The organism is Collinsella ihumii (assembly GCF_900046475.1).
Classification (GTDB): domain Bacteria; phylum Actinomycetota; class Coriobacteriia; order Coriobacteriales; family Coriobacteriaceae; genus Collinsella; species Collinsella ihumii.
Genome location: NZ_FCOU01000001.1, coordinates 57,672 through 115,342 on the forward strand (window position 1 = coordinate 57,672; position 57,671 = coordinate 115,342).

The following is a 57,671-nucleotide window of genomic DNA, read 5'->3' on the forward strand; positions in this document are numbered from 1 at the left end:
CGCAAGCATGACCTCGTCGGTCATCGCGCACACCTTGTCCCAGCGCGACACCGCCTCGACGCCCTTCTCGGTGAGCTCGACGGCACGGCGCCGACGGTCCTCCCCGGGGACCAGGCGCACGAACCCCGCGCGGCCGAGCGTATCGAGCATGCGCGAGACGGCGGCGGGGTCGATGGAGAAATAGCTCGCGATGTCGCGCTGGGGGCTCGTGCCGTGCACGGCGAGATACGACAGGATACGGGGCTGCCCCGGACCGAGTCCGAGTTCCGGCAGGTACGGATGGTTGCACGACCGCATGAGATGGAACATCATGCTGACCTGCATGTGAAAATCAGTGAGGGAAAACCCGAGTGGAAACGATTCCGATATCTGTTCTTCCATGAGCATGCACCTTTTGACATACCAATAGTTGATATATCAAGTATAGCCCGTTCACGCGTCGCGGTACATCACGGCTGCGGACATTGAGGCGGTGCTTTGTGCCCCGCGACGAAGTGACGGTTTCTGCGGAAAGGCACTATACCGCCGGAACCTCCCCGGTCGCCAGAATCTGCTCGAGAGCGTCCTCATCGAGCACCGGTACACCGAGCGACTCCGCTTTCGTGAGCTTAGAGCCTGCCTTGGGTCCTGCTACGAGAAAGCTCGTCTTCTTGGACACCGATCCGGTCACCTTGGCGCCGAGCGCCTTGAGCGCCGCGCCCGCCTCGTCGCGCGTGCGGTTGACCAGCGTGCCGGTCAGCACGAAGGTGAGACCCGCCAGCGGCTGGCCAGCGGCCAGGCTGGCATCCACGCCGGTCTCGGCGGCCGCGCGCTCGGCGGCACCCGACAGGTCCTCTTCCAGCGAAAGCCCCGCCACGCGCAAACGGTCGAGCACGGCCAGGTTGTCCGGCACCGCAAGGAACTGCTTCACGCTCTCGGCGATCTTGGGCCCGATGCCGTCGATCGCGGCGATATCCTCCTCGCTTGCGGCCACCAGCGCATCGATGGTCAGGAAGCGCTGCGCGATGAGCTCGCCCACGGACTTGCCCACATGGCGGATACCCAGGGCGAACAGCACGCGGCCGAGCGGCTGGGCCTTCGATTTGTTGAGCTCGTCGATCACCTTGGCGGCGATCGTGGCGCCCACGGGAATCGGATCGCCGGCGCGTACGCCGCGACGTGCATCGTCCTTGAGGTAGGTACGGCCCGTGTCGAGCCCCGCGACCTGGTCGGTCGTCAGCGTGTAGAAATCCGCCACGTCGTGCAGAAGGCCCGCCTCGATCATCTTGTCCACGAGCTCCTCGCCCACGCCGTCGACATCCATGCAGCCGCGGCTCACCCAGTGGAGCAGGCGCTCCTTGAGCTGGGCGGGGCAATCGATGGAAACGCAACGGTAGGCGACCTCGCCGTCCTCATGCACCACGGGGGCCCCGCAGGCAGGGCAGGTTGCCGGCATGTGCCAGGGCTCGGCGCCGTCCGGGCGCTTGTCGAGGACCGGCCCCACGACCTCGGGAATCACGTCGCCCGCCTTGTGCACGATGATGGTGTCGCCCTCGCGGACGTCTTTGCGGTGCACCTCGTCCTCGTTGTGCAGCGTTGCGCGCGCGATGGTGGAGCCCGCCACGGTCACCGGGTCGAACTCGGCAACCGGCGTGAGCACGCCGGTGCGCCCCACCTGGATGCGGATCTCGCGCAGCACGGTCGTCTTCTCCTCGGGCGGGAACTTGAACGCGATGGCCCAGCGCGGCGCGCGCGCCGTGAAGCCGAGGTCGTTTTGCTGGTCGAACGAATCGACCTTCACGACCACGCCGTCGATGTCGTAATCGAGGTCGCTTCGGTGCGCAAGCGCCTCGGCGCAGAACTCGTGCACCTCAGCGGGCGTATTGCAGCGCGCCACATTGGGGTTGACCGAGAAGCCCGCGTCGCGCAGCCAGGCGAGAAACTCGTGCTGGGACCCCACGTGCAGCGGCGCGGTATCGGCGACGGCATACAGGAACGTGGACAGGTCGCGGCGCGCGGTCACCTTCGGATCCTTCTGGCGCAGGCTGCCGGCGGCGGCGTTGCGCGGGTTGGCGAAGGGATCGCGGCCCTCGGCATCGGCCTCCTCGTTCAGGCGCACAAAGCTGCCCTTGGGCATGTACACCTCGCCGCGAACCTCGATGGGCGTTCCGCGGTCGGCCCCCATATGGGCGAGGGCCGTCTCCGACAGGTGCATGGGCACATCGCGGATCGTGCGGACGTTCAGGCTCACGTCTTCGCCCGTCGTGCCGTCGCCGCGTGTCGCCGCGCGCACGAACGCGCCGTTCTGATACGTGAGGGCCACGCCCAGGCCGTCGATCTTGAGCTCGCAGGTGTAGACGACATGCCCCGCGCCCAGCGCCTCCTCGGTGCGCTTCAGCCACTCGTCGAGCTCCTCGAGGTTCATGGCATCGTCCATGGAGTACATGCGCGCCATGTGCGTCACCGGGGCGAACTGCTCGGACACATAGCCGCCCACGCGCTGCGTGTAGGAATCGGGCGTCACGAGATCGGGGTAGGCGGCCTCGAGCTGCTGGAGCTCGACCAGCAGCTTGTCGAATGCGGCATCCGTGATCTCGGGCGCGTCGAGCATGTAATAGCGATAGGCGTGGTAGTCGAGCAGATGGCGCAGCTCGGCAGCGCGCTCGGCGGCCGCATCGTGCTCCGCTACCGACGTCGTCTCGACCGGCGCATCCAACGTACCGTCACCAAACAGGCTCTGCTGCTCCACGATGGCTTCCCTTCACTCGGTTTGACTCGACCTCATAGGGTACACCACCGGTGGCGCATTTGGGGACGGGGCCGTTTTTACCCATGACGGCGCAACGCGCCCACAGTGCAAATCGGGGGACGTACCTGTTGCGTGCAAAAATGCACGCAACAGGTACGTCCCCCGATTTGCACTCACCCCGCTGTAACAAAAATCCCCGGCTTGCGCGGGCAACGCCCTGTCGCAAGCCGGGGAGTCACAAGACAGCAGGTAAGACCCAGCTGCAGCCTACTCGGCCTCAGCCTCGCCCGCAGCCGCAGCGGCGGCGTCCTCGGCGTCGCAGCGGTCGTGGTAGTGCAAGAGCCCCACGGCGATCGTCAGCGCGGCGGCAAGCGGAAGCGCCACGACCAAAAGCAGCAACGGCGGCATGCCGATCATGATGATGGGATCCATAGCCAGCCTCCTTACGCGAACAGTCCGCCGGCGATACCCGCCACGCAGGAAAACGCCATGCACATGAGCGAAGCCGTCACCAGCGAGATGGGGAGACCGCGCAGGGCCCCGGGCACCAGGCGCTCGTCGATGCGCTGGCGGATCGTGGCGAACAGCACGACGGCGATGAAGGCGCCGAGGCCCGCTCCGATGGAGGAGCCGGTCGCCACGGCGAGCGTCGTCGCCTCACCGGCGGCGGCGTTGCCGAGCGGAGCCGCGAGCACGCAGGCGTTGACCGCGAGCAGGGTGCACTGCGTCATGATGCGCGCACGAGCGGCCTCGCTCTTGCCGGTGCATGCCACGGCGCCGTACAGGAACACCACGATCGAGCTCACGAGCACGTAGGCGATCGGGGCCATGTAGCCGATGCCCCACGGCTCGAAGAACAGGGCGAAGATCGGCCAGCCGACCAGACCGGAAATGGACGTGGCGGCCCACAGGGCAAGCCCGAACCTTACGGCATCCTGCGGCTTAAACGCCAGCAGAAAGACCGCGACCATGCCCACCATCTGGGCAAAGACGACATTGCTATCGAACGCCGCCGTGAATAGCGCGCTCAAAAACTCCATTAGCGCTCACCACCTTCGGACTGTTTGCGGCTGATCGCGACGGCGCTCTCGATGGACTGCACGAACGTGGCGACCAGCGCCATGATCAAAAGCGAGCCCGCAGGCTTGCCGAAGATGGCGATCGGCGTCGCGGCGAGCTCGGTCATGGTGAGACCAAAGACCTGGCCGGTCGCGAACATGCCGTTGATGAAGCCCACGAAGGTGAGCGTCGCGCACGTGCAGACCGCGGCGAACAGGGCCGTCGCCAGCGAGGACTTCGCCGTCGGGGCCGCGGCGAACCCGTCGCAGGAGACGAACGTCATGGCCATCGCGTTCAGGGCGGCAAGCGCCACATAGATGCCGAGGTCCTCGTGGACCACCGGATCGATGACGCGCAGGGCGAACCCGAGCAGGATCGCGATGGTGACGCTCACGGTGAGCGTCACGGGAATGTAGGCGAACCGCCCCGTCACGGCCCGCAGCGGGCGCGCCAGGATCGCCATGGCGAGGATGCTTGCGGCGGACACCGCGCCGATGGCAAAGCCGTCGACCGCAGAGGTCGCCACGAACAGGCCGGGCAGCGATCCGGCGACGACCAAAAACGTGGGCGTATGGGTGAGCGCGCGCACGCGCTCGTCCTGCTCACGCTGGATAAGCTCGTTCAGCGCCATGTTAGTTACCCCCCAACTGCGCATAGGCCTCGAACGCGATGTTCAAGCAGCCGATCACCGCGTTGCTCGTGAACGTCGCGCCCGAGACGCCGTCGACGTGCGTCTCGCCGCTGCCGGCCTCCTCGACCGTCAGCGTGCCCGTCGCGGGAAGCTCGGCAAACGTGCCGAAGTAGTCCTCGGTCAGGGCGTTCGTGCCGATACCGTCGGTCTCGTCCTCGGCGACGATCTGGATGCCGGCGACCGTGCCGTCGGTGCCGATGCCGACCATGAGCTCGACGTCGCCGTGGTAGCCCGTAGCCGAGCAGTCGAAGACCCACGCGCCGTCGTTGGTCTGGTACACGGAGTTCAGGCCCTCGATCGCAGGAGCGCTGACCTGCTCGAACGAGGTCGCATCGGGGAACAGCAGCGCGCGCTGGGCGCCGCCCTTGGACTCGTCGAGGCGCGCGTCGGCCTCGGCGAAGGCGTCGTGGCCGGCGAAGTTGACGCCCGCGGTGATGCCGCCGCAGACGACAACGACCAGCACGATCGCGACCAGCGAATACCAGGCGCCTTCCTTATGGCGCGCCAGCCAGGAATTAGATGAGGGCATTCTTGACACCTCCAGCCGGAAGCGGACGCGTGATGCGGTCGATCAGCGGCACGAACATGTTCATGAACAGGATGGAGAACGCCACGCCCTCGGGAGAGGACGCGAAGAAGCGGATGAGCCCCGTGATGATGCCGCAGCACAGGCCGAATATGATCTTGCCCACCGGGTTCATCGGCGTGGTCGTGTAGTCGGTCGCCATGAAGAAGGCGCCCATGGCAAGACCGCCGGACAGCAGCTGGTAGACGACATCCTGACCCGCAAAGGCCGAGATGAGCGCCACGGCGCCGATGAACGGCAGCGTCGCCCAGGCGTCGACCACGCGCACGGCGAGCAGGAAGATGTAGCCGATCAGAAGCGTAATGATGCAGGTCTCGCCCAGTGCGCCGGCATGGTTGCCGAGCAGCAGGTCGAGGTAGCTGTAGGGCATATCGCCCGCACTCGCCATGGCGAGCGGGGTGGCGCCAGTGATGGCGTCGAGCGGCTTGCCCGCCACGTCGGGATAGGCCGAAAGCGCGCTCGGCAGCGCGACCATGATGAACACGCGCGCGGCGACCGCCGGGTTGAAGATGTTGCAGCCGATGCCGCCGAACAGCATCTTCACCACGACGATGGCGAACGCGGTGCCGAGCACGGCGACCCAAAACGGGCAGTTCGCCGGCAGCGTGAAGGCGAACAGCATGGCGGTGACCACGCAGGACATATCGCCCGCCGTGGACTCGCGGTGCATGGCGATGCAGCACAGGTGCTCGCTCACGAGCGCCGTCGAGATGCAGACGAGCACCAGAAGCGGCGCGGCGAGACCATAGAGCACGGTCGCCGCGATGAGCGTGGGCACGAGCGCCAGGCAGACGGCGCCCATGATCTTGGTGGTGGAAGCGTTACCGTGGAAATGCGGAGATGCCTCGTTGATGAGATTCATGATGCTTAAGCTCACGCCCCCTTCGCAGGCTGGGTGAGGCGCGCGACCTCGCTCCGATAGAAACCCTTGCCCTCGCGGATCGACGCGGTGATGCGGCGATGGGCCGGGCAGGTGTAGGCGCAGCTGCCGCACTCCATGCAGTTCATGATGCCGAGCTCATCGAGCGCAACGACATCATGGCTGCGCGAGGCGGAATCGAGCGCGTACGGCATGAGCCCGAGCGGGCACACGCGCACGCAGCGCCCGCAGCGGATGCACGGCGTCTCGTCGGGCAGGACGGCCTGGTCGTCCAGGCACAGGATGGCGTTGTTGGCCTTGATGATGGGGCAGTCGATGCTCGTGAGCGTGCGTCCCATCATGGGACCGCCCATGATGATCTTACGCGGCTCCTTGGTAAGCCCGCCCGTCGCCTCGATGATGTCGCGCACGCTCATGCCGATCGGCACGCGGTAGTTGCCCGGGTTGGCGACGCAATCGCCCGCGAGCGTGAGCGTCTTGGTCACGAGCGGCATGCCGTAGCGGAAATACTGCTCGATGCGCGACGCGGTGGTGACGTTGATCACGAGACAGCCGACATCGACCGGCAGGCCGCCTGCGGGCACGTCGCGGCCGGTCGTGGCGCTGATGAGCACCTTCTCGCCGCCCGCGGGGTACTTGGTGGGAATGGCCATGACGTCGATGAGGTCGCTCCAGCCCTTTGCCGCCACCGTCTCGGTGAGCCTGGCTATGGCCTCGGGCTTGTTGTCCTCGATGCCGATGACCGCGGCGGGGATCTCGAGCGCGGTCGCGATGCGGTGGACGCCGTCGACGACGCGCTCGGCGTGCTCCATCATCTGGCGGTAGTCGCTCGTGATGAACGGCTCGCACTCCATGCCGTTGATGATGAGGAACTCGAACTTCTTCCCCTCGGGCGCGCGCATCTTGAACCACGTGGGAAAGGCGGCTCCGCCCAGGCCCACCGCGCCCGACGCGCGCACGCAATCGAGGAACTCCTCCTTGGTGCTGTAGCTCGGCTGCGCGAGCGCGGGATCGTTTTCCATCTTGCCGTCGGACTCGATGGCGACGACCGGCGCCGTGGCCCCGGTCGGCAGCTGCTCGGTGTCGGTGGAGACCACCGTGCCCGAGACGCTCGCGTGGACGGGTGCGTACAGGCCCGACCCGTCACCGATCAGCGTGCCCACATACACATGGTCGCCCGGCTTCACGCACGGCGTGCACGGGCCTCCGATATGCATGTTGAGCGGGATGCGCACCCGTTCGGGCGGCGTCACGGACGTGCAGGCGTATTCCCGCACATCCTTGCACTGGGGCGGATGGACTCCTCCCCGTGTCTTGTGCAGAGAGAACATGTTCTCCCCCTTCTGACCTCTCTCCCCCTTTATTCTGCAATCAGAATAAACACATCCTGATTACACGATATCGCCACAAGTTTAGCGATTTGTGTTAGCGAATACCAGAACCGAACTGCTTTTTGCATACGGACAGGGCCCGCCCGACGTGGAGGTCGTCGGTGCGGGCCCTGCCCCATAACTATGCTGAGCTGGGAGAATGGCGCTATTCGTCGACCGTTACCTGCCGATAGGTGATGCCGCACCGGTCGAAGATGCTGCGCGCGATCAGATTGTCCTCAGTGCCATCGTACTTGTTCGAGAGGTAGACCACCTCTCCGATGCCGGCCTGCACGAGCGTCTTGGCGCACTCGCGGCACGGGAACAGCGTCACGTAGACGGTGGCGCCGCCCATGTCCTTGAGGGAGCCGCGGTAGTTCAGGATGGCGTTGGCCTCGGCGTGGATCACATAGCTGTGCTTGTCGAGCAACGGGTCCTCGGCGGTATCCCAAGGAAACTCGTCATCGTTCAGCGTCGACGGCGTTCCGTTGTAGCCGACCGACAGGATGCGATGGTTGGTGTCGGCGATGCAGGCACCCACCTGCGTGTTCGGATCCTTGCTGCGCATGCTCGCCGCCATGGCGACCCGCATGAAGAATTCGTCCCAGCTGATAACATCGGTGCGTTTACCGGGCATGGGTGCGCTCCTCTCAAACGATCTTATCGCCCCATTCTATCCCGCCGACGGGGACGGGTACAGACGGCGGGAGCCGGGACGGCTGCCCCGGCTCCCGCCGCGTTCGCGCGCCTTTGCGCCGAATCGAGAAAAAGGGCGACCCGAAGGCCGCCCCGTCGTTGTCGCCTGTTAGCGCCCGCCCTGGCCGAGCAGCTCGTTCAGCAGCTCGCGCAGCTGCTCCTCGCTCATGGAGTTGGAGCCCTGGCCGTTCTGATCGGTCGAGCTGTCCTGCTGCTCCTGCAGGGCCTCGTCGGAGCCGAGCGTGACCTCGATATCCATCTGCTCGCTGCCGCGCATGACGGTGAGCGTCACCTTCTCGCCCACGTCGTAGCCGCGCAGGGCGATGATCAGGCCGTCTGCGGAGGTGATCTCGTCGCCGTTCGCCGCGATCACGATATCGCCCGCCTGCATGCCGGCCTCGGCGGCGGGACCGCCCTCGGTCACCTCGTTGATGTAGGCGCCGTAGTCGACCGAGAGGTTGTTCTGACGCGCGTTGAGCGCGTTCACGGTGGTCAGCGAGACGCCCAGATACGAATGGACCGGCGTCTGACCAGCGATGATCTGGTCGGCGATGTTCTTAGCATAGTTCACCGGGATCGCGAAGCCCACGCCCGAGCTCGAGCCCGAGTAGCTCTCGATGATGGAGTTGATGCCCACGAGCTCACCGTTGTCGTTGACGAGCGCGCCGCCGGAGTTACCGGGGTTGATGGCGGCGTCGGTCTGGATCATGTTGGCGTAGATGGTCGTGCCGGTCGTCGACTGCATGGCGGTCGAGCGGTACAGCGCGCTCACGATGCCGGTCGACACGGACTGCTCGTTGCCGAACGGGCTGCCGATGGCCATGACCCACGAGCCGACCGTCAGCTCGTCGGAATCGCCGATCTCGATCGGCGTCAGGGCGTTCGGGTCGGCGTTCACCAGACGGATGACCGCAAGGTCGCTCGACTCGTCGGAGCCGACGATCTCCGCCTCGTAGCTCGAGCCGTCATTCAGCGTGACCACGATGCTCGTCGCGTTCTGGACCACGTGGTAGTTCGTCAGGATGTTGCCGTCGGAGTCGAGGACCACGCCCGAACCGATGCTGCCGCTGCTCGACGAGCCGCCGCTCATCATGCTGGAGGTGTCCTGCACCTCGGTCTCGATGGAGACCACCGAGGGCAGGGCCTTGGCCGACACGGCCTCGGCGAGCGTGGTGTCCTCAGCGTCGATCTGGATCGTCTGGGTGCCGGCGGGCGTGTTGGCGCTCACGCTGCCGCCGTCGCGGTTGATGTCGAGCGCACCGGTCATGACCAGCGCGATGACCAGCACGGCGCCCACCGCCAGGCCGCCGAGCGCGCTCAGGAACACGGGAAGCCGCTTGGTGCGGGTCTTCACCACGGTGCGGCTGATCTTCTCGGTCGACGGCTCCTGCGCGGCATGGGCGCCGGCGTTCGGCATCGCGGTCGTCTGCGACACCTCATCCGGCTTGACCGGGGTCGGCTCCACTTGGACGCGCGGAGCGCCCGTGCTCTCGTTCAACCCATCAGGGCGCTGCGGGGTGTTCTCACTCATCATGGTTCCTTTCAATTGCCCAGCAAAGGATTTGTTGTCTGAACACGTTGTACCCCATGCGGCGTTCGAGGTACACAGGCTTTTGATCACGTTAAGGGATTTGTAAGAGAGATGGGCAGATGATGGTGCGGAAAAGACCGGGGCCCGGCGCGCATGCCCGCCACGTGCGAGACGAGCGCGCCGGAAGCCCCCATGCGCAAGAAAAAGCGGGGCGGGCCGTGCCGCCCCACCCCGCAAGCGCATCTTTGATTGACCCTACCCCTTGAACAGGTAGCCCACGCCGCGCACCGTCGTGATGTGCGCCGCGATCTGCGGGCCGACCTTGGAGCGGATGCGCCTGATGTGCACGTCGACCGTGCGCGTGCCGCCGCAGTACTCGAAGCCCCACACGCGGTGCAGCAGCACCTCGCGGCTGTAGGCGCGGTTGGGGTGCATGGCCAAAAACGACAGCAGCGAGTATTCCATCAGCGTCAGGTCAACCGGCTTGTCGTCCAGGTACACCTGGTACGTGGCGAGGTTGATGGTCATGTTGTCCACGCGCAACACATCGTCGACGGAGAAGCTCTCCTCCTCCCCCATCAGGCGGCGCGCACGCACCTCGAGCTCGCCCTCGCTGGCGCCGGAGCAGATGAAGTCGCAGCGCGAGCGGGACGGCAGGTGCAGCCCCGAAAGCCCGTCGTCATCGACCAGAACGAGCATCGGGATGTTGCCGCGGTCGTCGAGCCACTTGCCGATCTGCTCGATCCGGTCGGCGCGGATGCCGTCGGCGTCAAGGATCAGCAGGTCGAAATCGCGCGCGGCGGTCGGCGAATCGGGCGTGGCCGCGCTCACGTCAACGCCCAGCGACGTCGTGAGCGTCTGGGCAAACTCGTAATACCGCGTTGTTCGAGCCATGAACAGGACGTTTTTCTCGGACATACCACCACCCTCTCGCTGGCGTAATCATACCAAGGGACAGCGCGCAGCGCATGCGGGCCGCAACGCCCGGATGCGCCGCACCGTGTGCGAACCCTCGCGCCGCGCCGCGTCCGCGACGATGGCGAGAGCCGCGACGACGCCGTCGTCAGGAGCTCGCCAGATACTGCTTGAGCTCCCACTCGGTAATGCTCGACGCGTACTTCTCCCACTCCTTGCGCTTCTTCTTGAGGAAGAAGCTGTGGATGTGCTCGCCGAGCGCATCCTTCATGAGCAGGGAGTTCTCGAAGATGTCGAGCGCCTCCTGGAGGTTTCTCGGCAGCGGGGAGCACCCGAGCTCGCGCAGCTCGAGGTCGGACAGCCCGGCATCGGTGAGCTCGGTCTCGGCCGGCAGCCTCAAGCCGCGCTTGATGCCGTCGAGACCGGCGGCCAGCGTGACGGCGCAGGCGAGATAGGGGTTGGCCATGGGGTCGGGGCTGCGCAGCTCGATGCGCGTGGAGAGCTGCTTGCCCGGCTTGTAGATGGGGATGCGGATCATCGCGGCGCGGTTGCGCAGACCCCAGGTCGCGTGCGTGGGCGTGGGCGAGCTGGACTTGCCCGTCGCCAGGCGCTTGTAGGAGTTGACCGTGGGGTTCGTGATCGCCGAGATCTCGCCGGCATGCATGAGGATGCCCGCCATGTAGCTCTTGGCGATGGGGGACAGGTGGTAGACGGGGTCGTCCTCGCCGTAGAACACGTTGTTGCCGTCGTAGTCGAACAGCGACTGGTGCAAAAACATCGCCGACGACGCCTCGTTCGCCATGGGCTTGGGCATGAACGACGCGTGGATGCCCGCCTCGTAGGCCTCCAGCCGGATGATGTGCTTGGCCGTCATGATGGCGTCGGACATGGTGAGCGCCTCGGCGTGGCGCAGCGAGATGCCGTGCTGCGAGGGGCCGGAGGAATGGAAGGTGTACTCGACCGGCACGCTCATCTTCTCGAGCGTGAGCACGGTGCTGCGGCGCACGTCGCGCGCCGAATCGGAGGGCAGAAGGTCGAAATAGCCCACGTTGTCGAGCGGGGCCACCGTGTGCTCGTCGGGGAAGTAGTAGTACTCGAGCTCCGCGCCCACGTTCATGATGTAGCCGGCCTCTTCGGCCTTGTAGAACATGCGGCGCAGGCAGTTGCGCGGGTCGCCGTCAAACGGCTTGCGGTCGGGCGTGCACACGTCGCAGAAGATGCGCGCCACGCCGTCGCTCGACGGACGCCAGGGCAAGACCTGAAACGTCGAGGGATCGGGAAACGCCAGCATGTCCGCCTCTTCGGGCGCGGTGAAGCCCTCGATGGCCGAGCCGTCGAACCCGATGCCCTCCTCGAAGGCGACCTCGAGGTCCTCGGGGCTGATCGCGAAGCTCTTGAGGCGACCGAGCACGTCGACGAACCACAGGCGGACAAAACGAATATCGCGCTCTTCGACCGTGCGGAGGACGAAATCGATGTTCTGGCTCTTATCCTTAAGGACAACCCTTCCATGACGCGCGGTGGACTATCGAACCGACTGACTATAGGCGCACATTGTGCCATACCTATGTTTCGGCTGGGTTACCGCCCCCACAGAAGCCCAGACGATCGCGAGCGCCCCGAATGCAAATCGGGGGACGTACCTTCTGCGTGCACTTTTGCAAATCGGGGGACGTACCTTCTGCATGCACTTTTGCAAATATGGGGACACCCCTTCGAGCAAAAAGACATACGTCGGGTTGTTTGGAGGACGCTTCAACCCATACTGCCGCATCCTCCGGCTCGGCCCGGCTCGGCGCTTTTTCATGAGCCCCTCTCTCGGTCATCTGTATCCATGATGGTCTAGCAGGGATTTTGCAAAAGGACGCCCCTTCCGTGCGCACATTTGCATGCGGAAGGTACGTCCCCGAGGGGGTGCGGCAGGAATCCTGGAGCGCCGGGGCGGGAAGGAACTGCGATGTTCACACCCGAGGAGAGGGAGGCGGCGCTCGGGCTCTACGACAGGCTCGGGAGCGTCCCCGCCGCGGTCGCCGAGCTCGGCTACCCCAGCGAGCGCTGCCTCTACGGCTGGATCGCCCGCCGGGACGGCGCCTGCACCCGTCCGCGTGCGGTAAGATACCCCGCGCAGGAGAAGGCGGCGGCCGCCAGGCGCGTCCTGTCCGGGGAGAGCTGCGCCGCCGTCGCCGCCGACGTCGGGGCCTCCGCCTCGGCGGTCCTGCGCTGGCGGGACGCCTATGCAGAGGGAGGGATCGGGGCACTCATGGCCAAGGGGGACGTGGTCGCGCCGGGGCCGCGCGCGGACGCGGGCGCGCTGCCCGACGACGCGGGGGAGCTCAAGCGGATGGTCCTCGAGCTCCAGCTCGAGAACGACCTCATGCGGCAGGTGGTCGAGCTCGTAAAAAAAGACCCCTGCGTCGACCCGACGCGCCTCTCGAACAGGGAGAAGGCCCAGGTGATCGACGCGATGAGGGGGACGTATTCTCTGAGCTGTTTGGCCTCTAGGCTCGGCATCGCCGCGTCCAGCTACCACTACGCCCGGGCCGCGGCCGCCGCGCCCGACAAGTGGGCCGAGGCGCGCGCGGCGGTCGTCGAGGAGTTCGAGGGCGCCGGGCGCTCGCGCGGCTACCGCTACGTCCACCGGCGCCTCGCGGAGCGCGGGATAGCCTGCGGGGAGCGCAAGGTGCGCGAGCTCATGGCCGAGGAGGGCTGCGTCGTCGTGTACCTGAGGCGGCCGAAGAGGTGGAGCTCCTACGCGGGGGAGGTCTCCGAGGCCCCGCCCAACCTCGTGGAGAGGTCGTTCCGCGCCGAGGCCCCCAACAGGCTCTGGCTGACCGACATCACCGAGTTCGCGCTGCCGGACGCGGGCGAGCCGAAGGTGTACCTCTCGCCCGTCGTCGACTGCTTCGACGGGATGCTGGCGTCCTGGTCCATCGGCACCTCCCCGAACGCCGAGCTGGCGAACTCCAGCCTGGAGCGCGCGTGCGAGGGGCTCGCCGACGGCGAGGCGCCCGTGGTCCACAGCGACCGGGGCGGGCACTACCGGTGGCCCGGCTGGATCTCGATCTGCGAGGAGCGCGGGCTGACCAGGTCGATGTCGAGGAAGGGCTGCAGCCCGGACAACGCGGCCTGCGAGGGCTTCTTCGGCAGGCTCAAGAACGAGTTCTTCCACGGCCGTGACTGGCGGGGCGTGGGCGCGGAGGAGTTCATGCGGAGGCTGGACGCGTGGCTGAGGTACTATAACGAGGTCCGCATCAAGGAGTCCCTGGGCTGGATGAGCCCGAAGCGGTACCGGGAGTCGCTGGGCCTCGCGGCCTAGCCCGATGTTTGCCCCGGCGCTCCAGGATTCCTGCCGCACCCCCCGATTTGCAAAAATGCACGCAGAAGGTACGTCCCCACATTTGCACTGGCGGTTGGGGTGTTACTTGACGCCGCGGCTCAGCCGTTCGGCCACGCGGTCGACGCCTTGGCACGCGGGGCAGCTGTCCGGCGAGGAGCCGCAGTGGCCCGAGCACGTCCCGCCCTGGGCGCAATCCGCGCAGCTCCCCTTGCGCTTGATGCGGACGCACACCGCCACGAATGCGACGCCGATCGCGGCCAGGATGATGAAGTCGATGGGAGACATGGTTCCTCCTCGTTGTTTGCCAAATGAAACTTTACCCCATTTCCCCGTCCATAACCACGCGGAGCAGGAAATCTGCACGGACGGGAGCGCGCAAAAAGGGCCGCCCGCATGTGCAGGCGACCCTTTGGGGAGGAGCGTGCTAAGTCGCTCAGGTTACGCGGTCACGGCGCCGGCGGGGACGACCTTGTCGTTGTCCTCCCACGCCCACTTGGGCATGGGGCGCACGACCTGGAAGATGATCGCCGCGGCGAACGCGACGGCAACGACCGTCCAGATGCTGAAGACGCCGGTGGCTGCCAGATAGAACTGGTTGATCATAAGGCCGACGACCCACGCGAAGGCACACTCGTAGCCGATGGCGATCGCGGTCCACTTGGCGGAGTTCATCTGGGCGCGGATGGTGCCCATAGCTGCAAAGCACGGGGCGCACAGCAGGTTGAACGCGCCGAACGCAGCGATAGCGCCCATGGACGGGAACATGCCGGCAAACGCGGCCCACAGGTTCGGATCGGTCTCGGTGCCGTCGGCGATATGGAGCAGCGAGGAGGCCGTGGCCACGACGTTCTCCTTGGCCACCAGGCCGGTGATGGACATGGCCGTCGCCTGCCAGGAATCAAAGCCGAGCGGGGCGAAGATGAAAGCGATGGCGCCGCCGACCATGGCGAGCACGGAGTAGTCCGTGAACTCCTCGGGGATGCCCTCCATCGCGGGCAAGAAGCCGAACGCACCCTCGTACACGCCGAAGTTGGTGAGGAACCACACGACGATGGTGGAAGCGAAGATGATCGTGAACGCCTTCTTGACGTAGGCGGACACGCGCTCCCAGATGTGCAGCCACCACGAGCGGATGGACGGGAAGTGGTAGCTCGGCAGCTCCATGACGAACGGGGTCGGGCGGCCGGCGAACAGCTTGGTCTTCTTCAGCATGATGCCGGACACGATGACCGCGATGACGCCGAGGAAGTAGAACAGAGGGGAGATCCAACTCGCCTCGGCGTCACCGACCATAGCGCCCATGAGCAGGGCGATGATGGGAAGCTTGGCTCCGCAGGGGATGAACGTGGTGGTCATGACCGTCATGCGGCGGTCCTTCTCGTTCTCGATCGTCTTGGTGGCGAGCACGCCGGGGACGCCGCAGCCCGTGGAGACGAGCATGGGGATGAACGACTTGCCGGACAGGCCGAAACGGCGGAACACGCGGTCCATCACGAAGGCGACGCGGGCCATGTAGCCGCAGTCCTCGAGGAAGGAGAGCAGCACGAACAGCACGAACATCTGCGGGATGAAGCCGAGCACGGCGCCCACGCCGGCCACGATGCCGTCGAGCACGAGGCTCTGGACCAGATCGCTCGCGCCGGCGGCGACAAGCCAGCCCTCGATCACGCCGGGGATGGACTGGAACTGCATGCCAAACAGCTCGAAGCCCTCGCCGAACAGGTTGTCGTTCACCCAGTCGGTACCGGCGGTGCCGAACGCGTCGGCACCCGTCGCGATGGAATAGACAGCCCACATGATGAGGATGAACAGGGGCAGGCCGAGGATGCGGTTCGTGACGATGCGGTCGATCTTCTCGGAGGTGCTCATGCGCGCAGGCGCCTTCTTGAGGCAGCCGTCGATCATGTGCGCGATGACCGCGTAGCGCTCGCCGGTGATGATGGACTCGGCGTCATCGTCGCAGTCCTTCTCGCATGCGGCGATCAGCTCGTCGACCCGGGTGGCGCTGTCTTTGGGGAGGTTGATGAGGCGCAAAGCGTCCCGATCGCGCTCGAACAGCTTGACCGCAAAGTAGCGACGCTTGGACGCGGGCACGGACGACGGGAGCAGGTCCTCGATCTTGGTGAGCACGTCCTCGATAGCGGAATCGAACCTGTGCTCGGGCACGCTGCCCTTGGTGGCCGCTGCGCGCTTGGCCTCGGCGAGCAGCTCGTCGACGCCCTTGTTGCGCAGCGCGGAGATCATCACGACCGGGCATCCGAGGCTCTTTGAGAGGGCGCGGGTGTCGATCTTGTCGCCGTTCTTCTCGACGAGGTCGGCCATGTTGAGCGCCGCTACGACCGGCAGGCCGGTCTCGACGACCTGGAGCGCCAAGTACAGGTTGCGCTCGAGGTTCGTGGCATCGATGACCTGGATCACGACGTCGGGCTCGCCGCTCATGAGGTAGTCGCGTGAGACCTTCTCCTCCGGGCTGTAGGGGGAAAGCGAGTAGATTCCAGGGAGGTCGGTGATCGTGACGCTCTTGTCACTGGTCAGCTTGGCCTCCTTCTTCTCAACCGTGACGCCGGGCCAGTTGCCCACATAGCCGTTCTGGCCGGTGATCAGGTTGAAAAGCGTGGTCTTGCCGCAGTTGGGGTTACCCGCCAACGCGACATGAAGCTGTGAAGCCGCCATGCATTTCCTTCTTCCAAAATAGGCTTTGAAACTTCTTCAAGTTACCGAGCTAGCCGTGCGAGATCCCTGGCGGGCGCCTTAGGACCCTCATAGTTAGAAATTGCTAACTCTACCTGCGCAAACGCCCTCGCGGGTGCCGTTACTGCACCTCGACGATGGCCGCCTCCTCCTTGCGGATGGAGAGCTCGTAGCCGCGGACGGTGATCTGGATCGGGTCGCCCAGCGGCGCGACCTTCACGACCTTGAACTGCGTGCCCTTGATGAGGCCCAGGTCCATCAGATGACGGCGGAGTGCGCCCTCACCGTGCAGCTTGATGATGGTGGAGCTATCGCCCACCGCAACATCTCCCAGTGTCTTCATGTCCTTCCCCCTTCCTGTTCGCCACGTCCACGGTCGGCGCGCCGTCGCGCGCCCCGTGTCAGACCGTCATGACGCGCTGAGCGACCTTGGTGTCCAAGCCAAAGCGAGCGCCTTTGACCGTCACGATGATGTTGGAGGGACTGGAAGACACCACGTGCACCTCGGAGCCCTCGACAAACCCGATGTTCGCGAGATGGTGCTTGAGGTCCTCATCGCCACGCACGCGCGTCACCATGATGGTCTCCCCCGCCTTTCGGAAGGAAAGCGGCATCGCGGGAACCTGCGGCCCTTGAGTCATACGGCATGTCTCCTCATCATCGTCCGATCGAATGGAACGGCATAGGCGAGGCAACGCTTCAAGTTAGCCCTGTCTATGTTTCCTACGGTAAACTAACACAAGGCTAACTTGTTGTGAAGGGGTTGTGGCCAAGTTGAGCAAAAAAGTTACCGATGGCTTACATATGCTATAAGCTTGGTGACATTTCAACGTGGCGATTTCCCCGCCTTGCTGTCACGCCTGCTGGGAAACGCCGATGTTTATGCCGACGCACCCCGGTCATCGACATAACCACGGGACTACCCGGCAACGGTACCCAGTAACGGTACCCAGAACTGCGAGAGAGGGCCGTTCAAGGGGCCCTCTCTCGCAGTTCTGGGTACGGCTACTGGGCCCTGTTAGCGGGTGACCTGGTAGAGGCGGTGATGCATATCGGGGACGTACCTGCTCCATGCAATAATGCACGCGGAAGGTACGTCCCCGATATGCAGTCCGGGCCCCGTATGCACGCGATGGGCAAACCGCACCTCGAAATGCCAGCTATTTCCAAAAGTAAGAGCCCGCGCCTCACACGCCAACGGCAAAACGGGCGCGCTCAGCCTAGAGGTCGAGCATATACCTCGATCCGATGAAGTACTGACGGCCGATATAGACGGGCTTGTCATCCTGGTCGAGTGCATACGTCGCGATGTACAGCAACGGCTCGCCCTTAGCGACCTGAAGCAACCCAGCCTTGGAACTCGAGGCGCCGACAGATTGGATGAGTACGCGCGCGTTCTTGACCGGCCGACGACCATACAGCTCGTTCATAAGCTGATAGATCGACTCGCTCTCAAGCTGTACGGTGGCCAGCTCCTGGTTCTGACTGTACGGCAGGTACATATTCTCTTCAAATATGGGAACATCATCCGCCGTGCGCACGCGCTTGATGTGCAAGACGAGCTCACCCTCCGAAAGACCGAAGAAATCGCTCTCGTCGGGCCTCGGCAACACGATTTCCCGTTTCACCAAACGAGCTCCGGACTCGCGGCCATTGTGGCGACAGATGTCAGTGAAGCTCTCGGGCAATCCACCCTGTAGAAGCCGACGCCGCATGCGCGGAGCGCAAACGAAGGTGCCGAGTCCGCGGCGCTTAACGAGATAGCCCTCCGTACTCAAATCCTCAATCGCGCGACGCACGGTGATGCGGCTTACGTTGTACATCTCGGAGAGCTCGGCCTCGGTGGGAATCTTCTCGTCCGGCTTATAGGTACCGCCTTCAATCGAGGCTTTGATATCATCGAAAATCTGTCGATATAGCGGCATTTCAGTCTGACGCACGTTTCGCTCCTCGTTCCGCACACCACGCACCATAAGAAAACCGCTGCTCAAGATGCTCGGCACGGTTTTCGGCGAGCAGACCGCCTGGCGAGCATGGCGAAGGGTTCTATACATCTATAACCTATTCATAGGGAAAAAGCAAATCATTCTTATGTCCCTTAATTTAAAAGAAAGGGGCGCCCTCGACGCCCCTTTCCGCACATGTTGCGCAACCCGAAGCGGGTCCGACCGTCTAGGCCGCTGCCTCGGTGATGCCCAAACGGAGAAGCTCCGCATCGAGCAGATCGATGTCGGCCTGGTCGAGCTGCCATTCGAACGTGGCGCAGTTCTCCTCCGCCTCATGAACGTTGCGAACGCCCGTGAGCGCCGTGGTGACGAAGCTCTTCTGCGTACTCCAGTTTATGGCAATCTGGGCGAGCGGCTTCCCGTACTTCTCGGAAACCGTGTCCATCGTCTTCAGGAACTCCTGGATCTTCGAGAACATCGGCTCATGGTAGAACGGGTAGAAGGTGTTGCGGAAATCGTTCTCCGCGAAGTTCGGCTTCTCGCGAATCGAGCCGGTCAGGATACCCGAGCCCAGCGATCCCCACGTCATGACGTCGATGTCATGCTCCTCGCACCATTTGAGCTGATCGATAGCAGACTGGTTGACCATAGAGAACGGCAGCTGGACGATATCGATGTCGGCATATTCGGAAGCCTGGGCAATATAATCGGTGTCGACATTGCACAGGCCGATCATCTTGACCTTGCCCGCCTCCTTGAGGCCCTGGACATAGCTCATCGTATCCTTGATGGGCGTGCCGAAATCATCGGGCCAGTGCATGAGGTAGATATCGAAGTAATCCGTACCGAGGCGACGAACCGAATCCGCGAACTCGCGCTCGATGGACTCCGGTGTGCTCTTGTGGACGCCCTTACCGTCCTCGATATACGACCCGAACTTGGTGGCAAGAACGATCTTGTCGCGGTCGAGGCCCTGCATGGCCTTGCCGACAACCTCCTCGGAATGGCCGGACCCGTAGATAGGGGCCGTATCGATCAGGTTGACGCCGCCCTCGAGCATCGCGCGAATGGCACGAATCGACTCGGCGTCATCGACCTCTCCATAGCTCGCGCCCAAGGAGTTGGCACCGCCGATGGCCCACGTTCCAACCGTGATGGCGGAAATATCGACCCCGGACTTCTTCATAGTCTTGTAGCGCATGGTTACTTCTCCTCCTGACAAATCACACTGATACGGAACATGCCCGGCTCGCAAGCGCGCTCAAAGGCGTGCTGGATCTCGTCGAGCGGAATCTTCTCCTCGACCAGCTCGGAGAAATTGGCGACACCCATGTTGATGAGGTTGGCCGCCTCTTTGAAATCGACATAATCTGCACCATAGGTGCCGACGATTACCATGCGGCGGTAGTGGACCGTGTTGGGATCGAGCTCCCATTTGGGCGCCGGATAGCCCGCGGCGAAGATGAGCAGGCGGCCGCGCTTCTCCTTGAGCATGTCGATGGCCTGCGCGTATGCGCCGGAAGCGGCAACGGCAACGATAACGCCGTCGGCGCCCTTACCACCCGTGAGCTCCTTGACCTTCTCGACCGGGTCGCACGCGGAGACATCAATGGCCTCGAGCCCCAGCCTGCGGGCGGCGTCGAGCTTCTTGGGCATCATCTCGGTGATGAGCACGCGGCAACCGTGTGCCTTGGCAACGAGGGCGTTCAGGATTCCCATGGTGCCCGCGCCGATAACCACGACCGTATCCCCGAAGTCGCAGCCGAAGCGACGGAACCCGGCGCAGCAGGTGCCCAAAGGCTCGAGAAGGGCGGCGGTAGAGGGGTCGATGCCCTCATCGATCTTGTAGCAGGCGACCTCGTTGACAATCGTGCGCTCAGCGCAGCCCGCATTCCCGAAATAGCCGTCGGGATTGGGATGATCGGCCCCCATGAGGTGCGGGCACTCGCTTGTGCGGCCCTCGCGGCTGGGAATGGTATACGGATCGTAGTGATAACCACTCGCCACGTAATCGCCCACCTGCACGCTCGAGACCTCGGAGCCCACTTCCTCGACGATGCCGGCCCACTCGTGACCGAACACAAGCGGAAGAGGACGGTTGGTGCGAGCGCCGTTGAAGACACCGTACTCAGACGTGCAGATGTTATCCGCAAGGATGCGCACGAGGACCTCATGGCTCCCCACCTCGGGAAGCTCTCGGTCGACGAGCTCCGCTTTGCCTGCCGCACGAAGAACCGCAGTTTTAACTAGCATGTCTACTCCATTTCTCATTATCTATCGGGGCCTGCGTCGCATCGGCGACGCGCACGCGACGCAGGCACGCTGTTATCGAACTCGAATATCGCGCACGTGCTTCACCACAAGGTCGAGCACCAGCCAGTCCGAATCCTTGAGGCCGCACGTCCTGCACGCGAACGAGTGGACCGCCTCATCGTCCTCGAGGGCCTCGTTCTGCTCTTCCGCCAAGCGGAGCAACCCGTATGCGATACCGCGCGCAAGGTAGAACGGCACGATGCCATGTTCCACGCACATCAGGGCAGGACCGACGAAACGGTTTTCCCGAGAGAGCTTCTCGGCCGTGCCCGCCATCACGCGATCGACGGGATCCTTCACGTCGGCGTCGAGCTTGGCCATGATGAACGCGACCCATTCCGCGTCCTCCTCATCATCGAAGGAGTACTCCTGGAGAATCGCCGCGTGCGCCTCGTCGAACGCCCCCGTGATGTTTGAGCGGATCCACGGATCCCGGTAGCAGTCGCAGATGTAGCGCAGCCCCTGGTGAACACCCATGAACGCCGACATCGCATGAAGCATGTTGCCGCAATAGACCTTGCGATAGATATGGCCTTGGGCCCCATGGACATACGAGACGTGCTCCACCTCGATGCGCGGTCCCACCCACGCGTCGGCATCGATTTCAAGGCCAGGGTTAGCAGACACCACAACCTGCCAGGGATTTGCCCCCGGCTCGCTCGGCATGCCCGCAGCAAGCACCATGACCTGGCACACACCGACCATGCGATCGAAATAGGCGCGCTCGTCAACCGTCAGCTCCGCCTCGATATACCCGCGGACCTTTGCGGGCGCACCCAGCGCGTTGACGCACAGCAAGATGTTGAGCGGGCGCTCGCAACCGGCCTCGCAGCGGCAGCGGATCGCTCGGGCCATCGCATGGGAGATGCTTTCGAAGGCCCCTTCGTACACGCAGCAGGCGGCGATATCCACCTTGTCGCTGAGCAGCTCAACGATGTCCTCGTCATCGGCGGCATCCACGATATCGAACGCATCGATACGCGTCGTCTCATCGATGGCGTGCCCGTCGGTCACACGGGCATCGTAATAACCCTGGGCTTTGAGCTGGCGCATACCCTCGACGTACCTGTCGTACAGATGCAGCTTCCAGCCCTCGTTTGCAAAAAGGAGTCCCACGACACCGCGGCCGATCTTTCCGGCGCCGAGGATCGCGATTTCCTTACCCATGCTATCGACCTCCACTCCCATGGACTAGCCGATGATGCCGAGCAGGGACAGAACCACGCCGATGGCGAGGATGCCGAACAGCATCGGGACCATACCGACCTTCTTGCTGCGCAGCAGCGCATAGCAGATCAGCACGAGCGCCAGAGGCAGCATCTTGGGCATGACGCCATCCAGCAGGGCCTGAAGCGCCGTGGGATCGGTGTCGCCGGCACCACCGAAGGTGATCGGGGTGGTGAGGGCGACGTTGGTCGCCGTCATGGCGCCGATGGCCGCCAGACCGATAACGCTTGCGGCATAGGAGATCTTCTCCATGATGCCGGAGGACGCCGCCTCGTCCAAGAACCTCGTGCCCATGGTGTAGCCCATCTTGAGCGTCCACCAGCGGGCGATAACCTGCGGGATATTGAAGATCAGGAAGAACAGCACCGGACCGGCGAAACTGCCCTGCATGCACAGGTCGATTGCAACCGAAACCGCGACAACGCGCAGCGTCGAGTGGAAGATGGTGTCGCCCACCGCCGAAAGCGGGCCCATGAGCGCCGTCTTCACGCCGGTGATGGTCGAGGTGTCGAAGTCCTCGCTTTGGGCGTTCTGCTCCTCCAGGGCAAGCGTCACGCCCATGGGAAGTCCGCTTACATACGGAGTGACGTTGAAGTACTCGTTCATATGGCGCTCGTACGCATCGACGAGTTTCTTATCGTCATCCTTGTAGATCTTCTTGAGCGCCGGCATCATGGCATAGGTGTATCCGCTGTGCATCTGGCCGGGATAGTCGTTCATGCCGTTCAGATGGATGGCGCGGCGGAACGTGTTGGCAAGATCCTTGTTGGAAAGAGCGCCGCCCCGCTTCTCGTTAGAACTCATTGTCATCCTCCATATCTACCGTCGAAAGGTTGGCGTTCTTCTCACCGCGCGCATTGATAATGAGCAGCACGGCGGCAGTGGCAAGAAGTGTCACCGCGATGGTGGGCATGCCAAGGTAGGCCGTGAAGATGAAGCCCACGAAGAACCACGGGGCGAGCTGCTTGTCCATCACCATGGTGAGTAGCAAGCCGAAGCCGACCGCGGGAAGGAGGTTGCCGGCCGCGTTGAGCGCGTTGATGACATTGGTGGGAATAGCCGCCACGGCCGCCTCCATAGCGGTGCTCCCGAAGAAGACGGCAGTGAAACCGATGAGGAAGTACAGGCCGAAGGTACCGATCCAGCTGCCCGCCCAGAACAGGGCTCGCGCGGCCCCATCGTTTCCGTGAGAGAGCTGAGACTTCATGGCCTCGGCGAAGATGTTGTTGATGAACTTGCACAGCACGTACGCGAAGCCGCCGATAAGGGCCAGCGGAACCGCGAACGTCGTGCCGATGCCGGCGCCCGCACCTGTCAGGATGGCGAACGCGGTGGAGATGCCGGCGGCCGTACCGCCATCGGGAGAAACAGCCGCGCCGATGGGGAACGAGCCCAGAAAGACGATCTCGAGCGTCGCACCGATGATCGTGCCTGTAGCAACGTCGCCGAGCACCAGGCCGACCAGCGCTCCCTCGACGATAGGCCTATTGAGCATGCAGTAGCCGAAGAAGTAATCCATCTTGCACAGGCCTACCACCAGGCCAGCAAGCAATGCCGAAACAAACACTAGTATTCACGTCCCTTCAAGGTGGTTAGTGAACTTGTGAGCACCGCGTACGGATGCTCGAAGTACGAAGATTTCGTCATCTCAAGCGCGCAGTCCCCTGAATAGCCCCCTGCTTTCAGCTGTTTCAGGATCTCTACCGGATTGAGACTACCCGCCTGGTCACCCCATCCCACATGGGCGGGGTCACATGGGTTGAGGTTGGTGAGGTGGACGTATCCGATATCGGAGCCGAACGCATCAAGCCAAGCCGCCAAGCTCTCACCGTTTCGCACGATAGTCCCGGTATCCAACGTGACCGTCAGGCTCGTCCTCCCCACCTCGTCCACAATGCCCGCAACGTCTTCGAGACTCGAAACGAGTCGATACGGACGGCGTACGAGGGGCTCGATTGAAACCGTCATGCCCGCGTCGGCCGCCATATCGCAAATCCGTCGCACAGCCAGCACAAGGGCCTCGCGGGCTTTCTGTCGGTCCGAGTCGAGCGGCGTCCAGCCGCCGTTGATCGAGATGCGCTTTGTGCCGAGCACCTGACCGAGCTTCACGATATTCCGGTAATAGCCGAGCGTGAGCCTCTGGGTTGCCCTGTCGAGCGACGCCAGATTGTATGCCTTGGGATTCGACTGTTCGGGAGTCAGCGTGCGTACCCGCAGACCCGATTCGGAACAGCTCGATGCCACCTCGTCGAGGTTGTACACATCCCATGCATCGATGTTGACGTGGTTATTGCAAAGCCAGAGATCGACATCGAGAGCGCCGACGGCCGAGACATCATGACAGAAGGTGGCAAACGACCAGTAACGCCAGATCTGATTGGTGGGAAGAAAACGGAGCATCGTGAACCCTCAACCAATAGGGGCTGCTAAGCCTTGTTCACGCAGCCAAAGACCTCCATGTAGTGCATGAGGGCCTTCTTGTAAGCTTCGGCGCCGATCTCGTTATACTGGCACGCGTTGATCTTCTTCTTGTCCGGATCGACATCGGGCGCATAGTCGGCGTCCATGGCATCCTTGATGGCCAGGTTCGAAGCCTGGGAAAGGTCGGTCCAAAGATTGACCTTCTGGATGCCGCACTCGATGGCGTGCGCAATCAGATCGTCACCCGTACCGGACCCGCCGTGGAGCACGAGCGGGACGTCCACACTCGAAGCGATGGTCTGCAACAGCTCGTACTCAAGATGAGGCGTGCCCTTATAGGCACCGTGGGAGGTACCCACGGCCACCGCCAGACAGTCGACACCCGTCTCCTCCACGAACGACGCAGCCTCGTCGGGATGCGTCAGACCGGCGTCGCGCGTCTCCTCGTACTCGTTGCCCTGACCGACGTGACCCAGCTCGGCCTCGACCGAAACGCCCACCGCATGGGCGATCTTCACGATCTCCTTCGACTCGGCCACGTTTTGCTCATACGGCAGTGTGGAACGGTCGACCATCACGGAGCTGAAGCCAGCGCGGATGGCACGAATCAGATGCTCGAACGGACCGCCGTGATCCAGATTGAGCGCAAAGGGCACGCTCGGATAGCGGCGCTCGTAAAAGCGAGCAAGCTCACCCATCTCCTCGATACCGAAAACACCCGGGCAGCCGAGAATAACCGGGGCGTTCATCTCGTCGGCCGCCTGCAGGCACGCCTCCATGGTGAACCGGCTGAATACGTTCGGAGCCGGAATGCCGTAATGGCCCTTCTTAGCCTCCTGCAAGAGCACATGCATCGGTTCCAACATTGCTTTGCCTCCCTTTCTCTGAAAGCATTTCATCGGCTTCTTGAAGGGAAAAGAGATAGAACTACCCATCGCCACGCGCTTTTGTTTTCACACGCGGTTTGCCTTCAAGAGTCCGCGAGCCGCTCGCGGACGCCGTTGTTGCATATCTACTTACTTGTAGATGGTCTTTTTCTCTGTGGGCACCTGCTGGATCCCCAGCTCAATACCGCGATCGGCGAGCTCGTGCAGTATCTCTTCCTCCTCGGGGAGCAGGAAGATCGCTTGATCGACCTGACGCGTACCCGGACGGTTCTTGATGCCGCCCAGATTGACGCTATTGATCTCAGGGATCGCATCGCAGATCTTCTTCGCATCCGCCACGCTGCCGGTCACGATGAACAGGTTGTACTTGTCCGTAACACCGCTCTTGATCGCCTTGATGCTGTCCTCGATGCTCTTGATCACGAGCTTGATGCCCTGCGGCTTGGCGAGCCGCAACGTCGACATCTTGAGCTTATCTGTAGCCGCCTCGTCATCAGCAACCAAAATGCAATCGGCGCCGATGCTCCGCGTCCACGAGAACGCGACCTGGCCGTGCAGAAGCCTGTGGTCGATACGGAATAGCTTAATCATGTCGCTCCCTCTCCCTACGTTCTAGAAGCTGTTGCCCTCGTCCTCTTCGTCGCCTCTGTCTAGCAACGTATCACATAGCACGATGTGCTCACGAGCCGCAGACACAATCCTGGGAAGAGATTCGACCAGCTCTTCAACTGGACACATGCTCATCTCGAGAAGCAATGCAAAGTTGATACCCGTTATCAAGTGAAACGGATACTCGGCGAGCAGCTGCATAAACTCGTTATTGACCGAGCCTCCAAGAACATCGGTGAGCACAAACAGCTCGGCTTTGGAGTAATCATGCTCGGATACGATGCGTCTGAACTCAACCTGGTAATCAACGTCCTTGTCAACGTACGCCGTGATGCACTCGATAGGACCGATATCGCCAGCAACCATATGCAGCGAGGACAAGATACCTTCGGAGAACCCGCCGTGCGTCGCAACAATAATTCGCTTATCCATTCCTCTGCACCTCCCTTCATGCGTTGCCTTTTGATTCCACGATGCCAACCAGCCGACGAGGCACGCGTCCGCCTTTCTTGGTCGTCAATAGGTAATATACATCTGGTACGTTATATATGTCTGTGATAACTGCCAATGGTCGTATTTCGCGAGTGAACGGCAAAATCCCAGCATGCGGACGGAACGAAAAGGCACATGTCGTCGTTGCGCGAAAATGTCACCCCTCGTTGGGCGAAAATGTCACCCCTCCGGAGGCCCGCCTGGTCTCCCGCCTCCGGAACGCCCTCGCGAGCTCGGCCTCGGACGGGGCGGGGCCGAACCGGTCGGCGGGGCCCCTCGGCGCGAACGCGAACTTCGCGTTGATGTAGGGGGCGTAGTAGCCGTTGAACCGCTCGTTCAGCCGGTCGTAGTCGGATATGCCGAACCTCAGGCAGTCGGTGGGCAGCCTGAGCTTGATCGTCCGGTGGGCCCGCTCCACGCGCCCCTTCGCCTGCGGGGTCGAGGCGAGCACCATGCGCACCCCCAGGTCCCCCGTCATCTCCGCGAACTGCACCTCGAAACCCCAGGAAAGAGGGGGTTAATATTTCTTCAAAATGAATTTGTTATCAAATCGGGAAGTATAAGTGGAAAACGGCCATGTCTAACAAGCCTGTGACCTGCGGTTTCTTTGTTCGTCCGATCCCGAAAATCCCGGAAGGGGCCCTCGATCCGCCCCTATGCGGCCCTTATTGCCCAAGACTTGATACCAAATTCAAAACGAAGGGCCAGCGCACCTTGGTAAAAGGTTTTACCAAGGTGCGGTTTCACACGCGGGCGGATACAGCGACCCCTCGCACGCCCCGGGGACCCGTGCACCCGCCGCGGACCCGACCGCCGCAAAGACCATCAACCAGTGTCTCCCTAGCCGAGGAGGGCCAGCACCTGGCGCTTGTGCTCCAGGAACTCCTCGGTCAGGGCGAAGGAGGCGCGCTCTGCGCGCGGGCACGGTATGCGCTCGGTGCCCACGATGCGCGTCGGGCGCCCCGCCTGGGGAGCGCCGCGCATGACGAAGATCTCGTCGGCGAGCTCAAGCGCCTCGTCGACGTCATGGGTCACGACGAGCGCCGTCGTGCCGAAGCGCTCGGCGACGTCAAGAAACCATGCGTGCATGTCGGCCTTGGTGAACGCGTCGAGCGCGGAGAAGGGCTCGTCGAGCAGCATGAAATCCTGGCTGAACAGATAGCTGCGAAGCAGGGCGGCGCGCTGCCGCATGCCGCCGGAAAGCTCCGAGGGCCAGCGGTCGGTCGTGCCCGCGAGCCCGAACGTGTCGAACAGCGCGAGCGCCTGCTCCCGTGCCTGGGCACGGGGCACCCCGCGCAACACGAGCGGCAGGGACACGTTGTCGACGATCGTCTTCTCGGGCAGCAGCAAGTCCTTCTGCAGCATGTACGCCAGCTGCCCCGGCGCGCCCGTGATGTCGCGCCCGTCGAGCTCGACGCTGCCGGAATCGGGCAGTGAGAGCCCGGCGACCACATGGAACAGGGTCGTCTTGCCGCAGCCCGAGGGGCCGAGCAGGCAGGCGATATGCCCGGCAGGTACCGTCAGGCTGATGTCGTCGAGTACCTGGACCCCATCGAACGCCACGCACACGTGCCCGACTTCAAGCTGTGCCACGTTTGCCTCCCCCTGGGAGCAGCGAGCCGCCGCCGCTGCCCCGTGCCCTAAGCTTCTGTTAGATAAACTGCAGGTCAAGACCGGCACCGGGCTCGATCTCAGGCGCAAAGCCCTGATCGCCAACCCAGCCGAAGAACGCGTCCCAGCGGCCCTGGTCGATCACGCCCCACGCGTCGGCGTCGGCCTGGTACTGGTCGGCCAGGTACTCCTGGCTCGCGCGCACGAGCTCCTCATCGAGCTCCGGCGACGCCTCGAGCAGCACGTCGGCGGCTGCGTCCGGGTCCGCGATGCAGTCCTCGTAGCCGCGGCGCGTCGCATCCAGAAACGCCTGCACGGTGTCGGGGTCGTCGGCGATCAGGTCGTCGTTGGCGATGATCACCGGTGTGTAGAAGTCGAAGACCGAGTCGATGTCGGCGAACGCGAAGTAATTCGTGTCGAGGCCCGCAAGCTGGCACTTCACGCCGGCCCACGCCCAGTAGATCCAGATGGTGTCCACCTGGTCGGTCTGCAGAGCGGTCACCTCGTCGGTCACCGTGGAGGGGATCATCTGCACGCGGCTGAAGTCTCCCCCGTCGGCCTCGACGCAATGCTTGATCACGCCCTGCTCGATGGGACCCTCCCAGGTGGCGTACGTGTGGTCCATCATAGCCGCGGGATGCGTGATGCCCTTCTCGGCGCGGCTAATGATGCCCGAGGTGTTGTGCTGGATGATGGCGGCGATGGCGCTCACGGGAAGACGGCTGTCCTCGCTCGAGACGTAGCTCGCCATGGTGTCCTGGAAGCTCACGCCGAACTGGGCCTCGCCGGTGGCGACCAGGGCGTCGGCGCCGTTTTCGGGCGCCTGCACGATCTCGACCTCGAGACCGGCCTCCTCGTAGTACCCGCGGGCCGCGGCGACGTACACGCCCGTGTGGTTGGTGTTGGGCGTCCAGTCGAGCGCGAACGTGATCTTTTTGAGCTCAGAGGCGCCTGTTGCCGCGGAGCCGCCGGAAGATGCGGTGCTCGACGAGGTGCCGTCGGAGCATCCGGCGAGCGCAGAGGCACCGAGGACGCCGGCGCCCGCAAGGCCGCACCGCACAAGCCCGCGGCGGGAAACCGGACGGTGGGCAAAAAGCTGATCGATGGTTGAGATGCGAGACATATGACTCTCCAATATGCGAAATCTGATCGATGCGCCTTGTCGGCACCTTTTCCTACCCCTCGGAGCGCTCCCAGGGCATGAGCTTGCGGCGCAGCGCGCCGACCGCCCACATGAGCACCAGCGACAGGGCGGAGATGAGGATGATCACGGCGAACATCTTGTCGAACGCGTAAGCGCTGCGCACGCGGGTCATGTAGACGCCCAGGCCCGAGAAGCCGCCGAGCCACTCGGCGATGACCGCGCCCACGATGGCGTAGGTCGCGGAGATCTTCAGGCCCGAGAATAGGTGCCCGAGCGACGCGGGCAGCTTCGCGTGGCGCATGATCTGCGCGCGGCTCGCGCCCATGGACCGCATGAGGTCGATGACGTCGGGGTCGACGGAGCGGAACCCGTCGAGCAGCCCCACCGTGATCGGGAAAAAGGTCGTGATGACGATAAGCACGACCTTGGGCAGCATGCCGTAGCCGAACCACAGCACAAGCAGCGGCGCGATGGCGACCGTCGGGATGGTCTGCGTGAGCACGACGAGCGGATAGAACGCACGGTAGACGAGCTCGAAGCGGTCCATGAGGACCGCCGCGGCGAAACCGAGCGCGATGCCGCAGGCGAGCCCCGCCGCCGCCTCGGCGAGCGACGTCACGGCATGGCCGGCCAGCAGCTGCCAGTCGCCGACGAGCGCCTGGATGACCGCCACGGGGCTCGGCAGCAGAAACGACGGGACGAGCCCCACCGAGCACACGAGCTGCCAGATGGCGACCAGGGCCAGCACGGTCACCGGGGCGGCCAGCTTGCCGACAAGCGGGCTCACCCCCGCCGTGCGCGCAAGCGCCGGCGCACCCGAGCCCTTACGCTTCGGACTCATGGTACTTTCCGACCTTCTGCTCCGTCGTCAGCAGGCCGCGCTCGGGCGCATAGAAGATCTTGGCATAGGTGGCCACCTTGTCGGCGCCGGCCTTGATGACGATACGGTTCACCTCGGCGAGCACCTCCATGCACAGGTCGTAATCGCCCTCGATCGCGGTCTCGAACGGACCGACGTACGCATCGGGGAACTTGGACATGATGTAGGCGATGGCCTCGTCGACGATGCGGCAGGTCTCCTCGTCGCTCTCCGTGTTCTGCGGCAGCACCTGAATCGCTACGCTTGCCTCCATGGTCTTCCCTTCCGGGGCATGGAAAAAGCCCCTCGAACATCGTAGGGGCTTTTGTATCAAAGCGTTGGTCCCTACGCCGGCATTACCCGGATCAGGTTCAGGGTCGAAGCGGTGCGGGCGATGCTGCCCATCGAGCTTCCTCTCAGCCGGCATCCGCCAGCTCCCCTCTTGCGTGTCCAGTATATCCCAACTCGCGCAACCGCTCGCGCGTTCTTGCGACATCGGACGGCGCGGGACTCCATACGCTATCGAGATGCGGCCGACGGCAGCGCGCGACGGCCGGGCTCCGCGCCGTACGCGCGCGCATTGCGCGCCGCGAGCAGCACCGTGCTGCCGTTGTGCACCAGCGAGCTCGCCTGCGGGGTGACGATCCCCGTGACGCCGCCCGCCAAAAGCAGCGAATTCAAACCGATGACCTCGGCGAACGACGCGTCCATGCGAGCCGCGAGGCCCATGGAGAGCCTGCGCAGGCGCACGAGCGCATCCAGGTCGCCATCGGTGAGCGTGATATCGGCGACCTCTTTGGCGATCGCGGTCCCCGACCCCATGGCGACGCCGACATGGGCAGCGGAGAGCGCCGGCGAGTCGTTCACGCCGTCGCCCACCATCACCACGCGGCGACCCTCCAGGCGCAGCTGCTCGACGATGCCGTGCTTGTCTTCCGGCAGCAGGTCGCTTCGCCACTCGTCGATACCCGCCTCCGCGGCGATGCGCGACGCGGCGCGGGCGTTGTCGCCGGTGAGCATCACGATGCGCGTGAAGCCGAGCTCGCGCAGCTCGCGTATCGCGCGCGCCGTGCCGGGCTTGCACGGATCCTGGATGCCCACGACGCCCTTGAGCTCGCCGTCGACCGCGAGATAGAGCACGGACAGGCCGCCGAGCTCGGCGGCGATCTTCCCGCGCGCCTCGTCGGGGATGCGGACGCCCTCGTCCTCCACCACGAAATGCTCCGAGCCGATCACCGCGCGCTTGCCGTCGAGCGAGCTCGCGATGCCGTGCGCGACCAGGTACTCGACCGCCGCATGGCGCTCGCGATGCTCAAGCCCCTCCGCCGCCGCGGCGCGTACCACGGCGCGCGCCACCGGATGCGGAAAGTGCTCCTCCAGGCACGCCGCGAAGCGGAGCACCTGCGTCCTCGTCCATCCGTCAAGCGGAATGACGGCGCACACCCGGGGCGCCGCCTCGGTCAGCGTGCCGGTCTTGTCGAACACGATGGTGTCCGCCTCCGCCATGGCCTCGAAGTGCCTGGAGCCCTTGACCGTGAAGCCCTCGCGCGCCGCCTGGCTCATGGCCGAAAGGACCGCGATGGCGCCGGTGAGCTTCAAGGCGCACGAGTAGTCGACCATGAGCGCCGCGCTCGTGCGGGTGAGGTTGCGCGTCGTCAGGGCGACGATGCCCGCAAGCAGGAAGTTCCACGGCACGATTCGATCGGCGAGCCGCTCGCGGCGCGCCAGGCCCTCCGCCTTGTAGGCCTCCGCCTGCTCGACCAGGTTCACGATCGAGCGCAGCTTGGTGTCGCTCGCACCGGCCTTGACGCGCACGTACGCCTCGCCGTCCTCCACGGCGGTGCCGGCGAACACGTCGTCGCCCACGGTGCGCTCCACCGCGAGCGGCTCGCCGGTCAGCGACGACTGGTTCACCATGGCGGTCCCCTGCTCGACCGTGCCGTCGACCGGAACGGGCATGCCGGTGCGCACGACGATGAGATCGCCGGCGACAAGCGAGTCCGCAGGGACGCGGCGCTCCTCCGCTCCGCGCAGGGCCGGATCTCCGCAGGGCACGAGCTGCGCGTAATCGGGCACGTCGAGCAACGTGTAGATCAGCTGGTTTTGCGACGTGGCGCGCGTGTAGTCCTCGAGCAGCTCGCCCAAGTTGAGCAGCAGCATGGTGCTGGCGGCCGTCTTGAAATCGCGTTGCAGAAGCGAGATGCCGATGGCGGCCGCGTCGAGCACCGGCACGTCCAGGCGCGCACGGGCCAGCGAGCGCGCCGCGGCGCGGGCAAACCCCCGAAAGCCCCACAGGGTGCACAGGGCGCGCACCGGCGCGGGGAGGAACCAGCGTCGGGCGACATGGCCGCCCACGAGCGTCGCCACGTCCATCAGCAGGCCGTGGGTTTTCGGTGCCAGCGCGATCTCGCACGACCCCCGCGCCGCGTCGATCGCCTCGGCATCGACCGCGCGCAGCGCCGCCAGGGCTCCCTCGCGCTCGCCAGCGGCATAGCGCACGGCCACCGACCCGATGCGCGGGTAGATCGACACCGCGGCGATAGCGGGAGCGGAGAGCAGCACGCGCCTCAGCGCGTCCAGATCCGCGTCGGGCACCCTTCCGGCAAGCTTCACGCGCATGCGCCCGGGAACTTCATGCTCGATCGTTATCTGCATGATTGCACGTCTCCCCTTCATGAACGGCGGCTGCGGTGGGGACGGGTCCCTCCGCAGCCGCCTTCCAGCTGTCCGGATTCGAGGCGCTACTCGGCCTTCTGCTCGACGGGCTTATCCGCCACGGCCTGCTCGTCGGCGTAGCACCCGCAGCAGCAGGCATCGTCCGCAGCCATCTCGGAGTTGAGGTACTCGGCCTCCGCCACGATGTCATCGACCTCGGCCTTGGCCTGCTCGACGATGTCCTCGTAGCCCGCCTTGACGCGCATGCCCGCGGCGACGCCCTGAACGGCGAGGCGCTTGGCGGCGTCACTCGTGACGGCCTTGATGCCCACGGCGCCCAGCAGAGCGCCGATGCCGACGAGTGCCGCATGCGTTTTGGAAATGCTGAAGATAGACATGAGATGACCCTTCCGTGTCGCGAATGATGCCGATAGTCGTTTTTTCAACATAGTTCGCGTGCACGGTATGCCAAAGGAAACTTTTTGCCACAACACGATAGACATAGTTTCCCTTGTGAAACTATTGAGAATCTGAGGGGAGGGCCCAGGCTGCCTACAATCCTTTTGAAGGGAAACCCGCACGAAAGGATCGCCATGAAACAGCATCGGTTTTGGGCGTACGCGATGATCGTGTGCGCGCTCATGTGCGTCTACACGGGCAAGAAGCACATATAGGGAAGGCCGGAGCCCCTCCTGAAAAGGCAGCGCACGCCAACGGGTTGATCGGCAGCTGGCCGGAGGTGATGACCAGCCCGTTCTCGGTCACGGCGCCCTGGTTTTTCAGGGACAGTCCCCCGAATTTCACTCAGTGAAATTCGGGGGACTGTCCCTGAAAAACCGCTAAAAGACCGCTTCTATGACAGGAACACGGCCGCCTCGTAGGGGCGCAGCTCGAGCGCGCCGTCGGCACCCGGCACGGGCGCATCGTCGTAGCTGCCGAGCAGGTACCGCGCACCGTCGACATCAAGTCCCGTCGCGCGCGACGGCTCGGAATCGAACGAGCACACCGTCACCAGGCGCGCGTCGCCAAGCGTGCGCTCGAAGGCGATGACCTTGGGCGCCTGGGTGCCGGCATCCAGGAAGCGAACGGCGCCCTCGGCAAGCACGGGCAGCTCGTGGCGCAGCCGCACGAGCTCGCGGTAGAACTCGAACAGGGAGCCGGCGACGCCGACCTCGGCCTCGGCGTTGACGAACACGTGGTTTTCCGGCACCGCGAGCCAGGGGGTTCCCGTCGTGAAGCCCGCGTGCGGCCCCGAGGTCCACTGCATGGGCGTGCGGCCGTTGTCGCGCGAGCGCTCGTTCACGACGTGCAACGCCTCCTCGGCCGTGGCGCCGCCCTCCATCAGGATGCGGTAGTTGTTCGTGCTCTCCACGTCCGCGAAGCAGTCGATCGAAGGATACCCCGCGTTGGTCATGCCCAGCTCGTCGCCCTGGAAGATATAGGGCGTCCCCTGCAGGGTGAACGAGCAGGTCGCGAGCATGCGGCCGACGCGCTCCCAGCTGCCGCCGCGCTCGCCGGCACCCTCGCGGCCACCGAAGCGCGTGATCGCGCGCGGCTGGTCGTGGTTGTCCCAGAACAGCGCGTTCCAGCCGCCGCCCGCCTGCATGCCCTCCTGCCACGAGCGCAGGATCTCGCGCAGCCGCGCGATGTCGGGCTCCATGAGCTTCCACTTGTCGCCGTCGGCGTAGTCCACCTTCAGATGATGGAAGCTGAACGTCTGGGTGAGCTCGTGGCGCTCGGGCGTGGTGTAGAGGATACAGTTCTCGAGCGTGGTCGCGGCCATCTCGCCCACCGTGAGCATGCCGTCGATACCGGACGCGGCCACGAGTTCACGCAGGTACTCGTGGACGTGCGGGCCGTCGGCCACGAGGCTGCGGCACGAACCGTCCGGCGTGTCCTCAAAGACCTCGGGCTTGGAGATGAGGCTCACCACGTCGAAGCGGAACCCGTCCACCCCGCGCTCGCGCCAGAAGCGCACCACGTCGGCGCATGCGGCGCGCACCTCGGGGTTCGTCCAGTCGAGGTCCGGCTGGCTCACGTCGTGCATATGCAGGTACCACTTCCCCAGGCGCGGCTCCCACTCCCATGCGCTGCCGCCGAAAGCGCACTGCCAGTTGGTCGGTGGCTCGCCCGGATCTCCCGCGCCGGTGCTGCCGCGCCCGTCGCGCAGGATGTAGTAGCGCCGGTAGCGCTCATCGCCCGCGAGCGCGCGCTGGAACCAGGCGTGCTTGCTCGAGGTGTGGCAGAGCACCATGTCGAGCATGACGCCGAGGTCGCGCGCATGCGCCTCGCGCACGAGCTCGTCGAAGTCGTCCATCGTGCCGTACACCGGATCGATTGCGCAGTAGTCCGAGATGTCGTAGCCGCCGTCAGCCTGGGGTGACGGGAAGAACGGCGTAATCCACAGGTAGTCGACGCCCAGATGCGCCAGGTAGTCGAGCTTGGAGGTGATGCCCGGCAGGTCGCCGATGCCGTCGCCGTCGCTGTCGCAGAAGCTCTTGATATAGATCTGGTAGACGACGCTTCGCTTGAAATCCTTCTCGATTGCAGCCATGCTGCAAGCCCCTTTCCGATGGTTTCGATGGTCTTGCCGAATGTGCCGCAGCACCACTCGGCGCCCCTTGTGACCTCCGGGTCCGCCGAGCAATCGCCCGGTGGACCCGAAGCATGCGCTGCAATCAGCCGCGATACGTGATGACAGGAGTCTGTCCCTCCGCAGCGTCCATGCCGCTCGCGAACTCGAAATCGGTCGCGTCGGCCGTGGAGGCCACGATGAAGGCCGTGGTCGCCGGGTGGCCCGCCGCGGCGATCTTTTCGGTGTCGAACGTGAGCAGCTTGGTGCCGGCCTTGACCTTGTCGCCCTGGTTCACAAAGCACGCGAAGCCGTCGCCGCCCATGTCCACGGTGTCGATGCCCACGTGGATGAGCAGCTCGACGCCGTTGTCCAGCGTGAGGCCCACGGCGTGGTTGGATGCGGGCATGGTCACGGTCACGGTGCAGTCGGCGGGAGCCACCACGGTGTCGCCGGAGGGCTCGATGCACACGCCGTCGCCCATGACCTTGCTGGCGAACATCGGGTCGGGCATCTCGGTGATGGGCATGACGCGGCCGGCAAGCGGGGCGAGCAGGGCCTGCTCGCAAGGCTCAGCGCTGGCTGCAGGGGCCGAAGCGGAAGCGGGCTCGGCGTCGGTTGCGGACTCGGCGGCGGCCTCGATCTTGGCGATGCCGCGGTCGGCGCCGGACAGCTGGCGCTTGCCCACGATCAGGGTGAGCACGAAGGGCACCACGATGGCGATAAGCATGCACAGCGCGAAGATGCCCCAGTAGTTGAACATGATGGACAGGATGCCCGGAAGACCGCCCACGCCGATGGAGAGGGCCTTCACTCCGAAGCCCGTGCAGACCATGGCGGCGCAGGCCGAACCGATCATTCCGCAGACGAGCGGGAACTTGTACTTGAGGTTCACGCCGAACAGCGCGGGCTCGGTGACGCCCAGGTAGCAGGAGATGCACGCGGGGATGTTCACCTGCTGGGCGCGCTCGTTGCGCTTCTGGAGCACGATCATGGCGAGCACGGCGGAACCCTGGGCGATGTTGGACAGCGCGATCATGGGCCACAGCGTGGTGTACTCGTAGATGCTCACCATCTGGGAGTCGATGGCGTTGGTCATGTGGTGCAGGCCCGTCATAACGAGCGGAGCGTAGAGCAGGCCGAACAGGGCAGCGAACAGCACGCGCACGTCGGAGGCGAGACCCCAGCTCACGGCGTTGGCGATGGCATCGCCGATAGCCCAGCCGATGGGGCCCACGACCAGATGGGCGATGAACACCGCAGGCACGAGCGACATGAAGGGAACCACGATCATGCGCACCACGTCGGGCGTGACCTTGGTGAAGAACTTCTCGAGCCCCACCAGCACGAAGGCGGCCATGAGCGAGGCGATGACCTGGCCCTGGTAGCCGGTGCCCACAAAGGAATAGAACCCGAAGTCATAGGTGTGGGCGGCGATATCCTCCGCCGACGCGCCCGCCACCGAGAAGCCGTTCAGCAGCTGCGGCGAGACGAGCGTCAGGCCCAAGATGATGCCCAGAATGGGCGTGGTGCCCATCTTGCGCGTGACCGACCAGCAGATACCGACCGGCAGCATGTGGAACACGGCCTCGCCGATGACCCACAGGAAGCTGTACATGCCGTTCCAGAAGACCCACATGTCGGCGATGGACTTCGTGCCGTGCTCCAGATCGAAGGCGCCGGCGTCGTTGAAGAAGTTGACCTCGCCGATGATGTTGCGGAAGCCCAGAATCAGACCGCCACAGATGAGCGCGGGGATGAGCGGGGCGAAGATCTCTCCGAGCACGCCCATGGCGCGCTGAAGCGGATTCTGGTTCGCTCCCGCCGCGGCCTTGGCGGCCTCCTTCGACACGCCCTCGATGCCGGAGACCTTCGTGAACTCCTGATAGAAGTCTGCCACGTCGTTGCCGATGATGACCTGGAACTGTCCGGCCTGCGTGAACGTGCCCTTGGCGGCGGGCAGCTCCTCGATTGCCGCCACGTCCGCCTTGCCCTCGTCGACCAGCACGAAGCGCATGCGCGTCATGCAGTGGGTGACGGCAGAGATGTTCTCCTTCCCGCCCACGAGGTCGAGGAGCTTTGCGGCATCCTCTGTGTACTTTGCCATGCGGTAACCCCTTTCGCAGATAACTTATTTGAATAAGTTGCTGACGCAAGTGTACGCCCCTCGGATCAAAACTTATTTGAATAAGTTTGGCTTGCCATAAACGGTCGGTTTTTACCCGCAAACGGTTCATTGAGCAGCGAAGATGTGGCCGATTAGGCCGCTTTGGACGCCTCGGTGCCTTCCGCTTGCGCGCGCTCACTTATCTGAATAAGCTGTGGGTATCCGACAACCGACGATGCGATTCTCTTGGCGGTGGATCTGTGAAAGCCCGATACGACGCTATCTTTCGCGACCTGCGCGACACCATCGAGGACGGGACCTACCCGTTCCAGTCCTTCCTCCCCTCGGAGGCGGAGCTGACCCGGTACTACACCTGCTCGCACAACACGCTTCGGCGCGCGCTCGGGCTCTTGCGCGAACAGGGCTACGTGCAGCCGGTGCACGGCAAGGGCGTGCGCGTGGTCTTCCAGAAAACGGAGCGCGAGACCTTCTCCGTCGGGCAGATCGAGTCGTTCCGCGAGGCGGGCCGGCGCTCGCATTTTCGAGCCGAGACCCGCGTGGTGGATATCCACCATCTCACCGCCACCGAGCAGATCGCCACCGCCTACGGCTTCGAGGAGGGGGTCGACCTGACCTACGTCGAGCGCGTGCGCGTCATACACGACGAGGCCCTCATCCGCGACTGCAGCCTGTTTCTCACCGAAGTCGTCCCCGACATCACCGAGGACATCGCGCGTTCGTCTATATATGAGTACATGGAGCACACGCTGGGCATCACGATCGCCATGAGCAAGCGCACCATCACCGGCGAGCGCGCCAACGAGCGTGACCGCGCGCTGCTCGACCTCGACGGCGTCGACTACCTGGCCGTCGTGGACAACCGCACCTTCGACGCGCAGGGCATCCTCATCGAGTGCACGCAGTCGCGCCACCGTCTGGACCATTTCCGCTTCCGCGATACAGCCGTGCGCCAGAAGGTGTGATGAGACGGGGGCCGCTTGCCCCCGGCAGCCGAGGGGGCAAGCGGCACCGCCCAAAAAATCCAATTGTGCGCTACAGCATCCAGTCGGCGCTTTCGCGCTGCAGGCGGACCATGCGCGCGAACAGGCCGTCGGCCGCAAGCAACTCGTCGGGGCTCCCCTGCTCCACGACGCGCCCCTCGTCGAGCACCACGATCTTGTTCGCCGAGAGCACCGTGCGCATGCGGTGGGCGATCACGATGACGGTCCGGTCCGCCAGCAGCCGCGACAGCGCCGTCTGCACCGCCGTCTCGTTCTCGACGTCAAGACTCGCCGTCGCCTCGTCGAGCAGCACGACCGGTGCGTCCTTGAGCAGGGCGCGGGCGATCGAGATGCGCTGGCGCTCGCCGCCGGAAAGCTTGGAGCCGTTCTCGCCGATCATCGTGTCGTAGCCCTGCGGCATGCGGGAGACGAAGTCGTCGCAGTTGGCAGCCCGCGCCGCCGCGAGCACCTCCTCGTCGGTGGCATCGCGCCGGCCCAGGCGGATATTGCCCATCACCGTGTCGTCGAACAGCAAGACGTCTTGGAACACCACGGAGAAGTCGCGCAGCAGCGACTCGTGGTCCACGGCCGAGACGTCCACGCCGCCCACGCTCACCCGGCCATCCGACGCGTCCCAGAAGCGGGCCGCCAGGCGGGCGCACGTGGACTTGCCGGATCCGGAGGGGCCCACGAGCGCGGTGACCTCCCCCTCGCGCGCCGTGAAGCTCACATGCGAGAGCACCTGCTCCGCGCCGCCGTACGAGAAGCTCACGTCGTCGAACACCACATCATGGCCGACCGGCTCGAACGCGCCGTCTCCCGTGGCGAGCGGCTCCTCGTAAAACGAGCGCATGCGGGCGGACGCCGTGCGCGCGGAGAACAGCTCGGCGATCAGCATGAGGCACTGGTCGAACGGCGCGTAGATGCGGCTCACCACGACGAGGAAGGCGAACAGCGTCATGAACGTGCAGGTGCCGTCCATGATGAAGGCCGCGCCGGCGAGCACCGTGGTCGCAAAGCCCAGGCGCAGGATGATCTGGCCGCCGTTCACGCACACGCCGCACGCGATCTCGCTTTTGAACGCCTGGCGCTCGGCCTCGTCGACGTCGCGGCGAATGTGCTCGAGATAGCGCTCCTCCTGGTTGGTGGCGCGCACCTCGCGCACGCACTCGAGCGCTTCCTGGATATCCTCGGAGATCGCAAGCCCCCGCATGCGGGTGGCGTGCATCATCGGCTGCAGGGCCGAGCGCGCGCCGAACAGCACCGCCAGGCCGACCGGGCAGCTCCACAGGGAGGCGAGGGCGAGGCGCCAGTCGAACGCGAAGAGCCCCACCGCCGCCACGCCAAGCGTGATGTAGGCGCCGTAGAGCTCCGGCAGCACATGGCTGTAGGCGTGCTCGGTCGTCTTGACGTCGGTCATGAGCGTCTCGGTGAGATCCGCGAGGTCGCGGCGGCCGAAAAACGACAGCGGCAGCTTGCGCAGGCGCTCGGCGAGGTTGATGCGCTGGCGGCCGCTCTCCTTGTAGATCACGCCGTACTGATAGTAGTAGGCGTAGTACTCCGCCACGAACAGTGCGATGATGAACACGGCCAGGCCCGCCAGATACGGAAGCGGGTCGGGCAGGGCGGCGCCGTCTGTGAGGTGCGCCATGAACGCATCCATCAGCATATAGATGATGCCGACGCCGGCGAACACGGCGATGTTGGCCGCCGCGGTCCACGCGGCACCGAGCTTGACGTTGCGCACGCCCTCGTCGGTGAGCGCGTACTTCTCCTTGATGCTCATCGGGCATCGCCCCTCTCCGTTGACGCCGCGTCGCTCGAGATGCGCCAGCTCACGGCCTGCTCGTAATCGGCCCACATGCGCGCGTAGATGCCGCCTGCGGCAAGCAGCTGCCCATGCGAACCCTGCTCGGCCACGCGTCCTCGGTCGAGCACCACGATGTTGTCCGCGCCGCGCACCGTCGAGAGTCGATGGGCAATCATGATCACCGTGCGCGGGGCGCCGTCGCGGCTGCGCGCGAGGCGCTTGAAGGCCTTTTGAATCTTGACCTCGTTTTCCGGGTCGGCGAACGCCGTCGCCTCGTCGAGCACGACCACGGGCGCGTCCTTCAGGATCGCACGGGCGATCATGAGGCGCTGAACCTCGCCGCCGGACAGATACGTGCCGCCCGTCCCCACCAGCGTGTCGACTCCTTGTGGCAGCTTCTCCAGGATGTCGTCGCACTGGGCCGCGGAAAGAGCCGCCAGGATCTCCTCGCGCGACGCTTCGGGGCGCGAGGCGCGCACGTTCTCGAGCACGGTCTGCCTGAACAGCCGGTTCGCCTGGAACACGAAGGCCACGCGGTCCATGAGGTCGTGCGGGTCGAGATCGCGCACGTCGACGCCCCCGAGCGACACGCGTCCGGAATCGACGTCCCAAAAGCGCGGGACGAGGCTCGCCGCCGTCGTCTTGCCGCCGCCCGACGGGCCCACGAGGGCCACCGTCGCGCCCGCCGGAACCTCGAAGCTCACATGGTCGAGCGCCGGCTCCTCGGCACCCTCGTACGTAAAGGTCACGTCCTCGAAGCGCACGTCGTTGCCCGCAGGGGCCTGCACCCGTCTCGGAGCCCGGATCACGGGCGCCGCCAGCACCTCGTTCACGCGCGAGACGGCGTCGGCAGCCGATTGGAACGCCTCGGACATGAACATCACGCGGGTCATGGCCGTCGGAATCACCGCGGCGAAGATCGTATAGAACGCCACGTTCGCCACGAAGGAGGCGAAATCCGTCTCGCCCGGGGCGAGCAGTAGCGCGACCGGCACCAAGAACACCACGACGCCGTTGATGATCGTAAGCGACAGCGACTGCGGAACCTGGCACCATGTGACCGCGTAGTCCTGCGCCAGACGCGTGAACTCCTCGATCGCATCGTGGAACGCGCGGAACGAGTAGACGGTCTGCTGGAACACCTTCACCACGGGGATGCCGCGCACATATTCCGTGCCCGTCTTGTTCATCTTGACGAGCGACTCCATGTAGCGCGTCATGAAATCCATGCCCCGGCCGCCCATCATGTAGAACAGGCAGGCGAGCGAGATGGCGACCGCCGCCAGGCACGCGAGGCCGAGCCGCCAGTCGAACACGAAGAACAGCACGAGCATGCCGACGATCATGGCGATGCTGCCGGCCGTGTCGGGCAGCTTGTGCGCAAGCAGGCCCTCGGTCTCGGCGGCGCAGCCGTCCACCACGCGGCGCAGCGCGCCGCTCGCATGGGTGTCGAAATAGCCGAGACTCGTGTGCATGAGATGCTCGGTGGCGCGCTTGCGCATGTTGGAAGCGCAGCGGAAGGCGGCCGCGTGTGTGCACATGAGCCCCGCGAAATACAGCAGGATCGAACCCACGGCAAAGACCAGCGCCCACCATCCGTAGACGCCGATGCCCGTCGCCGCGCTCCAATCGGGTGCCACCGCGATGAGGTCGCGGGCGACGAGCCAGATGCATATATAGGGACCGAAGCTGATAAGCATCGATGCCGCCGAGAGCAAGCAGCCCACATAGGTGAGCACGCGGCGTTCTTCTGCAAAATCGAGCAGCTGGGATATGGCGCCGCGCCCCTTGCCCTGGGCGGCGGACTCACCGTTTTGTCCCATGGGATACCCCCTTCTCTCTTGTTTTGTTGAGCTAGTCTAACTTATCATTCGAGTGAACGTTGGCTAACTCATGGAGGCCAGATTGGGACGAATTCGAAACGATGCGGCATCCTGCGCGGCACCGCGGGCACGCGCCCGCGCGCACGACCGCCTCTCGATGCTCTACGAGCCGCAGGTCGAGCAGTTCGGCATCGCGCTCGAACCGTGCGGCGAGGCCCTCGCGGGCCGTGCGTCCACCGACGATGCCGATGCCGCCGTCTTCGTGTACCGCATCGACGGCTGCTGCGTCGTCACCTCGCACCGCGTGCTCGTGAAGCGCGACATGCCGTTTTTCGAGCAATCCGTGCCGGGCCTGTGCGTCTGCACCCTTTCGCGCGACAGCCTCGCCCTGTGCCCGGTCGCGCCCCCGCGGCGCAGCCGTCCGCACGGCAACGTCGCCATCTTTGGCGACGGGGCTATGAAAAGCGACCGGTCGATCCTGCGCGCCGGAACGCGGCAGGACGCGACGTCGATCATGCTTTTGCCCCGATGGTTCGACCGGCTGGACGGTCGCGCGCGCCATGCGGCGCGCGCCCTCATGGAGGAACCGGGCGACACGTGCATCGGGGATACCGCGGCAGCGCTCGACCGCACGATGCGCGCCCTGACGCCGCTGTTCGGCGGAAGACTCGCCGATCTGGCGATGCTGCATGCGCATACGGGGCGTGCGGCGCTGACCGCGCTCGGGTGGTACCTCGAGCGGACGCGCGCCGAGGCCGCAGCGGGCACGCGGGAGCAACGGCAGCTGGTTCGCAGCGCGCAATGCCACGTCGGAATCAATCTGGATAAACCGCTCTCGCTCGATCAGGTCGCCCGCGACCTGCTAACCAGCCGCACGCGCCTGTGTGCCGCATTCAAGCAGGAGACGGGCGAGAGCCTGGGCGCCTACATCCGCCGAACGCGCATGGAGCGCGCCGCGGAGCTGCTGGACAACCCCCGTCTCGACATCGCCGCCATCGCGTGCGCCGTGGGCTATCCGCGCACGTCGAGCTTCACCGTCGCTTTCGAGCACGCCTTCGGTTGCTCCCCTACCGCCTTTCGCGCGCGGTGCGGTGGCGCTCTCGGACGGGATCGTTTTTGCCCATGACGGTGCGCTGTGCCATCATGGGCAAAAACAACACCGTTCCAAACAGTGCCGCCGCCGGGAGGGCATCTCATGCGTATAGGAGAAACCTATAGGACCATCGCGATACTCGCCCTCATCGGTATACCCATCGGCATCGCGGTCGGCGCCATCGATGCACTGTTCGGCCGCGTGCTGCTCGTCATCACCAGTTTCCGCGATGCGCATCCCTGGCAGCTCGTCCCGTTTCTTGCCCTTGCAGGCGTGGCGATCGCATGGGCGTATCGCCGCTCCGGCAAGAACACCGGACGGGGCATGGGCCTCGTGTTCGACGTCGGCCACGGCACGGAACCCGAAATTCCCCTGCGCCTCGTCCCCCTCATCATGGGGGGCACGTGGATCACGCACCTGTTCGGCGGTAGCGCCGGCCGAGAGGGCGTGGCGGTTCAGATCGGCGCCACCCTCGCGCACGGGGTCGGAAGAAAGCTCCCTCTGCGCGATGTGGGCAACACCTTTTTGGTCTGCGGCATGGCCGCCGGCTTCGCGGGCCTGTTCCGCACGCCGCTTGCCGCCTGCATCTTCGCCCTCGAGGTCCTGGTGGCGGGCAGGCTCGAGTACCGTGCGCTGTCCTGCGCGCTCACCGCGTCGTTTGCCGCCAGCATGACCTCGGGCGCCCTGGGGCTCGAGAAATTCGAGGTCCCGCTTGCCGAGGCCCTCGCCATCACGCCCGCCTCGCTCGTGCAGCTCTGCCTGGCGGGCATCGTCTTCGGGCTGGTCGGCGGTGCCTTCGCCTGGTGCCTCGCCGCAGCCAAACGGCAGGCCGCGCGCATCGGCAACCCGCTCGTGCGCATCGCCGTCATCGGCGTCGCGCTGTCGGTCGCGCTGCTCGCGCTGTGGCAGGGCCGCTATGCCGGCCTGGGCACCAACCTCATCTCCGCGAGCTTTTCTGGCGAGGGCGCTGGCGGCATCTTCGTCTGGGACTGGGCGCTCAAATTCGCCCTCACGGTTACCACGCTTGCCGCCGGCTACCAGGGCGGCGAGGTGACCCCGCTGTTCTCCATCGGCGCGAGCCTGGGCGTCGTGCTTGCAGGCGCGCTCGGGCTTCCCCTCGAGCTGACGGCGGCGCTTGGCTACGCGGCCGTCTTCGGAGGCGCCACCAACACGATGCTCGCGCCCATCCTCATCGGCGGCGAGGTCTTTGGCTTTGAGAACCTGCCCGCGTTCTTCGTCGTATGCGCGGTGGGCTACCTCGTGAACGGCAACCGCTCGATCTACACGGGCCAGACGCGCATCTGATGGGTTGGAACGAACCCGTCCCCAACGAACCCATGGTATACTTGTTCGAACATGTTAGCCATAAGGAGCTCCTATGCGCATCGAACACGTCGCGCTGTATGTCAACGACCTGGATGCCGCCAAGCAGTTCTTCACGCGCTATTTCGACGCCCGGTCCAACGAGCTGTACCACAACGCCACGACAGGATTTCGCTCCTATTTCCTCTCGTTCGATGACGGCGCGCGCCTCGAGATCATGACGCGCCCCGACATGGACGACCTGGAGAAGCCGCTTGCAAGGACCGGCTTTGCGCATCCTGCCTTCAGCGTCGGAAGCCCCGAGGCCGTCGACCGCCTGACCGCGCAGCTCGCCGCCGACGGGTACCGGGTCGCAAGCGGCCCGCGCACCACGGGCGACGGATACTACGAGAGCTGCATCGTGGCGCTTGAGGGCAACCAGATCGAGATCACCGTGTAATCGACTGCCGCGCCCCTGCTTAGGAATCGCTTAACTCTGCCATACGGTGCCGTACGCGCGCAGCGCTCCCCTACAATTGAAATCGATCTCGAAGGAGGCCTGCATGCTGCGCACCCACATCACCCGTCTTGTCGTCTCCGCGCTTTCGCTGGCGCTCGTGGCGCCCCTTTCCGGCTGCCTGGTCGCCGACAACACCGGATCGCGCATCGACAAGCTGAGCGACCCGTCCATCCAAGACGCCCTCGACCAGACTTCCGATGCGCTCGGTGACGTGGCCGATGCCCTCGATCAGGTGCAGAGCGACATAGCGGGCGCCATCAACGACGTGACCGGCACCCTCGAGGACCTCTCCGATCTGCCGAGCGTGCTTACCGACCTGCTCGGGAAAGACGGCGTGCTCTCCAAGGCGCAGACCGTGACGGTCGAGGACGCGCAAACGGGAGAGGTGCTCGCCACCTACGACGACGCCTCGGATATCTCACAGCTCACCGACACCCTCAGCGGCATGGATTACGCTGCATGGAGGCTCGCCGCATCGCGTCCCGACAGTCCCGAAGAGTTCATCATCCGCGTGAGCCAGACCGAGACCCTGAAGCTCGGCCAGGATCCCGACACGCTTGCGACCAACGAGCTGTTCACCATCACCACGTTCGCCGATTCGCCCGTCATCGAGCTCGACATCGCATCGCTCTCGTTCACGCCGGCACTCGAGCTCCCCGAAGCCGATATCGCCTGCATCCGCGGCCTCGTCTAAGCTGCCAAGCAAACACAAGCAACGGCGTGAAGAAGCGCTACGGCTTCATCTATGTCGATCGCACCGATGACGACCCGCGCGAGTGCCGTCGGTACCGCAAGGATTCGTTTGCCTGGTACCACGACGTGATCGCGAGAAATGGCGCCGGGCTCACGCTGTAGGAGCGCATCACAGACCATTCGCCTGCAAAGCCCTCCGGATCCCCGTTGGGATCCGGAGGGCTTTCACCATGCGGGATGGGCGCTCGACCAAACATGCCGTGTCGCAGGGCCCATGCCGTAAACCCAGCAAAAAGCAGCCCTTGCGCACCGAGCGCAAGGGCTGCTTCAGCATGGAGGCGCGGCGCGTTCTGACCGCGTCTCAATAGTTCCAGACGTGCCGGGGGCCTACATGAGGCGCAGCCCGACCTCCTTCAGCTGGGCCATGGAGACCTCGCTCGGCGCGGCCGACATGAGGTCGGAGCCGGAGCTCGTCTTGGGGAACGCCATGACGTCGCGGATGGAGTCGCTGCCGGCGAGCAGCATGCACACGCGGTCGAGACCGAGCGCGAAGCCGCCCATGGGAGGCGCACCGAAGGTGAGGGCCTCCATGAGGAAGCCGAACTGCTCGCGGGCGCGCTCCTCGGAAAAGCCCATGAACTCGAGCATCTTGAGCTGCAGCTCGGAGTCGTGGATACGCATGCCGCCGCCACCGGCCTCGAAGCCGTCCATGACGAAGTCGTAGGTGCACGACCCCATGGCAAGCGGATCGGTCTCGAGCAGGTCGAGCTCGTCGACATGCGGCAGCGTGAACGGCTGGTGCTCGGCCTCGTAGCGCTTGGCCTCGTCGTCCCAGTGGAACAGCGGGAAGTCGACGACCCACAGGAAGTCGTGACCCGTGCGCTCGATGCCCAGCGCATCGGCCATGTGGGAGCGCATGCCGCCCAGGATCTCGTTGGAGGCGAGGCGCGGGCCGGCGGCGAACATCACCAGGTCGCCGGGCTCGACGTCGCAGCGACGGCGCAGCTCAGCCATCTCCTCGTCGGAGAAGAACTTCACGATGGGGCTGTTGATGGAGCCGTCCTCGCGGAACGCGATCCATGCCAGGCCCTTGGCGCCAAAGGTCTCGGCCACCTTGGCGAGCTTGTCGATCTGCGCGCGCGGCCAGGCGCCGGCGCCCTTGGCGTTGATGGCCTTGACGACCTGGCCCTCCGTGTTGGCGGCGCCTGCGAACACCTTGAACTTGGAGCTCTTGAACACGTCGGTGAGGTCGACGAGCGTCATGCCGAAGCGGGTGTCGGGCTTGTCGGAGCCGTAGGTGTCCATGGCGTCCCAATAGGAAAGACGGCGCAGCGGCGTGGGCATGTCGACGCCCATGTGCGCGAATGCGTCGTGCAGCACGTCCTCGAGCGCGCCCATGACGTCGTCCTGGTCGACGAAGCTCATCTCGATATCGACCTGGGTGAACTCGGGCTGGCGGTCGGCGCGCAGGTCCTCGTCGCGGAAGCACTTGGCGACCTGGTAGTAGCGCTCGACGCCGCCGACCATGAGCAGCTGCTTGAGCAGCTGCGGGGACTGCGGCAGGGCGTAGAAGCTGCCCGGCTGCAGGCGGGACGGGACGATGAAGTCGCGCGCGCCCTCGGGCGTGGACTTGAACAGACTCGGGGTCTCGACCTCCATGAACGCGCGGTCGTGCAGCGCGCTGCGGATGGCGAAGGTGAAGTCGCTGCGCAGCTTGAGGTTGGCCATCATCTCGGGACGGCGCAGGTCCAGATAGCGGTAGCGCAGACGGGTGTCCTCGGAGGTCTCGATGCCGTCCTCGATCTGGAACGGCGGGGTCTTGGAGCGGTTGAGCACCTCGACGCGGTCGGCCAGGACCTCGATCTCGCCGGTGGGGAGCTTGGGGTTCACCGTGTCCTCGTCGCGCGCGATGACGGTGCCGTGCACGAGGATGGGCCACTCGGGACGCATGGTCTCGGCGGTGTGGAACGCCTCGCCCGCAGCGTGCTCGGGATCGAACGTGCACTGCGTGATGCCCTCGCGGTCGCGCAGGTCGCAGAAGATGAGGCCGCCGTGATCGCGGCGACGGCTCACCCAGCCGGTGAGCTTGACCTCCTCGCCGATGTTCTCGGCGCGCAACTCGCCGCAGGTGCGGGTGTGCATGGAATGGATGTCGACGGGGTTTGCGATGTGGTCGGTAGCCACAGGGGTCCTCCTTATGAGATCTGTGCCGCCCCGTGCCGGTACGGGCGGCTTGCCTACAGATTGCCGAACCTGCGTAGACGGCGCAGGCTGGGCAGTTGCACTAGCATAGCGAAAAACTCCCCTCTCCGCGCATACTTTACAAAGTGGAAGCAAACGGGACGCGGCAGCCTGCCCGTGGCGGCTCCCGCCGCCCCTGGGCAAGATGGGTTGAAACGAACCCGTCCCCACATAACCCAGCAACGAACCCGTCCCCACATGACCCATGCATGTCAAGACATTGATTTGCACGGACTGTGCATTATTCGGCACCCTTATGCATAACTCGTGCACATTGTCGCAAAATGACCCAGTAAAAATGAATATTGATAGGTGTTTCCATACTGTTGCATGCATATTTTTTCTTGCCCATGCATAGTTATAAGAATTAGCATAGGGTCCACTCATGAATTCAACGGGGTTTTGGAAGGAGAACTCTCATGAACATCACCCGTAGGCAGTTTGTCCCCCTGGCGGCCGCTTCCGCCATGGCCGCTTTTGGTGTCGCCGGCTGCAGCAACGACACCGCATCCACCGCCACCGGCAGCACGCCCGCCGCTGACGCCGGGTCCGCCGACACCTCCTCCGACGGCGAGCTCACCCTGTTCGAGTCCGGCAAGCTGACGTTTGCCACCTCGCCCGACTATCCGCCGTTCGAGAACCTCGAGGACGGCGAGTACGTCGGCCTCGATATGGACCTCGGCCGCGCCATCGCCGACTACCTGGGCCTCGAGTGCGTCTACACCAACATCGACTTCGACGGCATCATCCCGGCGATCGTCGCCGGCGGCCAGGCCGACGCGGGCCTCTCCGGCATCTCCATCACGCCCGAGCGCGAGGAGCAGGTCCTGTTCACCGACCCGTACTACATCGACAACCAGGCCGTCGCGGTCATGAGCGACAACACCGAGATCACCGAGGACAACGCCGCCGAGGCGCTCAACAACGAGGCCGTCACCATCGCGGTCCAGAGCGGTTCGACCGGCGCCGACTTCGCCGCCGAGAACTTCCCCAACGCCGAGCAGCTGCCGTTCCCCAACTTCACCGATGCCTTCGCCGCCGTCCAGGCCGGCCAGGCCGACGCGGTCTGCGGCAACAAGGCCGTCGTCGACCAGATGCTCGCCGGCGCGTACTCCGACGAGCACACCGTGCTGACCTCCGCCACCGGCGAGGAGTACGCCATCGCCGTCTCCCAGGACAACCCCGACCTGGTCGACGCCATGAACGAGGCCATCGCCGCGCTGACCGAGGACGGCACGCTCGACGAGATCATCGCCAACAACATGGGTTAATCCCCCATCACACGGCAACAGCTTACGCAACCGTTTGCTCGCGGCCCCTCTCCGGTGCGGAAGGGGGCCGCATTTCCCATATGTAGAAGCTAGAAACGAGGCTCCCGTGAGTAGTAGTTCCACACGTCGTCATCTTGCACCGGCCCTGAGCGCCATCATCGTGGCGCTGTGCGCGTGCCTTCTGTTTGCCTCCACGCCCGCGCGCGCCATGGAGATCGTCAAGTGCACCGGGCGACCTAACTCCGAAGACGACCCCACCGCCATCATGGGCAACACCCAGTCGCGCATCACCTTCGAGGCCACCGTCGACGAGGGGGAGAACATCTCCCAGCTCGTCCTGCACATTCCCGACGGCACGTCGTTCAACACCGACGACCTGGCGCTGACGCTGCTCACCGGCGACGACCTCATGACGCGCAACGAGGTCGACTACACCGAGACCGTCGACGGGCAGGACCTCGTCCTCGACTTCAACACGCCGCTGTCCCAGGCGGGCCACCTGAACATCATCGTCTACGACGTCTACTTCCCCACCGAGGGCGGCGATATGCAGGTCGAGGCGAGCTACTCAACCGCCGACGGCGCGGTCGATAACGCCTCCATCGAGGGCATCCCCGTCATCTCCGTGCAGGGCATCTCCGCCACCGAGGCGCTGTCCCAGTGGCTCGAGGAGCAGGACTGGGTGAAGGCGTGGAACTCCAACCGCTTCCTGCGCCTGTTCGCGGACCCGACGATCTTCGTGACGAGCTTCCCGGTCGTGCTGACGGGCTTCTTCATGTCCATCGCCATCGTCGCCGTCGCCTTCCCGCTCGCGATTCCGCTGGGCCTCGTGCTCGCGCTCATGCGCCTGTCCAAGTTCCGCCTGTGGCGCGGCATCGCCACCACCTACGTTAACATCGTGCGCGGCACACCGCTGTTCCTGCAGATCTACATCGCGTTCTTCGGCCTGCCGCTGGCGGGCATCAACATCCCCAACTTCCCGCTCGGCGTCGTCGTCATGATGCTCAATTCGGGCGCGTACATGTGCGAGATCTTCCGCGCCGGCATCCTCTCCATCAGCAAGGGGCAGACCGAGGCGGCGCGCTCGCTGGGCATGAACCGCCTGCAGACCACGCTCTACGTCATCCTTCCGCAGATGTTCCGCCTGGTGATCCCCAACCTCACGAGCGAGTTCATCACACTGTACAAGGACACCTCGCTGCTCGCCGCCGTCGGCATCATGGAGCTCGTCATGTACGCGCGCACCATCGTGGCGTCGACCGGCTCCATCACGCCCTATATCGTGGCGGCCCTGTTCTACCTGGTCATCACCCTGCCGCTGTCCAAGGTCACGCGCCATCTTGAGGAGCGCACCCGCGCCGGGCGCAAGCGCAAGCGCAAAGGCGTCCCCGCGGCGTCCGCAACGACGAAGGAGGCTTAACCGATCATGGCCGATACCGCATCCACGCCCGCCACGCCCGCAGCGGACGAGGCGATCATCCGCATCCAGAACCTGCGCAAGAGCTTCGGCGACCTCGAGGTCCTGCGCGACATCTCGCTCGACATCCACCGCGGCGAGGTCGTCGTCATCCTGGGCCCGTCGGGCTCCGGCAAGTCCACGATGCTGCGCTGCCTGAACCTTCTCGAGGAGCCCACGGGCGGCTCGATCATCTTCGAGGGCAAGGACATCACCGACCCCAAGGTCGACGTCAACAAGGTCCGCGAGCACATGGGCATGGTGTTCCAGCAGTTCAACCTGTTCCCGCACCTCGACGCCCTGCACAACGTCATGCTCGCGCAGCAGAAGGTGCTCAAGCGCTCTGCCTCCGACGCCGAGCGCATCGCTATGGAGCAGCTCACCCGCGTCGGGCTTGCCGACCGCGCCGACCACTTCCCCAGCGAGCTTTCCGGTGGCCAGCAGCAGCGCGTGGCCATCGCCCGCGCGCTTGCCATGGAGCCGCACGTGATGCTGTTCGACGAGGCCACGAGCGCGCTTGACCCCGAGCTCGTGCGCGGCGTCCTCGACGTCATGCGCGAGCTCGCCCAGGGCGGTATGACCATGGTCGTCGTCACCCACGAGATGGGTTTCGCCCGCGATGTCGCCGACCGCGTCATCTTCATGGACGGCGGCGTGATCGTGGAGCAGGGCTCGCCCGACGAGGTCTTCAACCATCCCAAGAGCGAACGCACCCGCGCCTTCCTGGGCGAGGTCAGCCTTAAGTAATCGAATCGCCCGCCCCGTGCGCAAAGGTTTGCACGGGGCGGGCGATCTTTTCCGGAATGCTCCGTAGGCTGGGCAGATGCACCATGTGCGAGCTCGCCTGCAGCTCAAGCGCTCCCCAAGAGCATCCATTTCCACGCGGGAACGATGTCGATATGGCCTTCCGGCATCTCGGCGCTTCCCTCCTCCCGCAGCGTGATCACGGTTCCCCCATCGACACGGGTCGCCTTCATCGCAGCAGACAACGACCCGATTTCGCGAGCCCTTGTCTTCTCGGCGCTCATATCAACCGTAACCTGGTAGAGGGCATATGGCTCGGATGCCAAAGAGTCCCCTACCAGAAAATCTATCTTCTCCCGCCGCGAAGAGGGAACGGTAAACGAGGTGATCGTCTCTATGCGGCGTCCCGAAGTCCTTCTCAAAAGCTCGATGAACACCGCCGTTTCCAGCCGTTTGCCGACATCCTGCTGATTGGCACGCGAGACCGCATAGGCCAAGCCGGCATCCGCTGCGTACACCTTCGGCGCTGCCGTGCTATCGGGCGCGAGCGATACCGAAAACTCAGGCAGCAGCTTGATGAGGTGCGCCCGCTCGAAAAGGCGAACCGTCTCGTTGATCGTTTCCCATGACGTCCTGTATCCCGCTGCACGCAAGCCGTCGACCAGACGGTTGACCGACAGGTCGCACCCGGTATTGCGCAAGCAGAACAGGGCGACCTGTGTTGCGAGCGAAATGCCCACACGTGGGTACCTGTCGACAACATCCCGAGCAACCACATCGCGCATATACGACTGCAACATCGAAATACGTGCACCCGGGGAAAGTCTTTGAACTCCCGGGAAGCCGCCCTCGAGAAGAAATCGGTCGAAGAGGGCCTCAAGCTGAGTTCTGAGCTGAGGAGACACGGCTCCATGTTCCCGCAGCTCCTCTGAAGTGGGAATATCAACGTCCTGGAATCCGCAAAACTCACGAAACGACAAGGGGAACATGCGGCACTCCAGAGAGCGCCCGCGAAACGTCGATGCGATCTCGTCTGCAGACATCTTGGAGGTCGACCCCGTGATCACGAGCGTAACGCGTTCGTGCTCAGCAATGCGCTGGCAGAACCCCTGCCAGCCATCGGCCTCCTGCACCTCATCAAGAAACAGATATGAACCTTCGGACCGTGCCGTGGGAACTTGGCGCCAGTATTCTTCGACCACATCGTTCAGCAACGTCGAGGGAGCGGGGGCCAGCCGCTCGTCTGCAAAATTGAAATAGAAAACTCGGTCGCGCGCGACGCCCGCCTTCAGCAACTCGTGAATCATCTGAAACACGTAGAACGTTTTCCCGCTGCGGCGCATGCCCGTAATGATGTGCACGAGATTGAAGAGATTCGGCTTAGGAAGCTCATCGGTTATCTTCGTGCGCGCAACTACCGGCGGAAAGGAAAACTCAAGCGCTTCACGGACAAGCGCTGCATATTCTTGGGGAGCCGGAGACACCATTTCCTCCTGTTCCTTGTCAGAATTCTCAAAGTCAGTGTACAACTTCTCGCCATCAAAGAGAAGTTGCGACGATATCTTCTCTCCGATGGCAAGAAGTTCAATAAGAATGCCGCTATCTCATATACAGCGAGATAGCGGCATCCGTTAAGCCGTTTAGAAATGAAACGTGCCTCCGAAAGGTATGCGGTATCACCCCGTGTTCTGGAGGCCCGCGGAGACGCCGGTCACGGTCGCAAGGATAAGGCTCAGGTACTTCGCCTTGGCCTCCTCGGAAAGGTCGCGGCCCTCGTCGCGCACGATGCGCAGGGCGCGCACCTGCGCGAGGGACAGCACGTCGACGTACGGGTCGCGCACGCGGACCGCGCGCCCCAGCACACGGCGATGCTCGAGCGGCCACTCGTCGCCCACGATCGCCAGCACCCAGCGACGCGTGAGCTGCATCTCGTCATACACCGCATGGGCCAGATCGGCGCGATCGCCCAGCGCCAGGTACATCTTGGCGAGACGGCCGTCCGTCTTGGCGATGGACATCTCCACGTTGTCGATGAACGTCGAGAACAGCGGCCACTCCCGATACGCCCGCCTGAGCGTCTCGAGGTCGCCGAACGCCTCGCAGGCGCTGCCCAGGCCGTACCACGCCGCCAGGTTGATGCGCGCCTGGCTCCAGCTGAACACCCACGGGATCGTGCGCAGGTCGTCCAGCGACTTGGCGCCCAGGCCGCGCTTGGCGGGGCGCGAGCCGATGGGCAGCAGGCCGACTTCGGTCAGCGGGGTCACCGTCGAGAACCACGGCGTGAAGTCGGGCATATGCAGCAGGTCGAGATACCGTTCGTGCGAGACGCGGTCGAGCTCGTCTGCCATGGCGAGGTACTTCTCGGTCATCTCAGTGTTCGCGCGCTCCACCGACGGGGCGGAGTTGAGCAGCGTCGCCGCCGCGACCCCCTCGACGTGGCGCTGCGCCAGCACCGGGTTGCCGTAACGCGCGAAGATGACCTCGCCCTGCTCGGTTACCTTGAAGAAGCATCTCACCGAGCCGGCGGGCTGCGCCAGCACCGCGCGGTTGGCCGGACCGCCGCCGCGGCCGACCGCTCCGCCGCGGCCGTGCATGAGCACCAAGTCGATATCGTGCTCGTCGGCCCAGGCGGCGATGCGCTTCTGGGCGTAATGCAGCGCGAGCGTGGCGGTCGTGGGGCCGGCATCCTTCGCGGAGTCCGAGTAGCCGAGCATGACCTCCATCTTGCGTCCCGTCTGCGCGAGACGGGCCTGGACCGCCGGCAGCTCGAGCATGTCGTTCAGCACGTCGACGCAGTGCTCCAGATCCTCCAGCTGCTCGAACAGCGGGATGACGTCGAGCTGCGGCACGTCCGAAGCGTGCGCGAACGCCAGGTTCGCCAGCTCGTAGACGTCGGCCACGTGCTGCGCCGACTTGGTGAACGAGATGATGTAGCGGTGCGCCATCTTGACCGCGTAGCGCTTCTGGATGGAGCCGATCGCGCGAAACGTGTCGAGCACCTCGCGCGTCATGGGTTGCAGGTCTCCGTGGATGCCGTGCTCGCGGATGTCCTCGAGCGCCCGCGTGTGCACGAGCGAATGCTGGCGGAACTCCATCTCCACCATGTGGAACCCGAACGACTCCGTCTGCCAGATGAGCGTCTGGACCGGACCGTAGGCGGCGCGCTCGGCACCTGCCGCGGCAAGCGAGCGCTGGACCACGCGCAGATCGGCCAGGAAGTCCTCCGCCGAGGCGTACATCACGTCGGCGTCGCGCGCCACCGTTCCGTCCAGGCGGTCGGCCATGACCAGCATGACGGCGCGATGCGGCTCGGATGCGGAGATGTCGCGCGCCCGGCTCGTGATGATCTCGCTCATCTCGACCTGATGGTTCCACAGGTTGAGCAGCTCGTCGGACGGAGCCGCGTATCCCGCCTCGAGGGTGAGGTTGCGGCCCACGCGGCGGCACTTGTCGGCGAGCGTCGCCACCATGTGCTTGTAGAACTTCGCCGCGACCTCGCGGCTCACCTTCGCGGTGACATTGGGGTTGCCGTCGCGGTCCGACCCGATCCAGCTGCCCGGATGGAAAAACGCGGGGCAGACGGGCGGCACGATGCCGGCGCCTTCGCCGAGCACCCAGTCGTCGAAGCGCCGGTAGATGCGCGGAACGATGTCGAACAACGTGTGGTCGAAGATGTCGATGACGGTGTCCGCCTCCTCGACCGGCGTCGGCTTCTTGATGGCGACCGGCGAGGTGCGCACGAGCGCATCGATCTCCTGCAGCATGTGGCGCTCGTTTTCCGCAAGGTCCAGGCCGCCCAGATGGGGGCGCTCGGAAAGAAGCTTGCCGATACGCCTGATCTTGCCCTCAACGGCGCGGCGGCGCGCCTCCGTGGGATGCGCCGTGAACACCGGGTGGAACTCGAGCTTGTTCAGCAGATCCGTCGCCTCGTCCACGCCGACCTCGTCGATCAGCTGCTTGAACGCAATCGTGAGCTCGTTGGACGGATCGACGTCCGCCTCGATGGACACCAGGCGCTCGCGATCGTGCAGCGTCTCGACGCGGTAGTTCTCCTCGCACAGGTTCGCGAGGTGGAAAAACGAGGTGAAGGCGCGCACCAGGGTCTCGAGCGTCTGCAGCGGCAGCTCGTCGACGAGCTCGACGGCAGCGCGAAACGCGCTGTTGCTGTCAGTGGTCGCCAGCGGCACGCCCTGCTCGTCGGTCTCCTCCGACGCGGCCGCGGCGCCGGGGTTGCCCTCGTTCGCATGGATCGCGTGACGCAGCAGCACGTCGAACAGCTCGCAAATCTGGGGATCGTACTCCTTGAGCACGCGGCGCTCGAGCCGCTGGAACAGCGCCAGGTTGTCACGCAGGCTGTCGGGAATCTCGATCTCCGACAGCGGTCCGCACGTCAGCGCACCGACCGTCTCCTTCAGCTCCGATAGCAGCTGCGCGCGCTCTTCCGGCTGTCCAATCTCTTCCGCCATTCGCACACCCTCCTTCCGATGCAAGCGGGAAACCACCCACCGAGTAGTTGCTGCCGCCTGAAGAAAGAACACGTTAAGAACAATCGCAAAGTATACGTGAGTCCCCCGCGTGCACAACAGGCTTCACAGAGTTCACGCTTTAGCAAACTAAATCAACCAATCAGCTGCCCCGCGCACACCGCGGCGCGTAGCGAGCGTGAGGGCAGAGGCTGCGCCAACGCAACGTGGGCCCACAGGCCGGACACGGAATGGATTGACCGGCATCTCCCCTGCGCCTCGGAGGTGGTCAATGAACGCACTCCCATTGCAAATACTCGTGCAGAATCAGCAGCATGGTCAATGAGTGCGTTCCCATTGCAAACAGTAATACCGAACCAGATTTGGTTTATCATATTATGATATGCGCTGAGATTCGGAGCGCCCTTTGGGGCCTCGCAAGTCCGAAAAAGCTCCTATACCCAACCTCATACAGAGTCATGAGCCGCTGTTGGCGCCTTTCCGCCACTTCGATTTGCAATGGGAGTGAGGTGATTGACCACAACTCAATCCTTCTATGAGAAATTGCAATGGGAATTCACTCATTGACCATCTTCCGGGCGGCATTGGCCGCCCGCCCCCAATGACAGGGCCCGCAAAACGCAGCATGCCCGCCTGCCTGCCGCGACGCGGCAGGCAGGCGGGCATGAGAAACCGAATCCCTCGCGCGGTCCTACGAGAGCAGGCGCGCAACAGCCTCGACGACGGCGCCGCGGTCCACCAGCTCCTCGTCGTGGGTCACCATGTTGCGGACCTTCACCTTGCCGGCGGCGAGCTCGTCGCCGCCGATGACCAGGATCAGGCGAGCATCGAGCTTGTCGGCCTGCTTGAACTGGCTCTTGAGCGAACGCCCCTGGTAGTCCGCCTCGGTGCGAATGCCAGCAGCACGCAGCTCGTGCGTCAACGCAAAGACCTCACCGCGCAGTTCGGCACCAGCGTTCGCCACATAGACGCACGGCTCGATCCCGGTCGCCATATCGGCACCGAACGCCTCGAGCGCGAGCATGGCGCGCTCGAATCCCACGGCAAAACCGACGCCCGGCGTGGGCTTGCCGCCCTCCAGCTCGACCAGGCCGTCATAGCGGCCGCCGCCGCCGATGGAGCCGACCCCAGCACCGGGCGCCTCGACCTCGAACACGGTGCGGGTATAGTAGTCCAGACCGCGCACGAGCGTGGGGTCCTCGACATACTCGATACCCGCGGAATCGAGATACCGCTTGACCTGCTCGTAATGGCTGCGGCAGTCGTCGCACAGGTTGTCGCGCATGAGCGGCGCCGCCTTCATGACCTCACGGCAGTGGTCGTTTTTGCAGTCGAAGGCGCGCAGCGGGTTGAGCTCGGCGCGCTCGCGGCACTCGTCGCACATCTCGTCGGCGTGGTCAAGGATGAAATCGCGCACCGCGTCGCGGTAGGCCGGACGGCACGCGGGATCGCCCATCGAGTTGATCAGCAGGCGAAGCTTGCTCAGGTCAAAACCCAACCGCTTGTAGAACTCCATGAGCATGATGATGCACTCGGCGTCGGCAGCGGGGTCGGGAGCGCCCAGCCACTCGATGCCGACCTGATGGAACTGGCGCAGGCGCCCCTTCTGCGGGCGCTCGCCGCGAAACATCGCCTCGGCGTAGTAGGCCTTGAAGGGCGTGGCGCCCTGCGGAACCAGGTTGTTCTCCACCACGGCGCGCACGACGCCGGCCGTGCCCTCGGGACGCAGGGCCAGGCGCTGCTTGGCCTTGAGCTTGGCGTCGGTCCCCTCTTCGAGCACGCGCGCGAAGTTGGCTCCCGAGAACACGCGGAACATCTCCTTGCGCACCACGTCGGTCGACTGGCCGATACCGTGGACGAACACGTCGAGCTGCTCGATAGCGGGCGTCTCGATCATGTCGAACCC

The 57,671-nt window shown here is 64.6% G+C and carries 51 protein-coding genes and 1 riboswitch (2 of these 52 cut by a window edge); of the genes, 10 read left to right on the forward strand and 41 right to left on the reverse strand.

Annotation, left to right across the window (positions count from 1 at the left end; genetic code table 11):
• From BN3789_RS00215 to BN3789_RS00265, 12 genes are all read right to left on the reverse strand, one after another.
• Nucleotides 1-381: the 5' portion of a MarR family winged helix-turn-helix transcriptional regulator gene (locus BN3789_RS00215; protein ID WP_079988978.1), read on the reverse strand. Its footprint begins 183 nt before the window's first position; only the first 381 of its 564 coding nucleotides appear in the window; the start codon lies at nt 379-381; its stop codon lies off the left edge, out of view.
• A 136-nt stretch (nt 382-517) separates the two neighbouring features.
• Nucleotides 518-2,695: an NAD-dependent DNA ligase LigA gene (gene ligA, locus BN3789_RS00220; RefSeq protein WP_229254076.1), complete on the reverse strand. Its 2,178-nt coding sequence runs from the start codon at nt 2,693-2,695 to the stop codon at nt 518-520.
• A 300-nt stretch (nt 2,696-2,995) separates the two neighbouring features.
• Nucleotides 2,996-3,160: a hypothetical protein gene (locus BN3789_RS12540; protein ID WP_154018711.1), complete on the reverse strand. Its 165-nt coding sequence runs from the start codon at nt 3,158-3,160 to the stop codon at nt 2,996-2,998.
• Between the two features lie 11 nt (nt 3,161-3,171).
• Entirely contained in the window at nt 3,172-3,768 is a 597-nt protein-coding gene (locus BN3789_RS00225; protein WP_066828473.1) for an Rnf-Nqr domain containing protein, read from the reverse strand.
• Nucleotides 3,768-4,418, reverse strand: a complete 651-nt coding sequence (locus tag BN3789_RS00230) for an Rnf-Nqr domain containing protein (RefSeq protein WP_066828474.1) — start codon at nt 4,416-4,418, stop codon at nt 3,768-3,770. Before BN3789_RS00230 ends, BN3789_RS00225 begins: the two co-directional genes overlap by 1 nt.
• Before the next feature lies 1 nt (nt 4,419).
• On the reverse strand, nt 4,420-5,007 hold the full coding sequence (locus BN3789_RS00235) for an FMN-binding protein (protein WP_229254059.1): 588 nt from the start codon (nt 5,005-5,007) through the stop codon (nt 4,420-4,422).
• Nucleotides 4,994-5,941 (reverse strand): RnfABCDGE type electron transport complex subunit D, encoded by a 948-nt coding sequence (locus BN3789_RS00240; RefSeq protein WP_229254060.1) that lies wholly within the window; start codon nt 5,939-5,941, stop codon nt 4,994-4,996. The genes BN3789_RS00235 and BN3789_RS00240 overlap by 14 nt, the downstream gene beginning before the upstream one ends.
• Nucleotides 5,938-7,275: an electron transport complex subunit RsxC gene (rsxC, locus tag BN3789_RS00245; RefSeq protein ID WP_066828546.1), complete on the reverse strand. Its 1,338-nt coding sequence runs from the start codon at nt 7,273-7,275 to the stop codon at nt 5,938-5,940. The genes BN3789_RS00240 and rsxC overlap by 4 nt, the downstream gene beginning before the upstream one ends.
• Nucleotides 7,276-7,480: 205 nt before the next feature.
• Nucleotides 7,481-7,951, reverse strand: a complete 471-nt coding sequence (locus BN3789_RS00250; protein ID WP_066828549.1) for a deoxycytidylate deaminase — start codon at nt 7,949-7,951, stop codon at nt 7,481-7,483.
• A gap of 168 nt (nt 7,952-8,119) precedes the next feature.
• Nucleotides 8,120-9,541, reverse strand: coding sequence for a S1C family serine protease (locus BN3789_RS00255; RefSeq protein WP_229254062.1), 1,422 nt, complete (start codon nt 9,539-9,541; stop codon nt 8,120-8,122).
• Nucleotides 9,542-9,796: 255 nt separating this feature from the next.
• Nucleotides 9,797-10,459, reverse strand: a complete 663-nt coding sequence (locus tag BN3789_RS00260; RefSeq protein ID WP_066828554.1) for a response regulator transcription factor — start codon at nt 10,457-10,459, stop codon at nt 9,797-9,799.
• A gap of 145 nt (nt 10,460-10,604) precedes the next feature.
• The gene (locus BN3789_RS00265; protein WP_066828556.1) at nt 10,605-11,933 is read right to left on the reverse strand and encodes a glutamine synthetase family protein; all 1,329 of its coding nucleotides are present in this window, start codon (nt 11,931-11,933) and stop codon (nt 10,605-10,607) included.
• A 480-nt stretch (nt 11,934-12,413) separates the two neighbouring features.
• Between BN3789_RS00265 and BN3789_RS00270 the strand changes: the two genes are divergently transcribed.
• The gene (locus tag BN3789_RS00270; protein ID WP_066828559.1) at nt 12,414-13,772 is read left to right on the forward strand and encodes an IS3 family transposase; all 1,359 of its coding nucleotides are present in this window, start codon (nt 12,414-12,416) and stop codon (nt 13,770-13,772) included.
• 102 nt (nt 13,773-13,874) lie between these two features.
• Here BN3789_RS00270 and BN3789_RS00275 read toward each other — a convergent pair whose 3' ends face one another.
• The 23 genes from BN3789_RS00275 to treP form a co-directional block, all read right to left on the reverse strand.
• Nucleotides 13,875-14,078 carry a hypothetical protein gene (locus BN3789_RS00275; protein WP_066828561.1) on the reverse strand — a complete coding sequence of 68 codons (204 nt, stop codon included), beginning with the start codon at nt 14,076-14,078 and terminating at the stop codon, nt 13,875-13,877.
• A 153-nt stretch (nt 14,079-14,231) separates the two neighbouring features.
• Nucleotides 14,232-16,466: a ferrous iron transport protein B gene (gene feoB, locus BN3789_RS00280; protein ID WP_066828563.1), complete on the reverse strand. Its 2,235-nt coding sequence runs from the start codon at nt 16,464-16,466 to the stop codon at nt 14,232-14,234.
• Between the two features lie 139 nt (nt 16,467-16,605).
• Nucleotides 16,606-16,827 (reverse strand): FeoA family protein, encoded by a 222-nt coding sequence (locus BN3789_RS00285; protein ID WP_066828578.1) that lies wholly within the window; start codon nt 16,825-16,827, stop codon nt 16,606-16,608.
• Nucleotides 16,828-16,885: 58 nt separating this feature from the next.
• Entirely contained in the window at nt 16,886-17,125 is a 240-nt protein-coding gene (locus BN3789_RS00290) for a FeoA family protein (RefSeq protein ID WP_066828580.1), read from the reverse strand.
• A gap of 579 nt (nt 17,126-17,704) precedes the next feature.
• Nucleotides 17,705-18,424 carry a GntR family transcriptional regulator gene (locus BN3789_RS00295; RefSeq protein WP_147569455.1) on the reverse strand — a complete coding sequence of 240 codons (720 nt, stop codon included), beginning with the start codon at nt 18,422-18,424 and terminating at the stop codon, nt 17,705-17,707.
• Nucleotides 18,425-18,656: 232 nt separating this feature from the next.
• Complete coding sequence (locus BN3789_RS00300; RefSeq protein WP_066828582.1) at nt 18,657-19,631, reverse strand: aldo/keto reductase; 975 nt, start codon at nt 19,629-19,631, stop codon at nt 18,657-18,659.
• A 2-nt stretch (nt 19,632-19,633) separates the two neighbouring features.
• Nucleotides 19,634-20,683, reverse strand: a complete 1,050-nt coding sequence (locus BN3789_RS00305; RefSeq protein WP_066828584.1) for a zinc-dependent alcohol dehydrogenase — start codon at nt 20,681-20,683, stop codon at nt 19,634-19,636.
• Nucleotides 20,684-20,755: 72 nt separating this feature from the next.
• Entirely contained in the window at nt 20,756-21,910 is a 1,155-nt protein-coding gene (locus tag BN3789_RS00310) for a mannitol dehydrogenase family protein (protein WP_079988979.1), read from the reverse strand.
• Nucleotides 21,911-21,934: 24 nt separating this feature from the next.
• Nucleotides 21,935-22,774, reverse strand: a complete 840-nt coding sequence (locus tag BN3789_RS00315; RefSeq protein WP_066828586.1) for a PTS system mannose/fructose/sorbose family transporter subunit IID — start codon at nt 22,772-22,774, stop codon at nt 21,935-21,937.
• The gene (locus tag BN3789_RS00320) at nt 22,764-23,537 is read right to left on the reverse strand and encodes a PTS mannose/fructose/sorbose/N-acetylgalactosamine transporter subunit IIC (RefSeq protein WP_066828587.1); all 774 of its coding nucleotides are present in this window, start codon (nt 23,535-23,537) and stop codon (nt 22,764-22,766) included. The genes BN3789_RS00315 and BN3789_RS00320 overlap by 11 nt, the downstream gene beginning before the upstream one ends.
• Nucleotides 23,537-24,370, reverse strand: coding sequence for a sugar phosphate isomerase/epimerase family protein (locus tag BN3789_RS00325; RefSeq protein ID WP_066828588.1), 834 nt, complete (start codon nt 24,368-24,370; stop codon nt 23,537-23,539). Before BN3789_RS00325 ends, BN3789_RS00320 begins: the two co-directional genes overlap by 1 nt.
• Before the next feature lie 26 nt (nt 24,371-24,396).
• Nucleotides 24,397-25,257: a class II fructose-bisphosphate aldolase gene (locus tag BN3789_RS00330; protein ID WP_187119090.1), complete on the reverse strand. Its 861-nt coding sequence runs from the start codon at nt 25,255-25,257 to the stop codon at nt 24,397-24,399.
• A 150-nt stretch (nt 25,258-25,407) separates the two neighbouring features.
• Nucleotides 25,408-25,869 carry a PTS sugar transporter subunit IIB gene (locus BN3789_RS00335; protein ID WP_066828590.1) on the reverse strand — a complete coding sequence of 154 codons (462 nt, stop codon included), beginning with the start codon at nt 25,867-25,869 and terminating at the stop codon, nt 25,408-25,410.
• Between the two features lie 21 nt (nt 25,870-25,890).
• Entirely contained in the window at nt 25,891-26,319 is a 429-nt protein-coding gene (locus BN3789_RS00340; RefSeq protein WP_066828592.1) for a PTS sugar transporter subunit IIA, read from the reverse strand.
• 217 nt (nt 26,320-26,536) lie between these two features.
• On the reverse strand, nt 26,537-26,857 hold the full coding sequence (locus BN3789_RS00345) for a hypothetical protein (RefSeq protein WP_147569457.1): 321 nt from the start codon (nt 26,855-26,857) through the stop codon (nt 26,537-26,539).
• A 362-nt stretch (nt 26,858-27,219) separates the two neighbouring features.
• Nucleotides 27,220-27,972, reverse strand: a complete 753-nt coding sequence (locus BN3789_RS00350; protein ID WP_066828596.1) for an ABC transporter ATP-binding protein — start codon at nt 27,970-27,972, stop codon at nt 27,220-27,222.
• A 58-nt stretch (nt 27,973-28,030) separates the two neighbouring features.
• Nucleotides 28,031-29,113: an ABC transporter substrate-binding protein gene (locus tag BN3789_RS00355; protein WP_079988980.1), complete on the reverse strand. Its 1,083-nt coding sequence runs from the start codon at nt 29,111-29,113 to the stop codon at nt 28,031-28,033.
• Between the two features lie 52 nt (nt 29,114-29,165).
• Nucleotides 29,166-29,975, reverse strand: a complete 810-nt coding sequence (locus BN3789_RS00360; RefSeq protein ID WP_079988981.1) for an ABC transporter permease — start codon at nt 29,973-29,975, stop codon at nt 29,166-29,168.
• A complete protein-coding gene (locus BN3789_RS00365; protein WP_066828600.1) occupies nt 29,959-30,267 on the reverse strand; it encodes a thiamine-binding protein in 309 nt (102 codons plus the stop codon). Before BN3789_RS00365 ends, BN3789_RS00360 begins: the two co-directional genes overlap by 17 nt.
• Nucleotides 30,268-30,318: 51 nt before the next feature.
• A riboswitch (TPP riboswitch) is annotated at nt 30,319-30,444 on the reverse strand.
• Between the two features lie 68 nt (nt 30,445-30,512).
• A complete protein-coding gene (locus BN3789_RS00370; protein WP_066828602.1) occupies nt 30,513-32,648 on the reverse strand; it encodes a heavy metal translocating P-type ATPase in 2,136 nt (711 codons plus the stop codon).
• An 86-nt stretch (nt 32,649-32,734) separates the two neighbouring features.
• On the reverse strand, nt 32,735-33,046 hold the full coding sequence (locus BN3789_RS00375) for a DUF6110 family protein (protein WP_202615038.1): 312 nt from the start codon (nt 33,044-33,046) through the stop codon (nt 32,735-32,737).
• 455 nt (nt 33,047-33,501) lie between these two features.
• Nucleotides 33,502-35,202: an alpha,alpha-phosphotrehalase gene (locus tag BN3789_RS00380; protein ID WP_066828604.1), complete on the reverse strand. Its 1,701-nt coding sequence runs from the start codon at nt 35,200-35,202 to the stop codon at nt 33,502-33,504.
• Nucleotides 35,203-35,326: 124 nt separating this feature from the next.
• Nucleotides 35,327-37,327 (reverse strand): PTS system trehalose-specific EIIBC component, encoded by a 2,001-nt coding sequence (gene treP, locus BN3789_RS00385; protein ID WP_066828606.1) that lies wholly within the window; start codon nt 37,325-37,327, stop codon nt 35,327-35,329.
• A gap of 260 nt (nt 37,328-37,587) precedes the next feature.
• Between treP and BN3789_RS00390 the strand changes: the two genes are divergently transcribed.
• Complete coding sequence (locus tag BN3789_RS00390; RefSeq protein ID WP_066828608.1) at nt 37,588-38,310, forward strand: UTRA domain-containing protein; 723 nt, start codon at nt 37,588-37,590, stop codon at nt 38,308-38,310.
• Nucleotides 38,311-38,380: 70 nt separating this feature from the next.
• Here the strand turns inward: BN3789_RS00390 and BN3789_RS00395 are convergent, their stop codons facing one another.
• Both BN3789_RS00395 and BN3789_RS00400 read right to left on the reverse strand, forming a co-directional pair.
• Nucleotides 38,381-40,114: an ABC transporter ATP-binding protein gene (locus BN3789_RS00395; protein ID WP_066828610.1), complete on the reverse strand. Its 1,734-nt coding sequence runs from the start codon at nt 40,112-40,114 to the stop codon at nt 38,381-38,383.
• Nucleotides 40,111-41,961, reverse strand: a complete 1,851-nt coding sequence (locus BN3789_RS00400; protein ID WP_187119091.1) for an ABC transporter ATP-binding protein — start codon at nt 41,959-41,961, stop codon at nt 40,111-40,113. Before BN3789_RS00400 ends, BN3789_RS00395 begins: the two co-directional genes overlap by 4 nt.
• A gap of 82 nt (nt 41,962-42,043) precedes the next feature.
• Between BN3789_RS00400 and BN3789_RS00405 the strand changes: the two genes are divergently transcribed.
• The 5 genes from BN3789_RS00405 to BN3789_RS13115 all read left to right on the forward strand — a co-directional run bounded on the left by BN3789_RS00405 (nt 42,044) and on the right by BN3789_RS13115 (nt 45,731).
• The gene (locus BN3789_RS00405; RefSeq protein WP_066828612.1) at nt 42,044-43,087 is read left to right on the forward strand and encodes a helix-turn-helix transcriptional regulator; all 1,044 of its coding nucleotides are present in this window, start codon (nt 42,044-42,046) and stop codon (nt 43,085-43,087) included.
• Between the two features lie 69 nt (nt 43,088-43,156).
• A complete protein-coding gene (locus BN3789_RS00410; protein ID WP_066828614.1) occupies nt 43,157-44,359 on the forward strand; it encodes a chloride channel protein in 1,203 nt (400 codons plus the stop codon).
• A 73-nt stretch (nt 44,360-44,432) separates the two neighbouring features.
• The gene (locus BN3789_RS00415; RefSeq protein ID WP_066828616.1) at nt 44,433-44,816 is read left to right on the forward strand and encodes a VOC family protein; all 384 of its coding nucleotides are present in this window, start codon (nt 44,433-44,435) and stop codon (nt 44,814-44,816) included.
• 103 nt (nt 44,817-44,919) lie between these two features.
• Nucleotides 44,920-45,570 carry a hypothetical protein gene (locus BN3789_RS13110; RefSeq protein ID WP_066828618.1) on the forward strand — a complete coding sequence of 217 codons (651 nt, stop codon included), beginning with the start codon at nt 44,920-44,922 and terminating at the stop codon, nt 45,568-45,570.
• A gap of 26 nt (nt 45,571-45,596) precedes the next feature.
• Nucleotides 45,597-45,731 carry a family 1 glycosylhydrolase gene (locus tag BN3789_RS13115; RefSeq protein ID WP_229254065.1) on the forward strand — a complete coding sequence of 45 codons (135 nt, stop codon included), beginning with the start codon at nt 45,597-45,599 and terminating at the stop codon, nt 45,729-45,731.
• A 225-nt stretch (nt 45,732-45,956) separates the two neighbouring features.
• Here the strand turns inward: BN3789_RS13115 and aspS are convergent, their stop codons facing one another.
• Nucleotides 45,957-47,711, reverse strand: a complete 1,755-nt coding sequence (aspS, locus tag BN3789_RS00425; protein WP_066828706.1) for an aspartate--tRNA ligase — start codon at nt 47,709-47,711, stop codon at nt 45,957-45,959.
• 518 nt (nt 47,712-48,229) lie between these two features.
• On the opposite strand from aspS, the gene BN3789_RS00430 reads away from it, so the two are divergent.
• From BN3789_RS00430 to BN3789_RS00440, 3 genes are all read left to right on the forward strand, one after another.
• Nucleotides 48,230-49,081 carry an ABC transporter substrate-binding protein gene (locus tag BN3789_RS00430; protein ID WP_066828620.1) on the forward strand — a complete coding sequence of 284 codons (852 nt, stop codon included), beginning with the start codon at nt 48,230-48,232 and terminating at the stop codon, nt 49,079-49,081.
• 106 nt (nt 49,082-49,187) lie between these two features.
• Nucleotides 49,188-50,501 carry an amino acid ABC transporter permease gene (locus tag BN3789_RS00435; RefSeq protein WP_066828622.1) on the forward strand — a complete coding sequence of 438 codons (1,314 nt, stop codon included), beginning with the start codon at nt 49,188-49,190 and terminating at the stop codon, nt 50,499-50,501.
• Between the two features lie 6 nt (nt 50,502-50,507).
• Complete coding sequence (locus BN3789_RS00440; RefSeq protein WP_066828624.1) at nt 50,508-51,284, forward strand: amino acid ABC transporter ATP-binding protein; 777 nt, start codon at nt 50,508-50,510, stop codon at nt 51,282-51,284.
• A 104-nt stretch (nt 51,285-51,388) separates the two neighbouring features.
• Here BN3789_RS00440 and BN3789_RS00445 read toward each other — a convergent pair whose 3' ends face one another.
• The 3 genes from BN3789_RS00445 to hisS all read right to left on the reverse strand — a co-directional run.
• Nucleotides 51,389-52,810 (reverse strand): ATP-binding protein, encoded by a 1,422-nt coding sequence (locus BN3789_RS00445; RefSeq protein WP_229254067.1) that lies wholly within the window; start codon nt 52,808-52,810, stop codon nt 51,389-51,391.
• A 147-nt stretch (nt 52,811-52,957) separates the two neighbouring features.
• Nucleotides 52,958-55,747: a phosphoenolpyruvate carboxylase gene (locus tag BN3789_RS00450; RefSeq protein ID WP_066828626.1), complete on the reverse strand. Its 2,790-nt coding sequence runs from the start codon at nt 55,745-55,747 to the stop codon at nt 52,958-52,960.
• A gap of 709 nt (nt 55,748-56,456) precedes the next feature.
• Nucleotides 56,457-57,671 carry the 3' portion of a histidine--tRNA ligase gene (hisS, locus tag BN3789_RS00455; RefSeq protein WP_066828629.1) on the reverse strand. Its footprint extends 102 nt past the window's final position, so only the last 1,215 of its 1,317 coding nucleotides appear in the window; its start codon lies off the right edge, out of view; its stop codon occupies nt 56,457-56,459.

Coding starts and splice junctions, on each gene's coding strand:
- BN3789_RS12540 (WP_154018711.1), bottom strand. CDS start 3,160: ATGGATCCCATCATCATGATCGGCATGCCGCCGTTGCTGCTTTTGGTC.
- BN3789_RS00225 (WP_066828473.1), bottom strand. CDS start 3,768: ATGGAGTTTTTGAGCGCGCTATTCACGGCGGCGTTCGATAGCAATGTC.
- BN3789_RS00230 (WP_066828474.1), bottom strand. CDS start 4,418: ATGGCGCTGAACGAGCTTATCCAGCGTGAGCAGGACGAGCGCGTGCGC.
- BN3789_RS00235 (WP_229254059.1), bottom strand. CDS start 5,007: ATGCCCTCATCTAATTCCTGGCTGGCGCGCCATAAGGAAGGCGCCTGG.
- rsxC (WP_066828546.1), bottom strand. CDS start 7,275: ATGTTCTCTCTGCACAAGACACGGGGAGGAGTCCATCCGCCCCAGTGC.
- BN3789_RS00250 (WP_066828549.1), bottom strand. CDS start 7,951: ATGCCCGGTAAACGCACCGATGTTATCAGCTGGGACGAATTCTTCATG.
- BN3789_RS00255 (WP_229254062.1), bottom strand. CDS start 9,541: ATGAGTGAGAACACCCCGCAGCGCCCTGATGGGTTGAACGAGAGCACG.
- BN3789_RS00260 (WP_066828554.1), bottom strand. CDS start 10,459: ATGTCCGAGAAAAACGTCCTGTTCATGGCTCGAACAACGCGGTATTAC.
- BN3789_RS00270 (WP_066828559.1), top strand. CDS start 12,414: ATGTTCACACCCGAGGAGAGGGAGGCGGCGCTCGGGCTCTACGACAGG.
- BN3789_RS00275 (WP_066828561.1), bottom strand. CDS start 14,078: ATGTCTCCCATCGACTTCATCATCCTGGCCGCGATCGGCGTCGCATTC.
- feoB (WP_066828563.1), bottom strand. CDS start 16,466: ATGGCGGCTTCACAGCTTCATGTCGCGTTGGCGGGTAACCCCAACTGC.
- BN3789_RS00285 (WP_066828578.1), bottom strand. CDS start 16,827: ATGAAGACACTGGGAGATGTTGCGGTGGGCGATAGCTCCACCATCATC.
- BN3789_RS00290 (WP_066828580.1), bottom strand. CDS start 17,125: ATGACTCAAGGGCCGCAGGTTCCCGCGATGCCGCTTTCCTTCCGAAAG.
- BN3789_RS00300 (WP_066828582.1), bottom strand. CDS start 19,631: ATGCGCTACAAGACTATGAAGAAGTCCGGGGTCGATATTTCCGCCATC.
- BN3789_RS00305 (WP_066828584.1), bottom strand. CDS start 20,683: ATGCTAGTTAAAACTGCGGTTCTTCGTGCGGCAGGCAAAGCGGAGCTC.
- BN3789_RS00310 (WP_079988979.1), bottom strand. CDS start 21,910: ATGGGTAAGGAAATCGCGATCCTCGGCGCCGGAAAGATCGGCCGCGGT.
- BN3789_RS00315 (WP_066828586.1), bottom strand. CDS start 22,774: ATGAGTTCTAACGAGAAGCGGGGCGGCGCTCTTTCCAACAAGGATCTT.
- BN3789_RS00325 (WP_066828588.1), bottom strand. CDS start 24,370: ATGCTCCGTTTTCTTCCCACCAATCAGATCTGGCGTTACTGGTCGTTT.
- BN3789_RS00330 (WP_187119090.1), bottom strand. CDS start 25,257: ATGTTGGAACCGATGCATGTGCTCTTGCAGGAGGCTAAGAAGGGCCAT.
- BN3789_RS00335 (WP_066828590.1), bottom strand. CDS start 25,869: ATGATTAAGCTATTCCGTATCGACCACAGGCTTCTGCACGGCCAGGTC.
- BN3789_RS00340 (WP_066828592.1), bottom strand. CDS start 26,319: ATGGATAAGCGAATTATTGTTGCGACGCACGGCGGGTTCTCCGAAGGT.
- BN3789_RS00345 (WP_147569457.1), bottom strand. CDS start 26,857: ATGACGGGGGACCTGGGGGTGCGCATGGTGCTCGCCTCGACCCCGCAG.
- BN3789_RS00355 (WP_079988980.1), bottom strand. CDS start 29,113: ATGTCTCGCATCTCAACCATCGATCAGCTTTTTGCCCACCGTCCGGTT.
- BN3789_RS00360 (WP_079988981.1), bottom strand. CDS start 29,975: ATGAGTCCGAAGCGTAAGGGCTCGGGTGCGCCGGCGCTTGCGCGCACG.
- BN3789_RS00365 (WP_066828600.1), bottom strand. CDS start 30,267: ATGGAGGCAAGCGTAGCGATTCAGGTGCTGCCGCAGAACACGGAGAGC.
- BN3789_RS00370 (WP_066828602.1), bottom strand. CDS start 32,648: ATGCAGATAACGATCGAGCATGAAGTTCCCGGGCGCATGCGCGTGAAG.
- BN3789_RS00375 (WP_202615038.1), bottom strand. CDS start 33,046: ATGTCTATCTTCAGCATTTCCAAAACGCATGCGGCACTCGTCGGCATC.
- BN3789_RS00380 (WP_066828604.1), bottom strand. CDS start 35,202: ATGGCTGCAATCGAGAAGGATTTCAAGCGAAGCGTCGTCTACCAGATC.
- treP (WP_066828606.1), bottom strand. CDS start 37,327: ATGGCAAAGTACACAGAGGATGCCGCAAAGCTCCTCGACCTCGTGGGC.
- BN3789_RS00395 (WP_066828610.1), bottom strand. CDS start 40,114: ATGAGCATCAAGGAGAAGTACGCGCTCACCGACGAGGGCGTGCGCAAC.
- BN3789_RS00400 (WP_187119091.1), bottom strand. CDS start 41,961: ATGGGACAAAACGGTGAGTCCGCCGCCCAGGGCAAGGGGCGCGGCGCC.
- BN3789_RS00410 (WP_066828614.1), top strand. CDS start 43,157: ATGCGTATAGGAGAAACCTATAGGACCATCGCGATACTCGCCCTCATC.
- BN3789_RS00415 (WP_066828616.1), top strand. CDS start 44,433: ATGCGCATCGAACACGTCGCGCTGTATGTCAACGACCTGGATGCCGCC.
- BN3789_RS13110 (WP_066828618.1), top strand. CDS start 44,920: ATGCTGCGCACCCACATCACCCGTCTTGTCGTCTCCGCGCTTTCGCTG.
- aspS (WP_066828706.1), bottom strand. CDS start 47,711: ATGCACACCCGCACCTGCGGCGAGTTGCGCGCCGAGAACATCGGCGAG.
- BN3789_RS00430 (WP_066828620.1), top strand. CDS start 48,230: ATGAACATCACCCGTAGGCAGTTTGTCCCCCTGGCGGCCGCTTCCGCC.
- BN3789_RS00440 (WP_066828624.1), top strand. CDS start 50,508: ATGGCCGATACCGCATCCACGCCCGCCACGCCCGCAGCGGACGAGGCG.
- BN3789_RS00450 (WP_066828626.1), bottom strand. CDS start 55,747: ATGGCGGAAGAGATTGGACAGCCGGAAGAGCGCGCGCAGCTGCTATCG.